This window comes from Emcibacter sp. SYSU 3D8, from assembly GCF_039655875.1.
Classification (GTDB): Bacteria; Pseudomonadota; Alphaproteobacteria; order SMXS01; family SMXS01; genus RI-34.
Genome location: NZ_JBBYXK010000004.1, coordinates 57,435 through 115,105, shown reverse-complemented (window position 1 = coordinate 115,105; position 57,671 = coordinate 57,435). Strand labels below are relative to the sequence as shown.

At 65.7% G+C, this 57,671-nt stretch carries 48 protein-coding genes, 1 other RNA gene and 1 pseudogene (2 of these 50 cut by a window edge); 11 read left to right on the top strand and 39 right to left on the bottom strand.

The features are described from left to right. The 18 genes from recN to WJU21_RS14420 form a co-directional block, all read right to left on the bottom strand. Positions 1-1,034, bottom strand: the 5' portion of a protein-coding gene (recN, locus tag WJU21_RS14505; RefSeq protein ID WP_346324167.1) for a DNA repair protein RecN. 640 nt of this gene lie to the left of the window's left edge; the window shows 1,034 of its 1,674 coding nt (coding positions 1-1,034); it begins with the start codon at positions 1,032-1,034; its stop codon lies beyond the left edge, outside the window. Positions 1,035-1,058: 24 nt separating this feature from the next. Further along, on the bottom strand, positions 1,059-1,859 hold the full coding sequence (locus WJU21_RS14500; protein ID WP_346324166.1) for an outer membrane protein assembly factor BamD: 801 nt from the start codon (positions 1,857-1,859) through the stop codon (positions 1,059-1,061). Positions 1,860-2,127: 268 nt separating this feature from the next. Continuing rightward, on the bottom strand, positions 2,128-3,789 hold the full coding sequence (gene ftsZ / locus WJU21_RS14495) for a cell division protein FtsZ (RefSeq protein ID WP_346324165.1): 1,662 nt from the start codon (positions 3,787-3,789) through the stop codon (positions 2,128-2,130). A 31-nt stretch (positions 3,790-3,820) separates the two neighbouring features. Further along, positions 3,821-5,074 (bottom strand): cell division protein FtsA, encoded by a 1,254-nt coding sequence (gene ftsA, locus WJU21_RS14490; protein ID WP_346324164.1) that lies wholly within the window; start codon positions 5,072-5,074, stop codon positions 3,821-3,823. Between the two features lie 13 nt (positions 5,075-5,087). Beyond that, a complete protein-coding gene (locus tag WJU21_RS14485) occupies positions 5,088-6,047 on the bottom strand; it encodes a cell division protein FtsQ/DivIB (protein ID WP_346324163.1) in 960 nt (319 codons plus the stop codon). Beyond that, positions 6,035-6,955 (bottom strand): D-alanine--D-alanine ligase, encoded by a 921-nt coding sequence (locus WJU21_RS14480; RefSeq protein WP_346324162.1) that lies wholly within the window; start codon positions 6,953-6,955, stop codon positions 6,035-6,037. Before WJU21_RS14480 ends, WJU21_RS14485 begins: the two co-directional genes overlap by 13 nt. Next, positions 6,952-7,893 carry a UDP-N-acetylmuramate dehydrogenase gene (gene murB / locus WJU21_RS14475; protein ID WP_346324454.1) on the bottom strand — a complete coding sequence of 314 codons (942 nt, stop codon included), beginning with the start codon at positions 7,891-7,893 and terminating at the stop codon, positions 6,952-6,954. Before murB ends, WJU21_RS14480 begins: the two co-directional genes overlap by 4 nt. Further along, positions 7,893-9,305 carry a UDP-N-acetylmuramate--L-alanine ligase gene (murC, locus tag WJU21_RS14470; protein WP_346324161.1) on the bottom strand — a complete coding sequence of 471 codons (1,413 nt, stop codon included), beginning with the start codon at positions 9,303-9,305 and terminating at the stop codon, positions 7,893-7,895. Before murC ends, murB begins: the two co-directional genes overlap by 1 nt. Beyond that, positions 9,302-10,471 (bottom strand): undecaprenyldiphospho-muramoylpentapeptide beta-N-acetylglucosaminyltransferase, encoded by a 1,170-nt coding sequence (gene murG / locus WJU21_RS14465; RefSeq protein WP_346324160.1) that lies wholly within the window; start codon positions 10,469-10,471, stop codon positions 9,302-9,304. Before murG ends, murC begins: the two co-directional genes overlap by 4 nt. Further along, a complete protein-coding gene (locus WJU21_RS14460) occupies positions 10,468-11,601 on the bottom strand; it encodes a putative peptidoglycan glycosyltransferase FtsW (RefSeq protein WP_346324159.1) in 1,134 nt (377 codons plus the stop codon). Before WJU21_RS14460 ends, murG begins: the two co-directional genes overlap by 4 nt. After that, complete coding sequence (gene murD, locus WJU21_RS14455) at positions 11,598-12,980, bottom strand: UDP-N-acetylmuramoyl-L-alanine--D-glutamate ligase (RefSeq protein WP_346324158.1); 1,383 nt, start codon at positions 12,978-12,980, stop codon at positions 11,598-11,600. The genes WJU21_RS14460 and murD overlap by 4 nt, the downstream gene beginning before the upstream one ends. Positions 12,981-12,987: 7 nt before the next feature. Beyond that, the gene (mraY, locus tag WJU21_RS14450) at positions 12,988-14,079 is read right to left on the bottom strand and encodes a phospho-N-acetylmuramoyl-pentapeptide-transferase (RefSeq protein ID WP_346324157.1); all 1,092 of its coding nucleotides are present in this window, start codon (positions 14,077-14,079) and stop codon (positions 12,988-12,990) included. Positions 14,080-14,090: 11 nt separating this feature from the next. Further along, positions 14,091-15,512, bottom strand: a complete 1,422-nt coding sequence (gene murF, locus WJU21_RS14445; RefSeq protein ID WP_346324156.1) for a UDP-N-acetylmuramoyl-tripeptide--D-alanyl-D-alanine ligase — start codon at positions 15,510-15,512, stop codon at positions 14,091-14,093. Next, positions 15,505-16,950, bottom strand: a complete 1,446-nt coding sequence (locus tag WJU21_RS14440; RefSeq protein ID WP_346324155.1) for a UDP-N-acetylmuramoyl-L-alanyl-D-glutamate--2,6-diaminopimelate ligase — start codon at positions 16,948-16,950, stop codon at positions 15,505-15,507. Before WJU21_RS14440 ends, murF begins: the two co-directional genes overlap by 8 nt. Next, positions 16,947-18,635, bottom strand: coding sequence for a penicillin-binding protein 2 (locus tag WJU21_RS14435; protein ID WP_346324154.1), 1,689 nt, complete (start codon positions 18,633-18,635; stop codon positions 16,947-16,949). The genes WJU21_RS14440 and WJU21_RS14435 overlap by 4 nt, the downstream gene beginning before the upstream one ends. Beyond that, on the bottom strand, positions 18,632-19,105 hold the full coding sequence (locus WJU21_RS14430) for a hypothetical protein (protein WP_346324153.1): 474 nt from the start codon (positions 19,103-19,105) through the stop codon (positions 18,632-18,634). The genes WJU21_RS14435 and WJU21_RS14430 overlap by 4 nt, the downstream gene beginning before the upstream one ends. Then, entirely contained in the window at positions 19,102-20,082 is a 981-nt protein-coding gene (rsmH, locus tag WJU21_RS14425; RefSeq protein ID WP_346324152.1) for a 16S rRNA (cytosine(1402)-N(4))-methyltransferase RsmH, read from the bottom strand. The genes WJU21_RS14430 and rsmH overlap by 4 nt, the downstream gene beginning before the upstream one ends. Continuing rightward, the gene (locus WJU21_RS14420) at positions 20,075-20,539 is read right to left on the bottom strand and encodes a division/cell wall cluster transcriptional repressor MraZ (RefSeq protein ID WP_346324151.1); all 465 of its coding nucleotides are present in this window, start codon (positions 20,537-20,539) and stop codon (positions 20,075-20,077) included. The genes rsmH and WJU21_RS14420 overlap by 8 nt, the downstream gene beginning before the upstream one ends. 355 nt (positions 20,540-20,894) lie before the next feature. Here WJU21_RS14420 and WJU21_RS14415 point away from each other — a divergent pair, with 355 nt between their 5' ends. Further along, positions 20,895-21,572, top strand: coding sequence for a hypothetical protein (locus WJU21_RS14415; RefSeq protein WP_346324150.1), 678 nt, complete (start codon positions 20,895-20,897; stop codon positions 21,570-21,572). An 11-nt stretch (positions 21,573-21,583) separates the two neighbouring features. Here the strand turns inward: WJU21_RS14415 and WJU21_RS14410 are convergent, their stop codons facing one another. From WJU21_RS14410 to rnpB, 5 genes are all read right to left on the bottom strand, one after another. Then, positions 21,584-24,061, bottom strand: coding sequence for a glycoside hydrolase family 3 C-terminal domain-containing protein (locus WJU21_RS14410; RefSeq protein WP_346324149.1), 2,478 nt, complete (start codon positions 24,059-24,061; stop codon positions 21,584-21,586). A gap of 134 nt (positions 24,062-24,195) precedes the next feature. Continuing rightward, positions 24,196-24,618 (bottom strand): CoA-binding protein, encoded by a 423-nt coding sequence (locus WJU21_RS14405; protein ID WP_346324148.1) that lies wholly within the window; start codon positions 24,616-24,618, stop codon positions 24,196-24,198. Next, positions 24,618-25,409 (bottom strand): enoyl-CoA hydratase, encoded by a 792-nt coding sequence (locus WJU21_RS14400; RefSeq protein WP_346324147.1) that lies wholly within the window; start codon positions 25,407-25,409, stop codon positions 24,618-24,620. Before WJU21_RS14400 ends, WJU21_RS14405 begins: the two co-directional genes overlap by 1 nt. A gap of 10 nt (positions 25,410-25,419) precedes the next feature. Then, entirely contained in the window at positions 25,420-26,598 is a 1,179-nt protein-coding gene (locus WJU21_RS14395; RefSeq protein ID WP_346324146.1) for an epoxide hydrolase, read from the bottom strand. A 48-nt stretch (positions 26,599-26,646) separates the two neighbouring features. Next, an RNA gene (rnpB, locus tag WJU21_RS14390) (RNase P RNA component class A) lies at positions 26,647-27,013 on the bottom strand. A 156-nt stretch (positions 27,014-27,169) separates the two neighbouring features. Here rnpB and WJU21_RS14385 point away from each other — a divergent pair. Next, positions 27,170-27,361 (top strand): hypothetical protein, encoded by a 192-nt coding sequence (locus tag WJU21_RS14385; RefSeq protein ID WP_346324145.1) that lies wholly within the window; start codon positions 27,170-27,172, stop codon positions 27,359-27,361. A 48-nt stretch (positions 27,362-27,409) separates the two neighbouring features. On the opposite strand, the gene WJU21_RS14380 is transcribed toward WJU21_RS14385, so the two are convergent. The 3 genes from WJU21_RS14380 to WJU21_RS14370 are packed head-to-tail and all read right to left on the bottom strand — an operon-like array spanning position 27,410 to position 29,768. Then, positions 27,410-28,156 (bottom strand): N-acetylmuramoyl-L-alanine amidase, encoded by a 747-nt coding sequence (locus WJU21_RS14380; RefSeq protein WP_346324144.1) that lies wholly within the window; start codon positions 28,154-28,156, stop codon positions 27,410-27,412. Beyond that, positions 28,153-29,040 (bottom strand): DMT family transporter, encoded by an 888-nt coding sequence (locus WJU21_RS14375; RefSeq protein ID WP_346324143.1) that lies wholly within the window; start codon positions 29,038-29,040, stop codon positions 28,153-28,155. The genes WJU21_RS14380 and WJU21_RS14375 overlap by 4 nt, the downstream gene beginning before the upstream one ends. After that, positions 29,037-29,768, bottom strand: a complete 732-nt coding sequence (locus WJU21_RS14370; RefSeq protein WP_346324142.1) for a DnaJ family molecular chaperone — start codon at positions 29,766-29,768, stop codon at positions 29,037-29,039. The genes WJU21_RS14375 and WJU21_RS14370 overlap by 4 nt, the downstream gene beginning before the upstream one ends. Before the next feature lie 128 nt (positions 29,769-29,896). Between WJU21_RS14370 and WJU21_RS14365 the strand changes: the two genes are divergently transcribed. Next, entirely contained in the window at positions 29,897-31,177 is a 1,281-nt protein-coding gene (locus tag WJU21_RS14365) for a pentapeptide repeat-containing protein (protein WP_346324141.1), read from the top strand. Positions 31,178-31,256: 79 nt separating this feature from the next. Here WJU21_RS14365 and WJU21_RS14360 read toward each other — a convergent pair whose 3' ends face one another. From WJU21_RS14360 to WJU21_RS14335, 6 genes are all read right to left on the bottom strand, one after another. Further along, positions 31,257-32,678: an FAD-dependent oxidoreductase gene (locus tag WJU21_RS14360; protein ID WP_346324140.1), complete on the bottom strand. Its 1,422-nt coding sequence runs from the start codon at positions 32,676-32,678 to the stop codon at positions 31,257-31,259. Between the two features lie 94 nt (positions 32,679-32,772). Further along, positions 32,773-33,570, bottom strand: coding sequence for an SDR family oxidoreductase (locus WJU21_RS14355; RefSeq protein WP_346324139.1), 798 nt, complete (start codon positions 33,568-33,570; stop codon positions 32,773-32,775). Beyond that, entirely contained in the window at positions 33,570-34,577 is a 1,008-nt protein-coding gene (locus tag WJU21_RS14350; RefSeq protein WP_346324138.1) for an aldo/keto reductase, read from the bottom strand. The genes WJU21_RS14355 and WJU21_RS14350 overlap by 1 nt, the downstream gene beginning before the upstream one ends. Before the next feature lie 76 nt (positions 34,578-34,653). After that, the gene (locus WJU21_RS14345) at positions 34,654-36,810 is read right to left on the bottom strand and encodes a xanthine dehydrogenase family protein molybdopterin-binding subunit (RefSeq protein WP_346324137.1); all 2,157 of its coding nucleotides are present in this window, start codon (positions 36,808-36,810) and stop codon (positions 34,654-34,656) included. Continuing rightward, positions 36,810-37,271: a (2Fe-2S)-binding protein gene (locus WJU21_RS14340; protein WP_346324136.1), complete on the bottom strand. Its 462-nt coding sequence runs from the start codon at positions 37,269-37,271 to the stop codon at positions 36,810-36,812. The genes WJU21_RS14345 and WJU21_RS14340 overlap by 1 nt, the downstream gene beginning before the upstream one ends. A gap of 162 nt (positions 37,272-37,433) precedes the next feature. After that, positions 37,434-37,919 (bottom strand): hypothetical protein, encoded by a 486-nt coding sequence (locus tag WJU21_RS14335; protein ID WP_346324135.1) that lies wholly within the window; start codon positions 37,917-37,919, stop codon positions 37,434-37,436. A gap of 136 nt (positions 37,920-38,055) precedes the next feature. Between WJU21_RS14335 and WJU21_RS14330 the strand changes: the two genes are divergently transcribed. Beyond that, positions 38,056-38,646 (top strand): TetR/AcrR family transcriptional regulator, encoded by a 591-nt coding sequence (locus WJU21_RS14330; protein ID WP_346324134.1) that lies wholly within the window; start codon positions 38,056-38,058, stop codon positions 38,644-38,646. A 42-nt stretch (positions 38,647-38,688) separates the two neighbouring features. On the opposite strand, the gene WJU21_RS14325 is transcribed toward WJU21_RS14330, so the two are convergent. Beyond that, a complete protein-coding gene (locus WJU21_RS14325) occupies positions 38,689-39,072 on the bottom strand; it encodes a nuclear transport factor 2 family protein (RefSeq protein ID WP_346324133.1) in 384 nt (127 codons plus the stop codon). A gap of 10 nt (positions 39,073-39,082) precedes the next feature. After that, on the bottom strand, positions 39,083-40,120 hold the full coding sequence (locus tag WJU21_RS14320) for a zinc-binding dehydrogenase (RefSeq protein WP_346324132.1): 1,038 nt from the start codon (positions 40,118-40,120) through the stop codon (positions 39,083-39,085). Positions 40,121-40,381: 261 nt separating this feature from the next. On the opposite strand from WJU21_RS14320, the gene WJU21_RS14315 reads away from it, so the two are divergent. From WJU21_RS14315 to WJU21_RS14295, 5 genes are all read left to right on the top strand, one after another. Further along, positions 40,382-41,560 carry an efflux RND transporter periplasmic adaptor subunit gene (locus WJU21_RS14315; protein ID WP_346324131.1) on the top strand — a complete coding sequence of 393 codons (1,179 nt, stop codon included), beginning with the start codon at positions 40,382-40,384 and terminating at the stop codon, positions 41,558-41,560. A gap of 41 nt (positions 41,561-41,601) precedes the next feature. After that, on the top strand, positions 41,602-44,691 hold the full coding sequence (locus WJU21_RS14310; protein WP_346324453.1) for an efflux RND transporter permease subunit: 3,090 nt from the start codon (positions 41,602-41,604) through the stop codon (positions 44,689-44,691). Continuing rightward, complete coding sequence (locus WJU21_RS14305) at positions 44,688-47,879, top strand: efflux RND transporter permease subunit (protein ID WP_346324130.1); 3,192 nt, start codon at positions 44,688-44,690, stop codon at positions 47,877-47,879. The genes WJU21_RS14310 and WJU21_RS14305 overlap by 4 nt, the downstream gene beginning before the upstream one ends. Further along, positions 47,876-49,333, top strand: a complete 1,458-nt coding sequence (locus WJU21_RS14300; protein ID WP_346324129.1) for an efflux transporter outer membrane subunit — start codon at positions 47,876-47,878, stop codon at positions 49,331-49,333. The genes WJU21_RS14305 and WJU21_RS14300 overlap by 4 nt, the downstream gene beginning before the upstream one ends. A gap of 73 nt (positions 49,334-49,406) precedes the next feature. Continuing rightward, a complete protein-coding gene (locus tag WJU21_RS14295) occupies positions 49,407-49,859 on the top strand; it encodes a hypothetical protein (protein WP_346324128.1) in 453 nt (150 codons plus the stop codon). Positions 49,860-49,869: 10 nt separating this feature from the next. Here WJU21_RS14295 and WJU21_RS14290 read toward each other — a convergent pair whose 3' ends face one another. Continuing rightward, positions 49,870-50,391 carry a VOC family protein gene (locus WJU21_RS14290; RefSeq protein WP_346324127.1) on the bottom strand — a complete coding sequence of 174 codons (522 nt, stop codon included), beginning with the start codon at positions 50,389-50,391 and terminating at the stop codon, positions 49,870-49,872. A gap of 193 nt (positions 50,392-50,584) precedes the next feature. Here WJU21_RS14290 and WJU21_RS14285 point away from each other — a divergent pair, with 193 nt between their 5' ends. Both WJU21_RS14285 and WJU21_RS14280 read left to right on the top strand, forming a co-directional pair. Further along, positions 50,585-50,908 carry a DUF1236 domain-containing protein gene (locus tag WJU21_RS14285; RefSeq protein ID WP_346324126.1) on the top strand — a complete coding sequence of 108 codons (324 nt, stop codon included), beginning with the start codon at positions 50,585-50,587 and terminating at the stop codon, positions 50,906-50,908. Between the two features lie 151 nt (positions 50,909-51,059). Further along, a complete protein-coding gene (locus WJU21_RS14280) occupies positions 51,060-54,626 on the top strand; it encodes a hydantoinase B/oxoprolinase family protein (RefSeq protein WP_346324125.1) in 3,567 nt (1,188 codons plus the stop codon). On the opposite strand, the gene WJU21_RS14275 is transcribed toward WJU21_RS14280, so the two are convergent. The 4 genes and pseudogenes from WJU21_RS14275 to metH all read right to left on the bottom strand — a co-directional run. After that, a complete protein-coding gene (locus WJU21_RS14275) occupies positions 54,623-54,829 on the bottom strand; it encodes a cold-shock protein (RefSeq protein ID WP_346324124.1) in 207 nt (68 codons plus the stop codon). The two genes, WJU21_RS14280 and WJU21_RS14275, sit on opposite strands and share 4 nt — an antisense overlap. Positions 54,830-55,302: 473 nt before the next feature. Further along, positions 55,303-55,953 carry a hypothetical protein gene (locus WJU21_RS14270; protein ID WP_346324123.1) on the bottom strand — a complete coding sequence of 217 codons (651 nt, stop codon included), beginning with the start codon at positions 55,951-55,953 and terminating at the stop codon, positions 55,303-55,305. Between the two features lie 10 nt (positions 55,954-55,963). Next, positions 55,964-56,755: a PD-(D/E)XK nuclease family protein gene (locus WJU21_RS14265; RefSeq protein ID WP_346324122.1), complete on the bottom strand. Its 792-nt coding sequence runs from the start codon at positions 56,753-56,755 to the stop codon at positions 55,964-55,966. 92 nt (positions 56,756-56,847) lie between these two features. Further along, positions 56,848-57,671, bottom strand: a pseudogene (gene metH, locus WJU21_RS14260) (methionine synthase) (it continues 2,874 nt past the right edge of the window).

Below are 57,671 nucleotides of genomic sequence, written 5' to 3'. Positions count from 1 at the left end.
GCGGCAAGGCCCTGCTCACCGGTTTCCAGCGCCTCGATCTGGCCGACAAGCGCGTCGCGGACAGCCGGCAGTTCCTCGACCGTGCAGCCGTGCTTGCGCGCCGCTGCGCGCAACGCGAACAGGCGTTCCTCGGCGCGCTCGAGAACACGCGGGTCGAATTCCAGGTCGCGGCCCACGGCCTCGAGGGCGCGGCCCGCCTCCTCGATCTCGGTAAATCCCCGGCCGAGCGCGTCGATCACCGGATCAAGGCGGCCACCGGCCTTCTCGGCCACCCGCTCCAGCCGGCGCAGGGCAACGCGCAGGCCCGCTTCGGCGCCGCCGTCACCGGCAAGGGCGGACAGCGCCTCGGTGAGTTCCCCGGCGATCTGCTCGCCATGCATCATTGCGGTGCGGCTTTCGGCAAGTTCCTCTTCCTCGCCGGGGCGGGGATCGAGGCTGGTCAGTTCATCGGCGGCATGGCGCAGATAATCCTCGTCGGCCCGCGCCTTGCTCAACTGCTCGCGCGCTGCGGCGACGGCGGCCTGCGCGTCCCGCCAGGTCTGCCAGGCGTCCCGGACTTCCGCCGCCTGCGGCTGCAGGCCGCCGAAGGAATCGAGCAGCGCCCGGTGATTGGCCGGATTGAGCAGCCCCAATTGACCCTGCTGGCCGTGAATTTCCACCAGAAGGCCGCCGATCCGGGCCAGCAGGCCGACGCCGACGGGCTGATCGTTGACGAAGGCGCGGCTTCTGCCGTCGGCGCCGATCTGCCGCCGCAGCCGCAGGCCGTGCCCCTCGTCGGCAAGGCCCTGATCGGCCAGCACCGCATGGACCGGATGGGACTCGGGAATATCGAATTCCGCGGTGACCGCACCGCCGGTGCTGCCGGCGCGCACCAGGCCACTGTCGGCGCGTTCGCCGGTTACCAGGCCGAGAGAATCGAGCAGGATTGATTTGCCGGCGCCCGTCTCGCCCGTCAGCACGCTGAGGCCGGGCCGAAACTCCAGCGACAGCTGGTCGATGAGGACAATATTGCTGATGGCCAGCGCGGTCAGCATGCGCCGTCCCGCGTCAGGCGCGAATCAGAACAGCCATTCGAAGAAGTTGCCCGCGCCGCCATGGGGTCCCTTGTCCTCAGGCAGATCCAGGGGTTCCAGACCCTTGCCCTCCAGCAGGTCGTAACTGTACTGGAACCACTTGCTGTCCGGGAAATTATAGCCCAGGACCGCCGTCGCTTTCTGCGCTTCCAGGTTCAGGCCCACGGCCAGATAGCATTCGACAAGACGATGAAGCGCCTCGGGCACCTGGCTGGTGGTCTGGAAATCCTTCACCACCTTGCGGAAGCGGGATATGCCGGCGATGAATTCGGTCTGGCGCATGTAGAAACGGCCGATGGTCATTTCCTTGCCGGCCAGATGATCCATGGTCAACTCGACCTTCAGCCGCGCATCCTCGGCATAGTCGGTGCCGGGAAAACGGCGGATCACCTCGTTCAGCGAATCCAACGCCTGCTGGGTCGCCTTCTGGTCGCGGCCCACGTCCGAAATCTGTTCGTAGTAGGAAATCGCGATCAGATAATAGGCATAGGGCGCGTCGCGGTTGCCCGGATGCAGCGCCAGGAAGCGCTGCGAGGCCAGGATCGCCGAATCGTAGTCGTTCGACAGATAATGATTGTAGGCCGACATCAACGTGGCCCGGCGCGCCCAGGCCGAATAGGGGTGCTGGCGCTCGACCTCGTCGAACATCACGGCGGCGAACCGGTACTGACCCGCCGCCATGAACTCGTGGGCCTTGTTGTAAAGGGTGCCAACATCGGCGTCGGCGTATTCGATCTTGTCACCGCCGCAAGCGCTGAGGGTCGCCGCAAGCACTACGGCGGCCACAGCAATCTTGTGCCTGGCGGACTTAAGCCCCCTAGAGACCGACAGGGGCATCAGGGATCCAGGTCGAACGCGATCAACGGTCACACAGGCACCTTTCCAGGCTCACAAAGACGTCTTGGGCATACCGACGCCGGTGGGCTGCTTACCACGAACACCCGACCCCGTCAAAATCCGCGAAGACGCGCATTCTAAGGAGCCTAGAAGGAGATAAGCAAGCCATCCGATGTCTGCCGGTCCTTGTTTGCCCGGAACAGGTTTTCATCATTTCTCAGTTCGCCTGCCGGCGCAGGAAGGCCGGGATGTCGATCTGGTCCTCGGTACCCGTTCCTGACGCCGCCTCGGTCCGCGGCCCCGCATTGCGCAGGGTCATGGGGGCTTCCTCGCGAGTCAGGCGCGGACCGCTCCTGTCAGCGACCGTTTCCGGCTTCTTGCCACGGCCGGTCATCCGCTCGAACAGGCTGGGCTTGGACGGTGCGGGGGTGGCACCGTTGGCCATGGCCGCTTCGGCGAAAGGATCGGGACGTGCGTTCACGCGGGTCTCGGCGACAGGGGCCCGCTCCGGCTCCATCGGCTTCGGCGGCGCGAAGAACGCGTCGGCGTCACGGGGCGAGGGACGGACCGGTATCTCGGCGCTGGCGGCCTCGCGGGCCGGCGCGATGAAATCCGCCGGGCTCGATGTGACCGGGCCGGCGGTTTCCTCGGAGACCATGTCGGCGACGTCGAGCGTCAGCAGCTCTTCGGCGTCCTCCATGGTTTCGGCGACCGGTGACGCCTCGGCAGTCATCGGCGACACCAGCGGCGCGGCCGACATGGCGGCGGGCATCGCCGGCGCAGCGGCGGCCCGTCCCGGCTGGTGCAGCACGGCTGCGGTCGCGGCGCCGCCGGCATAGCCGGTGCCGGTCCGCGGCTGGGCCGGGATGCTGGGGAACGACATCACCGTGGTGGTCGAGGCGCGCGTGGCGTTTTCGGCCTCGATGCCCGTGGCGAACACCGACACGCGCATCTTGCCGTTCATGGCCTCGCTGAAGGTCGAGCCGACGATGATGTTGGCATCCGGATCCACTTCGCTGCGGATACGGTTGGCCGCCTCGTCGACCTCGAACAGGGTCAGGTCCAGGCCGCCGGTGATGTTGATGAGCACGCCGTGGGCGCCCTTCATCGACACTTCATCGAGCAGCGGGTTGTTGATGGCGGCCTCGGCGGCCTCGATGGCGCGGGTGTCGCCCTCGGCTTCGCCAGTGCCCATCATCGCCTTGCCCATCTCCATCATCACCGTACGAACGTCGGCGAAATCGAGATTGATCAGGCCCGGCATGACCATCAGGTCGGTAATGCCGCGCACGCCCGAATGCAGCACGTTGTCCGCCATGTTGAAGGCGTCCGCGAAGGTGGTCTTCTCGTTCGCCAGCCGGAACAGGTTCTGATTCGGGATGATGATCAGGGTATCGACGTATTTCTGCAGTTCCTCGATGCCTTCCTCGGCGATCGTCATCCTGCGGGCGCCTTCGAACTGGAACGGCTTGGTGACGACGCCGATGGTCAAGATGCCCTGATCGCGCGCCATCCGGGCAATGACGGGGGCGGCACCGGTACCGGTGCCACCCCCCATGCCGGCCGTAATAAACGCCATGTGGGCGCCGGCGAGCGGCTCCCGCAAATGATCGATGGCTTCCTGCGCGGCGGCAGCGCCAATGTCGGGGCGAGCGCCCGCGCCCAGGCCCTGCGTGATCTGCACGCCAAGCTGGATGCGACGTTCGCAGAGCGAGTTACCGAGCGCCTGGGCGTCGGTGTTGGCAACGACAAACTCGACGCCTTCCAGCTTCGAGCGAATCATGTTGTTGACGGCATTGCCGCCGGCGCCACCGACGCCGACGACGAGAATCTTGGGGCGAAGCTCGGTTATCGCCGGTGTACTCAAAGATATCGCCATTTTCGGTCTCCTTGGGCTGGGGAAAGCCCGGTTAGAAGTTCTCGCGGATCCATTGGCTTACGCGGGCCATGGTGCTTCTGGACTCCTGTGGAGCCAGCATGGTGGTCGTGGTCATCATGCCCTTGCGGACAAACCCCTGTGCCGCGTAGGCCAACAAACCTGCACAGGTGGCAAAAGCGGGTCCGACGGTTGCCTCGGCGAGCCCATCCACGCGCAGCGGACGGCCCAGGCGGACCTGTTTATCGAGAATTCGGGTGGCGAGTTCGCGCGCGCCCTGCAGCTGGCTGCCGCCGCCGGTCAGCACGACCCTCTTGCCGGCAACCTGGTCGAAGCCCGACGAGATCAGCCGCTCGTGCACCGCCTCGAAGATCTCCTCGACGCGGGGCTGGATAATGCCGGTCAGCATGGAACGGGGCACGCTCTGGGTGTGATCGCCCTCGAATTCGCCCATCTGCGAGACGCTGATCATCTCGCGGTCGTCTGACGACCCGCGCAGCGCGCTGCCGTGCAGCGTTTTCAGCCGCTCGGCGTCCACGATCGGCGTGAGGAGGCCGCGGGCGATATCGTTGGTGATGTGCTGCCCGCCAATGGGAACCACGTCGGTGTAGACCAGCGCATCGTCCATAAAGACGGCGATCGTCGTGGTGCCGCCGCCCATGTCGATGACGGTGACGCCCATCTGGCGCTCGTCCTCGACCAGCGCGGCCAGGCCCGACGCATAGGGCGACACGCACAATCCCGCGATGCCCAGATGGCCGCGCTCCATGCAGAGCTGGAGATTGCGCAGCGGACCGCTGGCTGCCGTCACCACATGAATGTCCACGCCGAGCCGGTCGCCATACATGCCGCGCGGGTCGCGGATGCCGCGCGAGCCGTCGATGGCATAGGTGACCGGGATGGTGTGCAGCACTTCACGCTCGAGCAGCTCGGCCTTGCGGCGGGCCTCGTCGAGGGCATGGCGGATGTCGCTCTCGCCCACCTGGTGGCCGGCGATCTTCACCTCGACATGAATGGCCTCTGAGTTCGGAAAACCGCTGGAGACGTTCACGAATGCGCGGCGGATGGTCTCGCCGGACATGCGCTCGGCGGCATCGGCGGCGGCGCGGACCGACGATTCCACGGCCTCGATATCAACCACCGCGCCGCAGCGCATTCCCTCGGAGACCTGATGCCCGATGCCTTCGACCTTGATGCGGCCGTCATCGCCGACGCGCGCGATGAAGCAACAGATCTTCGTCGACCCGATATCCAGTGCAGCGACCAATCCACCTTTACCCGACGACATCCGTTGTGCCTCCCTAGCCTTTACCGTTGTTCTTGAGCGCCTTGGCCGCCTTTGCGGCCGCGGCTTCCGCGTCCCGTCGCGCCTGTGCCGCCTCCGGCGTCAGGCGAACCGTGGTCCGGTCCCCAAGCCGCATGTCGACGGAGACGATGTCGCGCTCCAGAATTCCCTTGGCGCCTTCGACCGCAGCCAGCCGGTGCCACGCGGCATCCGCGCCGTATTCCGGCAGCCGGACGATGGAGCCATTGTCGAAGTGCAGATCCCAGCGCCGGTCGCCGACCCGGACCGCCGCCTTGACCCGGGCCGACAGCGCCGGCTCGCTGTCCATGATGTCGAACAGGGCCTTGGCGTGCTTCGGCGCGCCTTCGCCCACGACCAGCGGCAATTTGGCGAAGTGAACCAGATCCTTCTGGGTAATCTCGACGCCTTCGCGGTCGATGAGGCGCAGCTTCCGCTTCTGCTGCCAGAACGCGTAGGGCACCCGCTCGGATACGGCGATCTGGATGGTGCCGGGCAGGATGCGCGATACCCGCGCGGCCCGGACCCATCCCACCGATTCGACGCGCTCGCGCACCACGTCCAGATCGATGTCGCCGAGCTTCTGGCCATCCTCGACGCCCGAGGCGATGATGATCTCTTCCGGCTCCAGGCTGTTGATGCCGGAGACGTCGATATGATTGACCGTCAGGCCCGACAGGTCGGAAATGCTGGGCACCATCTCGGGCGCGGCATCGGCCATGGCCGTGAACGTACCGGCCAGCCACATCCACAAGCCGCCGACCACGACGACGACGCTGCCGGAGATCGCGCCGATCCGGCGGATGCGCTGCATCCGGCGGCGGTGAATGAACGAGGCGGCCTGCGCCTCGCGGTCGGTCATGGCCCGCCGTCCAGCGCGCTTCTGCTTGCCGCCGCGCTTGGCGGCCGCGTTGTCGCGGGCGCCGGGCATGACGCGTCCGGGGTTCAGCGGCGACATGACGCGTCCTCCACCATCCAGACGACCAGGTCTTCGAACGAAATGCCTTCGTAGGCGGCCATCTCCGGCACCAGCGACAGCGGCGTCATGCCGGGCTGGGTGTTGACTTCCAGCAGGATCAGTTCGCCGGCGCCGCCGCTGGTATCGTCAAAGCGGAAGTCTGCCCGGCTGACGCCGCGGCAACCCAGCGCCCGGTGCGCCGACAATGCCAGGTGGCGGACCCGCTCGTAGATCTCGGGATCGACCGGCGCCGGAATCAGGTGCTCTGTCAGGCCCTCGCTGTACTTTGCCTCATAGTCGTAGAACCCGCGCTTGGGCCGCAGTTCGGTGACCCCGGTCGTCGCCCGGTCGCCGATCACCGCACAGGTCAATTCACGGCCGGCGATGTACCGCTCGACCATCACCTCGGTATTCTGCTGCCAGGGCCCCTCCACATCCGGGCTGAACGTATTGTCGCCGGGATGCAGGATGACGACGCCGACGCTCGATCCCTCGTCGACCGGCTTCACCACATAGGGCCGCGGCAGGGGATCGGCCTTGAACAGATCCTCCGAGGCGACGACCCGGTCTTCGGTCACCGGCACGCCGGCGGCGGCGCAGACCCGTTTCGCCATGGGCTTGTTCATGGCGACGGCCGAGGCCATGACGCCCGAATGGGTATAGGGAATCTCGAGCACCTCGAGGATGCCCTGGACGCAGCCATCCTCGCCCCAACGGCCATGCAGCGCATTGAACGCCACGTCGGGCTTCAGCTCGGCCAGCTTCTGCGCCAGGTCGTGACCCGCGTCGATTTCGGTGACACGGTAGCCCCGTGCGGCGAGCGCCCTGGCCGCCGCGCTGCCCGATACCAGCGATACGTCACGTTCGGCGGACCAACCGCCCTTGATCACCGCCACATGAGGCTTCATGAGGCGCCTCCCTGCAGCGGCGTCCCGGACGGCACGCCAATCCGCATGATTTCCCATTCCAGGCTGACGCCGGAATTTTCGAGGACCCGGCGGCGCACGTCCTCGCCCAGCGCCTCGATGTCGCGGGCGGTCGCATCGCCGGTATTGATGATGAAGTTGCAATGGAGCTCGGACATCTGCGCGCCGCCGACGCGGATACCCCGGCAGCCGGCGGCGTCGATCAGCTGCCATGCCTTCTGGCCCGGCGGGTTTTTGAAGGTGCTGCCGCCGGTGCGCGACTTGGGCTGGGTGGCGCCGCGCTGGTCGGAGATGTCTTCCATGCGCCGTGCGATGGCGGCCGGCTCGTCGGGCGTGCCGCGCAAGGTCGCCGACGTAATGATCCAGCCCTCGGGCAAGGCGCTGTGGCGATAGGTGAACGCCAGGTCGAAGCCGGTCAGCACATGGCATCCGCCGTCGGGCGCCAAGGCGATCGCCTCGGTCAGCACATCGGCCATTTCCCTGCCGTAGGCGCCGGCATTCATCTTCACCGCGCCGCCGATGGTGCCGGGAACGCCGCGCAGGAACTCAAGCCCGGCAAGGCCCGCGTCGCGGGCGGCGAGCGCCACGTTGACATCGGGTGTCGAGGCCCCTGCGGTAACCAGGGTGCCGGAAACACCAACCTTGGCGAACGCACGGCTAAGACGGATGACGACGCCCGGCACGCCGCCGTCCCGCACCAGCAGGTTGGAGCCCACGCCGATGATGGTGATCGGCACGTCGGCCGGCCGCCCCGCCAGGAACGTACCCAGATCATCCTCGTCGGCCGGACGGAACACAACTTCGGCCGGACCGCCGACACGGAACCAGGTGAGACCGGCCAGCGGCACATTTTCCTCGTAGACGCCGCGCACCACGGGCAGGCGATCGATCAGGCTGTCGCGCTTGAGGGCAGCCGCCATCATGCCGCCCCTCCTTGCAGCCGCTTGGGCAGCGCGTTGGCCCAGGCCGAGATGTTGCCTGCGCCCATGCACACCACCACGTCGCCCGGCGCCGCGAGCGCGGCGACGATCGAGGCCAGTTCGGCCTCGCCCACGATGTGGCGCACATCGCGGTGCCCGCGGGCGCGGATGCCTTCGGCCAGTTCCTTGCCGCCGAACCCCTCGATCGGCTGTTCGCCGGCCGGATAGACGTCGGTGATGACCACCGAGTCTGCGTCGTTGAAGCAGGTGGAAAAGCCTTCGAACAGGTTCTGCAGGCGGGAGTAGCGGTGGGGCTGCACGATGGCGATCACCCGGCCGCGATAGGCCTCGCGCGCGGCCGCGAGAACCGCCGCGATCTCTACCGGATGGTGGCCGTAATCGTCGATGATGGTATAGCCGCCGACCTCGGCGACCTTGGTGAAGCGGCGCCCGACGCCTTCGAACTTGGAAAACGCGGTGCGGACCGACTCATCGGACAGGCCGAGGATCATGGCGGCCGATACGGCGGCCAGCGAATTGACCACGTTGTGGCGTCCTGGCATGGGCAGGCTGAGGCCGTCGATGCGCCGCGTCTCGTTCTTCTTGCGGTCGGCGATCTCCACATCGAAATGGGCGACGCCCTCGGTATAGGACACGTTGCGGGCCCGGACGTCGGCCTGAGCACTCATCCCATAGGTCACGACACGCCGGTCGGAGATACGGCCCACAAGGGTCTGCACCTCGGGATGGTCGATACACAGGATGGCGCTGCCATAGAACGGCGTGCGTTCGACAAATTGCTTGAAGGCGTCGCGCAGCGCATCGAAGGTGCCATAATACTCCATGTGCTCGGGGTCGATGTTGGTGACGACCGCGAGCATGGCCGGCAGCTTGATGAACGTACCGTCGGACTCGTCGGCCTCGACCACCATCCACTCGCCCTCGCCCAGGCGCGCATTGGTGCCGTAGGCGTTGATGATTCCGCCGTTGATCACGGTGGGATCCAGCGCGGCGGCGTCGAGGACGGCCGCGATCATCGAGGTGGTCGTGGTCTTGCCATGAGTGCCGGCGATCGAGATGCACCACTTCAGGCGCATCAACTCGGCCAGCATCTCGGCACGGCGCACGACCGGGATCAGGTTGGCGCGAGCGGCGACCACTTCCGGGTTATCGCCTTTCACGGCGCTGGAGATCACCACCACGCTGGCGTCGGCGATGTTGCCGGCGGCATGTCCGATGGCGATGTCGATGCCAATGCCGCGAAGCCGCTTCACATTGGCGTTTTCCGACAGATCGGACCCGCGCACGCTGTAGCCCAGGTTGCGCATCACCTCGGCAATGCCACTCATGCCGATGCCGCCGATCCCGACGAAATGGATCGTGCCGATGTCGAATGGCAATGGCTTCCTCATGCCACCCTCCATTCGCGCGCCAGATTATCGGTACCCGGCGGCTGTTCGGCGGTCGAAGCGGCGCGGCTGTCCAGCCGCTGGTTGGCCAACTCGAGCACCAGGTCCGCCAGCCTCTCGGCGGCGTCGAGCGTGGCCCGGCCACGCGCGGCGGCGGACGCAACCGCAAGCGCATCCGGATTGCGCACAAGGGCCTCGATTCGATCGGAGACGGTCTCGGCGGTGAAGCCGGGCTGCGGGATGACCCAGGCGCCGCCGGATGCGGCCAGCGACGCAGCGTTGGCCGTCTGGTGGTCGTCCATGGCGCCCGGCAGCGGCACCAGAATGGAGGGCCGGCCGGTCACTTCCAGCTCGCTGATGGTGGAGGCGCCGGCACGGGCGATGACGATGTGGCTCTCGACGAGGCGGGCAGCCACATCGGTGAAGAACGGCGCCAGTTCGCTGGAAATCGACTGGCGGGCGTAGAGATCGCGCACGCTATCGATGTCCTCGGGGCGGCATTGCTGGGTCACCTGCAGCCGCGCGCGAATCTCCTCCGGCAGCCGCGCCAGCGCGGGCGGCACCACCTCGCTCAGGACCGAGGCGCCCTGGCTGCCGCCAAGCACCAGCAGGCGGACGGCGCCGCCATCGCCGGGCGGCCCGTAGGGCACGCCGGCAAGCGCGACGACCTCGGCCCGCACCGGATTGCCGGTGACGACGGATTTGGCGCGGTGTCCTTCAGCGAGGCGCTGGGTGTCGGCGAACGACAGGGCGATGCGGTCGATGAAGCCGGCCGACAGCCGGTTGACCCGGCCGAGCACGGCATTCTGCTCATGGATGCAGGTCGGGATGCGGCGGAGACGCGCAGCGATCAGCGCGGGCAGCGTCGCATAGCCGCCAAGGCCCATCACCGCGACCGGCCGCATGTCGGCGAGCAGTTTGCGGGCGGCCGAGGTTGCGCGCACCAGGTTGACCGCGCCGGTCAACTTGTTCCGGGTGACATTGGCGGCCGGCAGGACGTGCTTGTCGATGTTGCCGAACGGCGCCGCATAGCGTTCGCCGCGGTCGTCGGTCACCAGCACGGGCTCGACACCGCGGCGCTTGAGCACCTCCGCGACGGCCAGCGCCGGGAACATGTGACCGCCGGTGCCGCCGGCGGCGAGGACGATGCGGGGAGGACGTGCGATCATATGGACAGCCTCCCCCCTGTGCCGAAGTGATTGCGCCGGGTGAAGCACAGCAGCATGCCCATGGTCATCGCCATGGAGAGCAGCGACGAGCCGCCGTAGGAGACGAACGGTAAGGTCATGCCCTTGGCGGGCATCAGCTGAATATTCACCGAGATGTTGATGATCGCCTGCATGCCGAACAGCACGATCAGGCCCGCGCTGGCGAGGAACAGGAACGGGTCCTCCTCGCGCATGACCTTGAGGAAGCCGCGCAGCACCACGAAGGCGAACACCATGACAATGATCAGGCAGGCGATCAGGCCGAATTCCTCGCCGATCACCGCGAAGATGAAGTCGGTGTGGGCGTCGGGCAGGATGCGCTTGACCACGCCCTCGCCCGGTCCCCGGCCCAGAAAGCCGCCCGCGGTGAAGGCGTCCATGGCCGTGCTGACCTGATAGGTGTCACCCGACGCGGGATCGAGGAACCGGTCGATGCGGCTCGCCACATGGGGCAGCAGAAGGTAGGCGCCGATGACCGCCGCGACGCCCGCGATGGCGAGCACGCCGATCATGAACAGCGGCAGGCCGGCAAGGAAGAACTGAGCGCCCCAGACGGTGAACATCAGGATCGCCTGGCCGAAATCCGGCTGCAGCAACAGCGTGCCCATGACGACGCAGCACAGCAGGACGGCGATCGCGCTACCCGGAAAATCCTCGTTACGCTTGCTCTGGGCGAACATCCAGGCGCTGGTGACGATGAACATGGGTTTCAGGAATTCCGACGGTTGGACCGCCATGCCGCCAAGGAACAGCCACCGCTGCGAGCCCTTGATCTCGGGCGCCAGCACCAGTGTGGACAGCGTGCACAGGTAGAACACGCCGAACAGCAGGATCGCCACGCGCCGGGTCATCACGGGAGTGAGCAGGGAGAAGCCGACCAGCAGCGCCAGTGCAATGGGTATGAAATACAGCTGGCGCAGCACGAAATGGAATGCAGGCAGGCCCAGCCCGATCGCCTTGGGCGGGCTGGCCGCCATGGCGAACAACACGCCTGCGGCCATCAGCATGATGATGGCGGACAGCAGCCAGCGGTCCACCGTCCACCACCAGCGGCCCAGTACACTGTTATCGGTGCGGCCGAAGGTGATCATGCGGAGGGCTCCCGGGCGAGCTGGGCGACAAGCGCGCGGAAGTGGTCGCCGCGCACCTCGAAATTCGGATATTGATCGAACGACGCGCAGGCGGGCGAAAGCAGCACCACCTCGCCCACGCCCGCATGGCGCGCGGCGCTGGCGACGGCCTGTTCCATAGTCCCGCAGCGCTCGTTGTCGACGCCGGCGTCGTCCAGGCTCTCGGCGAAGGCGTCCTGGGCCTCGCCGATGAGATAGGCGCGCTCGACATGGCCGAACAGCGGCTTCAGGCTGTCGATACCGCCGTCCTTGGCCTTGCCGCCGGCGATCCAGTGAACCCGGCCGAAGGCGGCGAGCGCGTGGCCGGTGGCATCGGCATTGGTCGCCTTGGAATCGTTGACGAAGCGCACGCCGTTCGCCGTGCCGACATATTCCAGCCGGTGCGCCAGTCCCGGGAAACTGCGCAGCCCCGCTTCGATGGCAGCGGTCGAGAAACCCAGCGCGCGGGCCGCGGCATAAGCCGCAGCGGCGTTCTGCCAATTGTGCCGGCCGCGCAGACTTTCGATGCCGTCGAGGGACAGGACCGGCTGCGGCGAGATGGCCGCATCAAAAAACACGGCATCCTCTACCGAGACGCCCGTATCCGAGCGGCCCATGACCGTCACCGGCGTCACCGCGCGGCCGGACGCCCTCAGACGGTCGGCGGCCTCGCGTCCGTAGTCGTCGTCGACGCCGATGATCGCCGCGCCGCCAGGCGCCTGCCAATCGAAGATGCGGCGCTTGATCGCGGCATAGTTCACCATGCCGCCATGCCGGTCCAGGTGATCGGGTGACGTGTTGAGCAGGATCGCCACTTCCGGCCGCAGGTTGAATGTCAGGTCGATCTGGTAGGACGACATCTCGATGACATAGACGCCGCCCGACGGCAGCGGCTCGAGGTCCAGGATCGGCGTGCCGATATTGCCGCAGGCGACCGATGCGCGGCCGCAGGCCTCGACCAGATGGGCCAGCAGGGCGGTGGTCGTCGACTTGCCGTTGGTGCCGGTGATCACGGCCACGCTGTGCCGCGGCAGCGTCGGCTCAGCCTGGGCGAACAGGTCGATGTCGCCGATGATCGGCAGGCCGGCCGCGAGCGCCGACGCAACGACCGGATGGGGAACGGGATGGGTCAGCGGCACGCCGGGGCTAAGCACGAGCGCAGCCTGGCGGCTCCAGTCCAACTCGGCCGACGGCACCAGCGCCACACCCGCCGCAGCGGCGATATCCCGGCTTTTCGGATTGTCGTCCCACGCCGTCACCGCAGCGCCGCCGGCCGCCAGCGCCCGCGCCGCGGCGATGCCGCTGCGTGCGAGACCGAAAACGGCTACGGGCCTGTCCTGATATGATGTGACGGGGATCATGGTGCCGCTACCTCAGCTTCAGGGTCGAGAGGCCGATGAGCGCGAGCACCAGGGAGATGATCCAGAATCGCACCACGATGGTGGATTCGGCCCAGCCTTTCTGCTCGTAGTGATGGTGCAGCGGGGCCATGCGGAACACCCGCTTGCCGGTGGTCTTGAACGAGATCACCTGGACGATGACCGACACGGTCTCCAGCACGAACAGGCCGCCGACGATGACCAGCACAAGCTCGTGCTTGATGATCACGGCGACCGCGCCCAGCGCGCCGCCAAGCGCAAGGCTGCCCGTGTCGCCCATGAACACCATGGCGGGTGGCGCGTTGAACCACAGGAAGCCCAGGCAGGCGCCGATCAGCGCGGCCAGGAACACCGCCAGTTCGCTGGCGCCGGGCACGTAATGGATCTGCAGATAATCGGCGAAGGTGACATAGCCGACCAGATACGCCAGCAGCGCGAAGGTCGCGGCGGCGATGATCACCGGCATGGTGGCGAGACCGTCGAGGCCGTCGGTCAGGTTGACCGCGTTCGAGGCCCCGACCATGACCAGCATGGCGAACGGCACGAAGCCGTAGATGCTGAGGTTGATCAGCACATGCTTGGCGAACGGCACGGCCACCTCGTTGGCCATGTTGGGCGTCGACAGCAGGCTGACCGCGATACCGGCCAGCCCGGCGATGGAAAACTGCAGCAGCAGTTTCATCTTGCCGGCGATGCCCTTGCTCGAACGCCGCGTGACCTTCAGGTAGTCGTCGATGAAGCCGACGCCGCCGAAGCCCAGGGTCACGAACAGGCAGATCCAGACATATTTGTTCGACAGGTCCGCCCACAGCAGCGTGCCGATCGTCAGGCCGATCAGGATCAGGAACCCGCCCATGGTCGGCGTGCCCTGCTTGGTAACAATGTGGCTTTGCGGACCGTCCTCGCGGATCGGCTGGCCCTTGCCCTGTTTCGAGCGCAGCCAGTTGATGATGCGCGGCCCGAAGACCAGGCAGATGAACAGCGCCGTCAGCACGGCGCCGCCACTGCGGAATGTGATGTAGCGAAAGACGTTGAACGCCGTGATCTCGCCGGCGAGGGGATATAGCAGGTGATACAGCATCGCTTTCCCCCTCAGCCTGCGGCACGGCGCAGCGCGGACCGGTCCTGCATGGCCAGCAGCGCGTCGACGACCCTGGAAAGCCCGATGGCGTTCGAGCCCTTCACCATGACGACATCACCCGGAACGACGATGTCGAGAACCTGCTGCAGCGCATCCTGCGCGGTGGCGCTGTCGAAGACCTGGATGCTGCTGCCCAGCCCCGATGCCATGTCCTGCATCAGCGGGCCGACCGCGACGACGATGTCGACGCCAGCATCCCGCAGCGGCTGGCGAAGCGCCTCGTGCAATGCCGGCCCCTGTTCGCCCAGCTCGCGCATGTCGCCAAGCACGGCGATGCGGCGCGCGCGGCGGCCGGGAACGCTTTGCCCCAGACCCTTGATGGCCGCGAGCATGGCCACCGGGCTGGCGTTATAGCTCTCATCCACCACCAGGATGTCACCATCCCGGTAATCGACCCGGTGACGCCGGCCGCGGCCGCGCGGGGGCTGCATCTCGGCGAGGGCCAGGCCGGCCAGCCCCAGATCGGCCTCGGCGGCCGATACCGTGGCCAGCACCGCCAGGCTGTTCGACAGCCAGTGGTCGCCGGGAATACCGATCTTGAAGGTGAGCAGCGTACCCATCACGTCGGCGGTGGCGGTGCTGCAATCCTCGTGCAGCCGCGCCTTGATCAGCCGCACATCGCAGTCCTCGCGGGCGCCGAACGAAATGATTCGGCTCACACCCAGTTCCGTGGCGCGGGCGGCGAGCCGCTCGAACTGGCTGTTTTCGCGATTCAGCACCACCGCCCCGCCAGGCTGCACGCCCTCGAAGATTTCCGCCTTCGCGTCGGCGACCGCCTCGAGCGAGGCAAAGAATTCCATATGCACTTCGGCGATGGTGGTCACCACGGCAACATGCGGCCGGGCGATGGCGGTCAGCGCGCTGAGTTCGCCGGCGTGATTCATGCCCATCTCGAGCACCGCATAGCGGGTCGCGGCGGGCGTGCGGGCCAGGGTCAGCGGCACGCCGATATGATTGTTGAAGCTGCGTTCGCTGGCATAGGTCGCGCCGCTCCGCGCCAGTGCCGCCGCGATGGCGGTCTTGGTGCCGGTCTTGCCGACGCTGCCGGTGACGCCAATCACCGTGCCGGCGAGCCGGTCGCGGGAGGCGGCGCCCAGCGCGGTCAGCCCCGAAAGGGTATCGCCGACGGTAACAACTGCCGTGCCGGCGGGAATGGCCCCGCCGCGCTCCACGAGCGCGCCCGATGCGCCGCGGCCGGTGGCGGCGGCGAGATAGTCGTGGCCATCCTGGTTGTCGCCCTTCAAGGCAACGAAAAGATCGCCCTGGTTGACCTCGCGGCTGTCGATGGCGACGCCGTACACGTCGAACGCCCCGCTGGCGGCGCCACCGGTCGCGGCGGCGATCTGTCCGGCGGTCCACAATGGCTCAGCCACGGGCGCCTCCCCCGGAAAGGGCCACGCGGGCGGCTTCGACATCATCGAACGGCAACACGGCCGCGCCGATGATCTGGCCCTGTTCATGGCCTTTACCGGCGATCGCCAGCACGTCCTCGGCGCCAAGGCCGCGGACGGCTTCGGCGATGGCCTCGCGACGGTCGGCGATCTCGCATGCACCAGGACACGCCGCCAGAATCTCACGCCTGATCAGCGCCGCATCCTCGCTCCGTGGATTGTCGTCGGTGACGACGACCCTGTCGGCGAGACGGCAGGCGACATCACCCATCATCGGCCGCTTGCCCTTGTCGCGGTCGCCGCCACAGCCGAACACCAGATGAAGCTTTCCCCGCGTGTAGGGACGCAATGTCTCCAGCAGGGTCTCCAGTGCATCCGGCGTATGCGCGTAATCGACATAGACAGAAGCGCCCGCCGACGTATGGCCGGCAAGCTGCAGACGGCCGGGCACCGGCTCAAGCATTTCGAGCGCCCGGATCGTATCCGCCGGGTCGCCGCCCGTGGCGATGACGAGGGCAGCCGCGACCAGCGCGTTCGACGCCTGGAAGTCGCCGATCAACGGCAGTGCAATCTGGTGGCGCTGATTTTCGAAGGCAACGACAAGTTCCTGGCCAAGTGCAGTCCGTTCGCGGGAAATGACACGCAGCGTGCCGCCGTCGCCAACGGCCATGACCTTGATGCCGCGCGCCCAGCAGATATCGACGAGTTCGTCGTAAACATGGGTTTCGGTGTTCAGCACCGCCACCGTGCCGGGCTGCAGCAACTCGCCGAAAAGCCGCAGTTTCGCGAGGAAGTAATCGTCATAGGACGCATGGTAGTCCAGGTGGTCGCGGGTCAGGTTGGTGAACGCGGCCGCCTTGAGTCTGACGCCGTCTAGCCGGTGCTGGGCGAGGCCGTGGCTGGACGCTTCCATGGCCAGGTGCTCGATCCCGGCGTTCTTCAGTTCGGCGAGGCGGGCATGGATTTCGATGGGATCGGGCGTGGTCAGTGTGGGCGCCGTCGCAAGACCGCTGGCGCGGATGCCGAGCGTGCCGATGGACGCCGAGCGCAGCCCGCCGATGACCCACAGCTGGCGGACGAAATCGGCCACCGAACTCTTGCCGTTGGTGCCGGTGATGGCGACAACCGTTTCAGGCTGCACCCCGAAAAACCGGGCGGCCATCAGCGCGAGACGCCGCCGGGGATTCGGGTCGGTGACGACGTAGATGTCCTGTTCGGCAATCTCGGCGCGCGGATCGGCAAGCACGGCCACGGCGCCCCTGGCGACCGCCTGCGAAACGAAGTCGGCACCCTGGCTGCGGGTACCGGCCAGAGCGGCGAACAGATAGCCGTCACGCACCGTGCGGCTGTCCGAGGACAGGCCCAGGATGTCGATGCGCGCTGCGTCGCCGTTGCGGTCGATGAGCTCGGAGAGTCTCAAGAGCGGACCTCCGGCTGGATGTACTGCATGATCTCCTGGGTGATCGGATGGCTCGGCGAGGCGCTCGGCGCCACGCCGAGCATTGGCGCAATGCGCTCGATCACCTTCTTGGTGGTCGGCGCTGCGGTCCAGCCCGCCGTGGCAAAGCCATAGGTCTTCTTGGTGCCGTGCGGCTCGTCGATCATGATGACGGTGACGTAGCGCGGATTGACCACGGGGAAGATCGCCGCGAAGGAGGACACCAGCGACCGCTTGCGATACCCGCCGCCACCGGCCTTCTCGGCGGTACCGGTCTTGCCGCCGACCAGGTAATGAGGCGCTTCCGCCTGCCGGCCGGTGCCCTTCTCGACCACGAGGCGCAGCAGGCCCTGCATCTTGTAGGCGGTTTCCTGGGAAACAATACGCTCGCCCTCGGGCACATAGCCTGCCGGCGTCTTCAGCACGGTCACCGGGCGGAGCTTGCCGTCGCCCGCCACCGCGGCATAGCCGGCGGCGAGCTGGAGGCCGGTGATGGAGAGACCATGGCCGAAGGCGATGGTCATCGTGTTGATCTCTCGCCACTGGGCCGGAATCAGCGGCGCGCCAACTTCCTTCAGTTCCACGTGCGGACGGTTCAGGAAGCCAAGCTTGCCGAGAAACACCTTCTGATTTTCCGTGCCGACGTCGAGGGCCATCTTCACAGTGCCGATGTTGGACGAGTACATGAAGATTTCAGGCACGCTGAGCCAGCGGTGCTTGGGATGGTCGTCATTGATGGTAAAGCGCGAGACCCGGATCGGATTGCTTGCGTCATAACCGTCCTGGAACCCCGCCTTCCCCTCGTCGATCGCCATCGCCATGGTGAAGGTCTTGAAGGTCGATCCCCATTCGAACACCGCGTGGCTCATGCGGTTGATAAGCTCGGGGTTGTTGGCGATGGTGCCCGGCTCGTTGGGATTGAAGTCAGGCAGGCTGACCATGCCGATGATCTCGCCGGTATGGATATCGAGCACCAGCCCGCCGCCGCCCAGTGCGGTGAATTCCTCGACCGCGGCGGCCACCTCGTCGCGCAGGGCGTGCTGGACGCGAATGTCGAGCGCCAGCTGCAGCGGATCGCCGCGCGGACCTTCCTTGCGCATCCTCTCGTCGAAATACCGCTCGACGCCGGCAAGCCCGCGGCCGTCCACATTGGTGTAGCCGATCATATGGGCCGCGAGGTTACCGTGCGGATAGACCCGCTCCACCTCGCGCTGGAAGCCGACGCCCGGAAGACCGAGGCGGTTGACGGCGTCATATTCGGCAGGGGTCACCTTGCGCTTGACCCAAATGAACTTGGAGGCCGAGCTGAATTTGCGCTCCAGCGTATCGGCCGAGACGCCCGGCAGAACCGAGGCCAGCTTGAGCGCCGAATCATGGGCGTTAAGCACCTTGGGGATCTGGGCGTAGACCGATACCGCCGTCAGGTCGGTGGCCAGCAGCACGCCGTTGCGGTCGATGATATCGGCACGGGGCGAGACTTCCATGCTGGCCGAGAGCACCCGCTTGTCGGTGGCTTCGCCGCTGAGCAGGCCAAGATCGACCAGGCGCAGCGAAATCGCGGCGAACGCCAGCGCGAAGACCGCCATGGCGACACGAACGCGGCCCCGCGCGTTGTCGACCGCACGCTTGCCGACCCCGTCAAATTCGATAGTGGTGATGTGCCTCACTGGACACTCTCCAGGCGCGCAGCACCGGGAGGCGTGTTCGCCACCGGCACCAGCAGCGCATCGGCGGCGGGCGGCGGAGCGGGAGGCGTGGACTGCCGGACCACCGCGGGCGGCGTGGAGGGACGGGCAATTGCGGCAGGGTTGGCGGCCTCAATGGTGTCGAGGACCGGCAGCGGCGCCAGAATCTCGTCCATGAGCTTCAGCCGCAGGTCGGCGACATTGCCTACCTGCTTCGCCACTGTCGGCTGCAGGGGGAGAAACTTCTGGGACAGCTTCTGCAGCCTGTCGGGACGGCTCAGATAGGCCCATTCCGCCTCCAGCACCTTGATGGCGCGTCGGTCCTCGTCCATCTGGGCGCGCAGGCTGTTGGCGTGGTCCTGCAGGTCCTCGACCTCGTATTTCAGGTTATAGAGGCCGTAGGAGACGACAACGAGGACGCATAGGGTGATCAGCGTAATGGATCGCTTCATGCCGCATGCCTCCCGGTATCGGGCCATGCATCGTTGGCGGTGCGGACAGCGGCGCGCAGGCGCGCCGACCTGGCCCGGGGATTTATGTCGGTCTCCGCATCCGCCGGCTTGATGGCGCTACGCGTCATCAGGGTGAAGCTGGGCGCGTGGGGGCGGGGTTCCTCCGGCAGGTGGCGCGACGTGGACGGCGCCATGCCGCCCCGCTCGCGCAGGAAGTTCTTCACGATCCGGTCTTCCAGCGAATGGAACGACACCACGGCAAGCCGGCCCTGCGGCGCCAGCAGCCGTTCAGCGGCGCGCAGCCCCATCTCCAGCTGGCCCAGTTCGTCGTTCACATGGATGCGCAGCGCCTGGAAGGTGCGGGTCGCGGGATGCATCTTGTGCGGCTGCACGCCGCCGGAGACGCGGGCGACGATGTCGGCCAATTCCAGCGTGCGGGTGATGGGCTTGGCCTTGCGGGCCGCGACAATGGCGCGGGCGATGCGGCGCGAGTGCCTTTCCTCGCCATAGAGCCAGATGATCCGGGCGATCTCGGCCTCGTCCTCGTTGTTGACCACGTCCGCCGCATCGGTCGCCTCGGACTGACGGCCAGCCATGCGCATGTCGAGCGGGCCGTCCTTCTGGAAGGAGAAGCCCCGCTCGGGGTCGTCGAGCTGCATGGAGGATACGCCCACGTCGAAGGCGACGCCCTGCACGGCGGTGACGCCGGCCCCGTTCATCAATTCCATCATGTCGCCGAAGCGGCCTTCGATGAAGGTGAAGCGGCCGGGAAATTCGGCAGCGACCGTGGCCGCGCGGGCGGCGGCGGTGGGATCGCGGTCGATGCCGTAGACGATGCTCGGCGCCGCCTCGAGGAAGCCGCGCGTGTACCCGCCCCAGCCGAAGGTGGCGTCAATGATGCTGTCTCCCGCCTGCGGCGCGATGGCATCTACCACCTCGCGCAGCATGACCGGGGCATGGCGCCGTGCATCATTCATGCGGGCCTCCGCGCCTGGCGCGGCCCAGCGAAATGGCTTTGGCGACGATGGCCGAACTCGGCTTGATCCGCGCCTCGAACTGGGCGTGCTTCTCCGGATTCCAGATCTGGAAGGAGTTGCCCCGGCCGATGAACAATACGCTGTCAGTGATTTCGGCTGATTCCATCAGATAGGCGGGAAGGATCACGCGGCCTTCGGGGTCGAACGGCAACTCGCGTGCCCGGCCCAGCAGATAGCCCAGTGCGTCGTATTCCTCGGAAAGCGGCGAATAATCGTCCATGGCCTGGGCGAGCTGGGCCATGCGGCCGCGGTCCCAGCCTTCGATGCAGGCGTGCTCGGTATGGGGGAAGGCGACGAAGCCGTTCAGATGCTCCAACTCGGCGCGGAACGGCGCGGGAACGGATACCCGCCCCTTCTTGTCCACCCTGTTTGCATATGACGACAGAAACAGCGGCACGGCCGCCCCTCACGATCTACCTGCGTTTCACACCCTTTACCCCGCTGTTGATTCGACCGACTCACCCCCGCCAGCGGCGTCTCTACTTGGGACATTATGGGATAGCATGGGAAATCATGGGCGGTCAATGGGACTGGCCGCCGCAGACACCGAATTGCAAGTAATTCAAGCTGTGGGTGACAGGGATTTTCTCTGGGGCTAAAGAAGAGGGAACAGTCGAGTCGCGCCGTGCGCCTCACCCGAGCCCTGCTCCCATCTCAATTTGTTCATTTTTTGTTCGCTTTCGGCCGAAACGGCGCTGACTCCCCCAGGGAGCAGCGTTGGCGGCCGAAGGCCTTTCGAGGGGGAGCCAACCATGGAGTCGTTCCAGGATATCCTGGACAACAGCCGCACGTTCTTCGACGATGTGCTGCTGCCACGTATCGCCGACTATCTGCCGATGACGGTGGAGCCGACGGAGGAGATGAACCAGGTCGCCAACCGGGCGTTGGGCGCGGGCTTTACCGCAGCGATCATGTTCCCCTCGGTGAAACGCCAGCAGCTGGACTTCCGGCTGGCCGTCATCCAGCTGCTGAACGAGCCCATCGACGACATGGAAGACGCGGCGCAATACGCCGAGGCGGTGGTGCAGGACATGGAGACGCTGCAGCAGGCGCAGACTCTGAACCGGCCGGAAGGGCCCTATTGCCTGTTCATGCTGGCGGGCGCCTACCCGGCCGAGACACGCGGCAAGAGCCCCGACGACCTGCGGGCCGTGTTCGCCGAACGCCGCTGGGTATCGCTGACCGCCTTCGAGTACATGGCCATCCAGCGCGTCCGGGCCACGCACACCCGCGACCACGGTTTCGACAAGAACGGCCCGCTGGGACAGCCCATGTGGCTGCTCGACACGCTCGTCCCTCCGCGCGGCACCGCCTATGGCTTCTGGGACACCGAGACCCGTGCCGTCAATCTCGGCTGGGCGCCGTCCGACGAACCCATGGGCCGGCTCGGCGCCCACCCGGCGCTGATCGTCGAAATCCCGGACGATTGAGCGTCGGACTGCTACGCCGCCGATGACGCTTCGGGTGCATGTTCGATCAGATCGAAATCATGCCGTGCCGGCAGGTCCCGCGACGAGCCGCCGAAATGCGCTGCGAAGCGCCCCGGCTCGGCGCGCCATCCGGGAAGGTGGACGTCGTAGAACGAGAGGTCGCGCGGCGTCACCGTGAAGTCGACCGTCCGCGTCTCGCCCGGCGCCAGCGCCACCTTCCGGAAGCCCTTCAACTCGCGCAGTGGCCGCGCCTCGGTCGGCGCCGCCTGCTCGATATAAAGTTGCACCACCTCCTGACCCGGCCGGTCACCCAGGTTCGTGACGTCGACCGACACGGTGAACGTGTCGCCCTGGCGAACGGCTTCGGGACCACGCGGGACGGCGTAGCCGAATGTCGTGTAGGAAAGTCCGAAGCCGAATGGAAACAGCGGCTCGATCTTCGCCTTGTCGTAATAGCGATAGCCGACGAAGACGCCCTCGCCATACTCGGCGTCGCGCCCGCCCGGATAGTGAACGAAGGTGGGATTGTCCTCCAGGCGCCGGGGCATCGTATGGGGCAACCTGCCCGATGGATTGACCTCACCCGCCAGCACCCTGGCAACGGCGTGACCGCCCTCCTGCCCCGGCAGCCAGGCGGTCATCAGCGCCCGCGCCTTGTCCAGCCAGGGCATCGTTACCGGGGCGCCGTTCTGCAGGATGACGACAATGTTCGGGTTGGCGGCAGCGACCGCCTCGACCAGCGCGTTCTGGTCTCCCCAGAGTTCCATATCCGGCCGGTCGAACCCTTCGCCATCGGTCGAGCGCGAGACGCCGACAAACACCAGGGCAATGTCGGCGCCGCTTGCCGCCGCGACCGCGTCCTCGATGGTGCCGGCGGGCTTGCGCGCCCCCACCTTGAAGATGCGCATCAGATCCGACCGGGTGCTGTAGTCGATTTCTATCCGGTAGGCGCGGCCGGCTTCCAGCCTGACCCGGCCCTTGCCGCGTTTCATCCGGACCACTTCAAAATGGGCGAAGGCTTCCTGTTCTGTCGAACGGCCCGCCACCGGCACGCCGTCGATACGGATTTCGGCCCACGTGTCGGACCGATGACTGCATTCGACGATGAAATCGTAATCGCCGCCGCGCTCGGGCCAGAGCCAGCCTTGCCAGCGCACCGAGAACGCGCCCCGTCCGATCGGCGCCGCCGCGTCGTGGAAGCCGAATTTGTGCAGATACGGCTCCACGGCCTCGCGGACCGCCGGCCCCTCGAAGTCGGCATTGCCATAATATGTGGCCATGAGGCCCTGCTGGGTGCGCTCCCTGTCAGGGCTGAGCATGCGCCGGTCGATCAGCGGCACTTGCGGCTCGTTGTCGGTGCCCGGCGCATGCACCAGCGCCGCGCGGTCGCCGAGCAGCGCACGCAGGCCGTCGAGCGGCGTGACTTCGCGGAACGGAATGACGTGGGCGCTGCCGCTGCCCTGGATGATCGGTTCATCGGCATTGGGCCCAATGACCGCGATGGTGCCCAGCCTGCCGGCCCCCAGCGGCAGGATGCCGTCGTTCTTCAGCAGCACTACGGCTTCCTCGGCCACCGACCGGGCAATGCGCGCGTGCCGCTCGGTGTTGATCTCGGCCTGTCCCCCGGCGTGCAGCGCACGCAGGATCAGCCGCAGCATGCGCCGCGCCGCCTCGTCCACTGCGCCGGACGGCACCGCGCCGTCACCGACCGCCTCGACCAGCCGCTGGCCGAAATGCATCGCCGGTCCGGGCATTTCCATGTCGAGGCCCGCCGCGACCGCCGCGCTTGAATGGGTCGCGCCCCAGTCCGAAATCACCACGCCGCCGAAGCCCCATTCCCGCTTCAGCACCTGATTCAGCAGCCAGGGGTGCTCGCTGGCATGGATGCCGTTGACCCGGTTGTAGGCGGCCATCACCGTCCAGGCATCGCCCTGCTTCACCGCCTTCTCGAAGGCCGGGAAATAGATCTCGCGCAGCGCCCGCTCACTGACGTTGGAGCTGCCGCGCAGACGTTCATGTTCCTGGTTGTTGGCCGCGAAGTGCTTCACCGACACGCCGACGCCCTCGCCCTGAACGCCCTCGACGAAGGCCAGCGCCAGCTCGCCGCTCAACACCGGGTCTTCCGAATAGGTCTCGAAATTGCGGCCGCCCAGAGGCGTGCGCTGGATGTTGATGTTCGGCCCCAGCAGGATATTGACCCCCGAGGCGCGGGCTTCCCGGGCCATGGCGGCCGCCGCCTCGCGAACCCGCGCCGGATTCCAGGTGGCGCCCATGGCGACGCCCACCGGAAAGGCGGTGGAGGGCTCGCTCTGGGTTGACCGGTAGCCGTTGGGACCATCGGCCATGCGGATGGACGGCAGGCCGACCCGCGGTATGGCCACCGTGGTCCAGCCATCGGCGCCCGCGAGCAGCGCCGCCTTTTCCTCGAGCGTCAGCTTGCGGAGCAGATCCTCAACACGGCTGTCGAGTGTCGCGGCTGGGTCAGACACCTTTTTCCCCCTCGAAGCGTCCACCGGCAAATGATGGGGGATGGCCGGCGCCGCGTCTACAGGCCGAGCCGGCTCCACTCGATGACCGGACAGCGGTCCATCACCACAATGATGGGGGATGGCCGGCGCCGCGTCTACAGGCCGAGCCGGCTCCACTCGATGACCGGACAGCGGTCCATCACCACCTCGAGTCCCGCGCCGCGAGCCCTGGCCGCGGCATCCTCGTTGACCACGCCAAGCTGCATCCACACCGACTTGGCGCCCACCTCGATGGCGCGCTCGACCACCGGCGGGATGAACGCCGAGCGTCGGAAGCAGTCCACCATGTCGATGGGCACCGGAATATCGCCCATGTCGGCAAGGATGGTCTTGCCCTGCACCACCTCGCCCGCCGCGGTGGGATTGACCGGATAGACGTCATAGCCATGGGAAATCAGGAAGCTCATGACGCCATAGACCGGCCTGAACCGGTCGGTGCCGGCGCCGATCACCGCGATGGTCCTGGTGTTCCTGAGGATGCCGGCGACCACGTCGTCGGCCGGGTTGGTGAACGCCATCAGCTGTCCTTCCAGTGCGGGTGGCGCTTCTCCACGAATGCGCCGATGCCTTCGGCGGCGTCATCGAAACTCATATTCTCGATCATCGCCTCGGCTGCTAACGCATAGGCATCGGCAAGGTTCAACGGCAACTGGTGGTAAAAACCCTGCTTGCCGAAACGCAGTACTTTCGCCGATTTCGCGGCAAGCTGGGCCGCCAGCTTCTCGGTGGCAACCTCCAGCTCGGCAGCCGGCACCAAGCGGTTGACCAAGCCGATTTCGTAAGCGCGACTGGCCGGAATCATGTCGCCGGTCAACAGCATGTCCATGGCATGCTTGGGCGCCACGTTGCGCGACAGCGCCACCATGGGCGTGGAGCAGAACAGACCGATATTGACGCCCGGCGTGGCGAAACGGGAATCGTCGGCGGCCACGGCCAGGTCGCAGGAGGCGACGAGCTGGGCGCCCGCCGCCGTCGCCACGCCATGAACGCGGGCGATCACCGGCTGGGGCAGCGCGACGATCGCCTGCATCAGCTGGGCGCAGCTTTCAAAGGTCAGGCGGATGAAATCCGGGTCGTTGTCGTGCGACCGGAGCTCGCGCAGGTCGTGGCCGGCGCAGAACGCCGGCCCGGCGCCGGCGATGACCAGAACGCGAACGGTTTCGTCCTCGGCGATGGCCGAGAGCGCATCCATGATGGCGCCCATCAACTCGATGCTGAGCGCGTTGCGCGCCGGGCCTCGGTTCATGGTCAAGGTGGTGACGCCCTCGGGCGAGTCGGCGCGCCGCAATACAGGTTCGGTGGTGCTCATCATCATCTCCTCAGCGCAGCGGCCTGAACGTGGCCCTGATATCCTCGACCACGGCTTCGGGCTCCTCGGCGGCGGCAAAATGGCCCCCCATGGGATGTTCCTTGCGATAGCGCACGTCGAACTGTTGCTCTGCCTCGGTCGACAGGCTGCGGCCTACATCATGCTCCATATAGGTCAGGCCGGTCGGCACGTTCACCAGAGGCGTTCCCGAATGGGAGGGTTGCCACGGGTCCTTGCCGGCCTCGGCATAGAGCCTGGCCGAGGTGACGAACGTATCGGTGAACCAGTAAAGCGACGTCGTGGTCAGCAGGAAATCGCGGGTAAACGCCTGCTCCACGTCGCCATCATTGGCGCTCCAGGCGCGGCGGCGCTCGACCAGCCAGGCGAGCAGGCCAACCGGCGAATCGTGCAGCGCATAGGCCAGGGTCTGGGGATCGAGCATGTGCACCGCCACATGACTGGCGATGCGGCGCTGGATGTCGAGCAGCTTGGCGCGGGTCTCGGGCGGCAGATCGTCGGGCACCAGCTTGCCGCCGGTCACATCCCAGGGCCGCTGGTTCCCCCAATGGGTCAGGCGCGGCGTGCTGGTGAGGTGAATGCCGATGACGCTGTCCGGATATTTGTGACCCAGCTGGGCCGTGGTCGTCGCGCCCCAGTCGCCGCCCTGGGCGCCGTAGCGCTCGAAGCCGAGCTTTTCCGTCATCAGCTTGTGGATCGGGTCGGCGGCGCGCCAGGCGTTCATGCCGGCGCGCATCAGCGGCGACGAGAAACCGAAGCCCGGCATGGACATGACGATGACCTCGAAGGCATCCTTCGGGTCGCCGCCATGGGACGCCGGATCGGCCAGCGGCCGGATCAGCTCGTTGTAGTCCCAGAAGGTCCACGGCCAGCCATGGGTCATGACCAGCGGGATCGGGTTCGGCCCCTTGCCCGGCTCGCGGACGAAGTGCAGCGGAATGCCGTCCACGTCGGTCCGGTAATGGCTGAAGCTGTTGATGGCGGCTTCCTGCGCCCGCCAGTCATAGCCGTTCAGCCAGTAGTCCACCAGTTCGCGCATGTAGTCGCCGTTGGCGCCGTAGCGCCAGTCGTCGTTGGCCATGTCATGCGGCCAGTTGATGTCGCGCAACCGGCGCTTCAGGTCGTCCAGCCTGGCGTCGGGTATGGCGACCTTGAATGGTTCCACGGTCATCGGTCTCTCCCCGGAGTTGCGACGACGATACTACGGCAGATTGGATGAAGCGCCAGATGGCCTGTAAGCCGGGTTCTGTACCCGCGAACGGGTGATGACCATTCCTCTAGGCGTACCGTTGCCGGCACGCTCGTGCAACCTACCCGGGCGGCGCGTCGGAAACGCTGCATGTGCCGCCCCTATTCGGTCTTGCTCCCGGTGGGGTTTACCGTGCCGTCCCTGTTGCCAGGTCCGCGGTGCGCTCTTACCGCACCCTTTCACCCTTACCTGCCGCGAACGGCGGGCGGTTTGCTTTCTGTGGCACTTTCCCTGGGGTCGCCCCCGCCGGGCGTTACCCGGCACCGTATTTCCGTGGAGCCCGGACTTTCCTCCCCCTGCCGGTTACCCTGCAGGCGGCGGCCATCCGGCCATCTGGCGGGACGAACATGGGCCGCGCCGCCGCACCGGTCAAGAAGCCCTTGCAAGGCCAGGGCCTTTTGCGGAAGATGGCCGCCCTTTCCTGGACTCGGCGGTAATGACCAAAATTAGCCCTGCGAAATCGGCAATTCTTCTGGCACTCGGGGCGTCCCTGATGCTCGGCGGCTGTGAAACCCTCAACAAGCTGAACCCCTTCGGTGGCGGCGAAAGCAGGACCAAGGAACAGAAGAAGAAGGACGCGATCAAGAAATACGACAACCGTCCTGTCTACGAACCGACCGGCAGCATTCCGCCCGATACGGCCAACGCCAAGCGTTCGGCCGAGGATCTGAAAGCCGGGAAGTAACGCTCTGCCCTGCCGGCAGGACGCAGCGGAACAGCCCGGCCCAGCAACTCAGTGATCGCAGGCATCGCCCTTGGGCGGGCTGGCGGCTATGTCGGCCTGCACGGCCACCTGGACGGCGGCGATCAGTTGGCGCGTGTCCTTGTCGGCACTGCCGTCGACCTTCTTGGGCCGCCAGTGGCGCTGGAACGCCTTGAGGATCGCCCGATAGACCGGCGAGTCCTGGCCATCCACCGGGATGCAATAGCCGATCGAGCGCAGCGCGGTCTGCACGTCGCGGATCTGCGCCGGAACCGGCTCCATATCGGTGTGCTGCGGCCACAGGCCGATCCCCTTCTTCGCGAAGCGCTCCCACGGGAACAGCTCGCCCGGATCGTCCTTGCGCATGGGCGCGATATCGGAATGTCCCAGCACCTGCCGCCTGGGCATGGGATGACGCGACAGGATCTGCAGCGAAAGCTCCTCCAGCGCGGCCAACTGTGCCTCGGGGAAATCCCGGTAGCCGTTCTCGTGGCCTGGATTGACCAACTCGATGCCGACCGAGCGCTGATTGATGCCGATCTTGCCCTCCCAGCAGGACTGGCCGGCATGCCAAGCGGTCTTGTCCTCGGTGACAAGCTGGTGGACCGTGCCATCCTCGTCGATCAGGTAGTGGGCGCTGACCTTGGCTTCGGGATCGCATAGCCGGTCGATGGCGTCCTTCGCCGTGCCCATGCCGGTGTAGTGCAGGACAAGAAGATCGATGTCGAATCCCGGCGGACGGGCGGAAAAGTTCGGCGACTGCCGGTCGGTAATCATGTGGTACTCCCCATTGTGCGCATGGCGCGGGCCTTGAGCGCCTCGCGGATTTGGATAATGGCGACACCGGAGAAGGTCATCAAGCCGCCGATGGCCAGTTTCGTCGTTACCGGGTCGCCATTGATCCAGATACTGAAGAACATGCCGAGCATGGGCGGCGCAATCATGAACGGCACCATGGTGGTCACCGGATAGCGCTGCAGCAGATAGAACATGCCGCCATGGCCGATGATCGAGGCGCCGATGCCGGTATAGGCGACGGCGGCGGCGCCTTCCCAGCCGGAAGCCAGCAGATGCGGTATCTGGCCGCTCTCGGTCACGGCCGACACCGCGAACAGCGCCGGAAAGCTGACCGCGGCGATCCATGCCTGGACCTGCATGGGATGGACGCCCTTCAGGCCGCGCATCAGGATCACCGACACGGCGAAGAAGCACGAGCCGACGCAGCACAGGATCAGCGCCACCGGCGTGTCGAACGCTACAGGATCGAAGCCCAGCAGCAGGATGCCGCCGAATGCGACGGTCATGCCGGCGATCCGCCACGGCCCCACTTTCTCGCCCAGAAAAATCACCGCGAGCAGCACCATGAACGGAATGTTGAACTGGATTGCGACGGCAACCGGCGCGGCATGGGCGGTCAGGGAATAGCCCACCAGGATCAGCCCGAAATGCAGCGCGCCCGAGGTGAGGCCGATGGCGACGACGCGCCGCATCTGGCCCTTCACCGGCTTGAGGAACGGCACCAGCAGGATGGCCACGATAAAGAACCGCATGCCGGCGAAGAACACCGGCGGCATCATATCGACGCCCCATTTGGTGACCACGACGTTGAAGCCCCACACCAGCGTGACGAGGACGGCCAGCGCAAAATGCCGGACGGTCAATGGGATAGGCCCCGATGCTTGCGAATCCGGTCCCAGGCGTCGTTGATGGCGGCCAGCTTCTCGTTGGCCAGGTCGATGAATTCCTGCGGCAGCCCCTGCGCCACCAGCGAGTCCGGATGGTGCTCGCGCACCAATTGGCGGTAGCGCGATTTGACCGTCTCGTCCGCCGCCGTGCGCGCGATGCCCAGGACGCGGTAAGGATCGGCGTCGCCCGCGCCGACATGGCCGGCGCGGATGCGGTCGAATTCGTTGCGGTCGAAGCCGAAGATGTGCGCCACCTGGAACAGGAACTCGTCCTCGGCCGGATGAATGACGTTGTCGGCCTTGGCGATGTGGAACAGCGCATCGAGCAACTCTTCCAGCACGGTCTTGTTATCGCGGAAAAGCCGGGCCAGCTGCTGTGCATAAGGCTCGAAGCCGGTCGCCTCGCGCTTGGCCCGGTCGAACAGCCGCGAGACATTCTTCAGCTCGTCATCCGGCACATGGAAGACCTCGCGGAACGCGGCCACCTCGTCGAGGGTTACCGCGCCGTCAGCCTTCGCCATCTTGGCGCCCAGCGCGATGACGCCGATGGTGAAGCTGATGCTGCGAGTGCCGCCCGCGGACTCGTCGGCGCCGTTGCCGCTCTTGACGGCCGCGTAGCCGCCGAGCGCGCCCAGCAGCGCGCCGAGCGGCCCGCCCAGCACCAGACCCGCCGCCCCGCCCACCAATGTGCCCCAGATGCTCATCCGCCTCTCGTCCGAGCGGCGTTAGTAGCACTGAATGCAGTAGCCATCAGCCTTCTTTTCCGCAAACCTTTCAAGCTGTGCCTAAGGCGGACTATCTAGACCGCTAGGATGTTGACTCTCAGGTCAATATGCTGGCCTTGATAATCGTGGGGGCTTTAATGTTGTGTGGATATACCGATTGGCAAGGCGTACAGTGCAAGCACTTTGCACAAAAAAATTCCAATAGATGCGTGTTTCACGATACAACAGCAGATCCTAAGAAATTTCTGCGACACTTTCAGGTATTAGTTTCCAAAAAGGATGGAAATTGGAGAGGTTTTAATTTCCCCGATTTAGATATATCGCACCAGAAATTTGATTTTGATATTGATTTATCAGATTCCATATTCACTAATGCAAATATTACTCAAGTGGAATTCTGCGGAAATATTGACCTCAAGCGCGCAAAATTCCAACGGAGACTGTCCTTGTCGGGCACAAGATTTCGCGGATTTGTTGAACTTCAGGAAAGCACATTTGAAGGTAAAGTGGAATCTAATTCAATAATATTTTCTGGCTACGTAAATATGTCAAAAATCGTCGCACGTGATGATTGGCAACTCGGCGGAAAATCTGAAAGCGGCATTAACCTAAATTCCTCAATATTTTATAAGTCAGCTAAGTTCCGCGGATTTAGGCAGGTTTATATGTCCACTTCTGGCAATAATCCACCTACAGAGGTCAATTATTTATTCATGGGTGAATCTCATATTGAGAATGTCAATTTTGTAGAACCAGAAAAGGTATCGTTTAATATGGTAGACTTTAGGAAATGCTATCTATCCGGCACCAATCTGATCGGATGCAACATGATCAATGTCTTGTGGCCAAAAATTAAAAACCGATCTGGATTATTTCAGGAAATATGGGCAACAGAGCCTTTCAAGACAGATATAACATTTAGAGAATCCTATGCTCCGGTGCTTGAACATACATACAGAGAGATTCGCCGTAGCTATGAAAACAATGGAGACTTCATTACATCAAACGATTTCCGGATAGGCGAAATGCAATCAAAGGAGATAATATTAAATGACCGTGGAGAGCGCGTTACTCTCTTCTTTGTGCATTTTTACGGCGTCATTTGCGGCTACGGCACAGATATAAAACAGTCTGTGCGAGTAAGCTCTGACCTATTCGTATTATACTTCATTACCTACTTTTTGGCAGACGCAGCAACTAGCACCAAATCGGCCGTGACTTTATTATCCGGAGCCGCGTCCAATTACTTATCAATATTAAGCCTGCAAGGACTTGCTGCCGCCAACACAGAACCGGCTCTTTATGCTATATCTTGCATAATGAGATTAATTATGGCCATTTTAATTAGCCTAATGATTATTTCTTTCCGCTCAACTGTTCGCCGATAACCTGCGGCCTAAAGGACGCGCCAGATACGACGGCTAGCCAACCTCGTCGGCCTATTGCTGCTCGAGGCGATCCTATCAATTAGGCGTTGCGCCTGGCCTCGGTAGCCGCGCTCCGGCCGGCGATGCGGCCGAAGACGATGGCGTTGGCGATGGAGTTGCCGCCGCCGATATAGCGCTCGCCCAGCACGCCGCCGGTGGTCTCGCCGCCCGCGAACAGGCCGCGGATCGGCCTGTCGAGCTCATCGAGGGCCTGCGCCGACGCGTTGATCCGAACGCCGGTCGAGGTGAGGCAGACGATGGCCGGCCGTACCTCGACGGCATAGAACGGACCGGTGCGGATGGGCTTCATGTCGGCCGGGTCCTTGAAGAACATGCTGTCGAGGCCGGCGTCCGTGTCGGCGTTGTAGGTCTCGACCGTCGCATTCAGCGAGCCGGGACGGATGCCGCACCTTATCGCCAGTTCGTCCAGCGTGTCGGCCTTGATGACCTTGCCGGTCTTGACCTGCGCCTCCAGCTCGTCGGCCACCCAGTTGAGCGGCAGCGCGCCCGAGGCGAACGCATCGGCGTATTTCGCCAGCGGCTTGGCCTCGCGCTTTGCGACGTCGTCGAAGATGGCGAAGCACGAGCCGCCGGTCTGCGCCTTCACCACGCCGGACATCACCGCGTATTCGGCGGTTTCCTTGACGAAGCGGCGGCCTTCCCTGTTCACATAGACCAGCCAGCCCGGCACGAACACCTCCAGCTCCTTGCGGAAATTCGGCGTGGTCAGCAGCAGGCCCCGGTTGTGGCCGACGATGTCGGCGCCGGCCTGCTGGCCCAGCAGCAGGCCGTCGCCGACACAGTTCCTGTTGCCGATATACCAGGCCCAGTCGCCCTGTGCGGCGGCTTCCGGATAGTATTTGTGCAGGAAATGCGGGTTGGCGCCGAAGCCGCCGGTGGTGAGCACCACGGCGCCGGCGCGCACGTCCTGCCCGCCGGCATGGACGCCGACGACGCGGCCGGTGGCATCGTCGATCAGCAGCGTCTGGACGCGGGTCTTCAGCGCCACGTCGATGAGACGCTTGCTGACCTCGCGGTCGAGGGCGGCGGCGATCGCCGCGCCGTTGCCGTGGGCGTGATGGCCACGCTCGAAGCTTTCCACGCCCGACGAATAGAGGTCTTCCGGGTGGAACTCGACGCCCATGGACATCAGCCAGTCCAGGCCCGGCGTGGCGTTGTCGCAGATTGTCCGCGCCAGAGACGCCTCGACCCGGTACTGGTTCAGGGTCATGTAGTATTCGAACATCAGCTCGGCACTGTCGCCCTCGATGCCCTTGGCGCGCTGCACGCTGGTGCCAGCGGCGTAATAGACACCGCCCGACAAGGCGGTCGAGCCACCGAGCCTGGCGTCCGCCTCGATCAGCAGCACCGACGCGCCCGCGTCCGCGGCCATGATCGCCGCCGACATGCCGGCACCGCCGCCGCCCACCACGATGACGTCGAAATCCCGGTCCTGTGTCATTCATCCTCCCCTGCCGGCCAGTACGCCGGCGAATGCGCATGCGGAGGATAGTAATACACGCGTTTTACATCAATGGGGTCGCGAATCCGGTGGGCTACAGCACCAGCCAGCCGCCGTCGACCGGCAGGTAGATGCCGGTGACGAAATCGCTCATCGGGCCCGACAGGAACACCGCCGCCTTGCCCAGTTCCATGGGATCGGCCCAATGGCCCAGCGGCAGGCGCGCGATGCGGCTCGCCACCGTGTCGGCCAGCGGATCGCCGGTCGGCTCCGGCGCATGGCCGGTGATCGGCGGCGCGTCGGGCGACCGCGTCCAGGTCGGCCCGGGCGCCAGCGCGTTGACGTTGATCTTGTGCGGCGCCAGCTCCAGCGCCAGCGCGCGGGTGATCTGCAGCACCGCGCCCTTCGATCCGTCATAGGTGACGCCGACGCCGGGCGAGATCGACTGGGTCGAGGCCAGGTTGATGATCCGCCCGCCCCTGCCCTGGTCGATCATCATCCGCGCCGCGGCCCGGCAACCGTAGAACACGCCGTCGACGTTGATCGACCACAGGGTGCGCCACATCTCGTCGGTGATGCCGCGCACCGGGCCGCCGAAGCCGGTATAGACGCCGGCGTTGTTGACCAGGATGTCGAGCCCGCCCAGCCTGGCGCCCGTCTCGTCGAGCGCCGCCTCGAACGCGGCGCGGTCGCTGACGTCGAGGGTGATGGCATGGCCGCCGATCTCCTCGGCCGTGCGCCGCGCGCCGTCGCCGTCCACGTCACTCACGGCGACCCTGGCGCCAGCGGCGGCAAGCGCCCGGGCGATGCCCTGGCCGATGCCCATGGCGCCGCCGGTCACATGGGCGACCTTGCCCGAGAGGTCGATCCAGCTTTTCGGGTCGATGGTCATCATCTGTATCCTTCATGCACGGGAACGCGCGGCAGCTTCCACCACACCGCGTCGCAGGCGGCGGCGAGTTCGTCGCCCAGGTTCAGGTCGGCGCCCTTGCGGGTCGCGTCAAGATGCTCGGGCCGGCTGGCGCCGATGATCGCCGAGGTGATGCCCGGCTGGCACAGCACCCAGGCCACGGCGATCGACGCCATCTCGTGCCCGGCGTCGCGGGCGGATTCGGTCAGACCCTCGACCGCCTCGAGATGCCTGTCGTGCCAGTACCGCTGCTGATAGGTCTGGCCGGCGACGGGCAAATCGAAGCGGGTGCCGGGATCAACCTCCTGGCCGCGCCGGTAGCGGCCCGACAGCATGCCGCCGGCGATGGGATTGTAGACGATGACGCCCAGTTCCTTGTCGCGGCACAACGGCAGCACCTCGGTCTCGATCTCGCGAAACAGCATGTTGTACCGCGGCTGCAGCGTCCGGTAGGCCTCGAGCCCCAGGCGCTCGCTGGTGTGCAGCGCCTCGGCCAGCCGCCACGCCGGATAGTTGGAGCAGCCGATGTAGCGGACCTTGCCGCTGCGCACCAGATCGTCGAACGCGCGCAGGGTCTCGTCGGCGGGCGTGAACTGGTCCAGCGAATGGGCCTGGTACAGGTCGATCACATCGGTCTGCAGCCGGCGCAGGCTGTTCTCGACCGCCCGCTGGATATTGAAACGCGACAGGCCGGAATCGTTGACGGTCGGTCCCATGGGCGCACGGCACTTGGTGGCGAGGAAGATGCGGTCGCGCACGCCGCGCTCCTTCATCCACCGCCCGATGATCTCCTCGGTGCGGCCGGCGCGCTCCGCGCCGCCGCCCAGCGGATAGCCGTCGGCGGTGTCGAAGAAGTCGATGCCGGATTCGTATGCCTTGTCCATGATGGCGAACGAGGTTGCCTCGTCGCATTGCATGCCGAATGTCATGGTGCCCAGGCACAGCGGCGGCACGCGAACACCTGTCCGTCCCAGCGGACGCAATTTCATGAAGTCTCTCCTCTCCCGTGGAACAGAGAGCCTACTTCAGGATTGTACCGGCGCGGTAGGCGGTTCGCCGAAAATGTCAGACCAGGTCCGACCGGGCGAAGGGCAACTCGCGCACCCGCTTGCCGGTGGCCTTGAACACCGCGTTGGCGACGGCGGGGCCGATGGGCGGCACGCCGGGCTCGCCCACGCCTGAGGGCTTCTCGGTCGATGGCACCACATGGACCTCGATGGCCGGCATCTCGGTGATGCGCAGCGACTTGTAGCCGTCGAAATTGCCCTGTTCGACGGCGCCGTCCTTGAGCGTGATCGCGTCATGCAGGATGGCGCCCAATCCAAAGCCGATGCCGCCTTCCATCTGGGCGGCGATGTTGTCGGGATTGACCGGCACGCCGCAATCGACGGCGCAGACCACTTTCTCGACCTTGATCTTGCCGTTGTTGACGCTGACTTCAGCGATCTCGGCCACATAGGTGCCGAAGGAATGGTGCACGGCGACACCCCGGAAGCGGCCCTCCGGCGCAGGCTTCGCCCAGCCGGCCTTTTCGGCCGCCAGCTTGAGCACGGCGACCTTGCGCGGCTCGCCCTTCATCAGCCGCAGCCGGTACGCGACCGGATCGATCCCGGCTGCCGTCGCCAGTTCGTCGATCATGGTCTCCATCACATAGGCGGTGTGGGTGTGGCCGACCGAGCGCCACCACAGCACCGGCACCTTCACGTCGGTGGTATGCAGGTCCACCTGCATGCCGGCATTGGCATAGGCCATGTCGGAGATGCCCTCGATGGAGGTGTCGTCGATGCCGTTCTTCATGCCCATGGCTTCGAACGCCGTGCCCTTCAGGATCGACTGACCGACGATCCTGTGCTCCCAGCCCAGGATGTTGCCCTTGGCATCGAGGCCGACGCGCGCCTTGTGCACGAAGGCGGGGCGGTAATATCCGCCCCTGATGTCGTCCTCGCGGGTGTAGACCAGCTTGATCGGCTGGGGCTTGCCCCAAGCCTTGGCGATGGTCGCCGCCTCCGCGAAATAGTGAGCGTTGTGGATCGCCCGGCGGCCGAACGAGCCGCCGGCCCACATGGTCACGATGGCAATCTTTTCAGCCGGCAGGCCCAGCGTCTTGGCCGCCACCATGTGGTCCACCGCCTGGAACTGCGACCCGGACCAGAATTTGGCCGATGTGCCGTCATACAGCACGGTCACGTTGATGGGCTCCATGGGCGCATGGGCCAGATAGGGAAACTCGTAGGTTGCCTCCACGACCCTGGCGGCATCCTTCAGCCCCTTGGCGGCGTCGCCCGTGTCGCGGACGCGGACGCCCGGCGTGTCGGCAAGCGCCCGATATTCCGTGAAGATTGCGTCGCTCGAGCGCGTTTCTGCAGCGCTTTCATCCCAGTCGAGCTTAAGCAGCTCCCGCCCCTTGATCGCCTGCCAGGTGGTGCTGGCCAGCACCACGACGCCCTGCGGCACCTCGAGCACACCGACCACGCCGGGTGCTTCCTTGGCCGCGGACGAATCGACCTTGCGCAGGGTGGCGCCCCATTTTGGCGGCCGTGCGGTGACGGCGACCAGCATGCCGTCCAGGTGCAGGTCCATGGCGAACAGATTCACCGACCCTTCCGACTTGGACTTGGCGTCGACACGGGGGAACGACTTGCCGATATAGATCCAGTCCTCGGGTTTCTTGAGCGTGACCGTCGGCGGCACCGGCAGCTTGCCAGCCGCTTCGGCGAACGCACCAAGCCCGGCGCGCTTGCCGGACGCATGGCGCAGTTCACCCGCCTCGATCGTCACCTCGCCAGCCGGCACCTTCCAGGCGGCGGCGGCGGCCTCGGCCAGCATCTGCCGCGCGGCGGCGCCCGCCTCGCGGTACTGGTCGAAGGAATTGGCCATGGAACTGGAGCCGCCGGTGCCCTGCATGCCGAACAGCAGATTCTTGTAGCGGGAATCCGAGGGGGCGAACTCGACCACAACCTGCTCGGGCCGGGCGTTCAGTTCCTCGGCCACCAGCGAGGCGAGTCCGGTGGCCGATCCCTGGCCCTTGTCGAGATGCTTGACGATGACGGTCACCGTGCCGGCGCCGTCGATGCGCACGAACGGATTGAACTCTGCGGCAGCGCTGGCTGCGACGGCATCCTTCGCCGCGGCTTCAAGAACGCGAAAGCCCAGGACAAGGCCGGTGCCCGCGCCGACGCACAGCGCCAGCATGCCGCGCCGTGTGGTGGTGATCGCGTTCATCAGGCCGCTCCCAGCTTTTCGGAAGCGGCATGGATCGCGGCGCGGATACGCATATAGGTGGCGCAGCGGCAGATGTTGCCGGACATGGCGGCGTCGATATCCGCATCGGTCGGTGTCGGCGTGTCGGTCAACAGCGCCGTCGCCGACATCAACTGGCCGGATTGGCAATAGCCGCATTGCGGCACCTGGTGCTCGATCCAGGCGGCGTGCAATGCCTCGGCCACCGGTCCGCTGGCGCCCTCGATGGTGGTGATCTCGCTGCCGACCAGTCCCTCGATGGGCTGCTGGCAGGAGCGCACCGCCATGCCGTCAACGAGCACCGTGCAGGCGCCGCACTGGGCGATGCCGCAGCCGAACTTGGTGCCGGTCATCTTCAGCGTGTCGCGCAGCGCCCAGAGCAGGGGCGTGGACGGATCGGCATCGACGCTGCGCGCCGTGCCATTGATGTTGAGTTCGATCATGGAGCACCCGAAACGGTCAATGCGGCCATGCGCCGATGCAGGCGCGGCCACGGCCTGAGTTACGACGATTGTCATCCTGCCGTTGCGAGAGGGCAATGAAATTGCGTCGATCAGCCGGGCAGGCGCCGCGCACGGCGTGCGTGCGAAATTGGACCGGCGGCGTCAATTGTCCGGCGCGCCCTGCTCGATCCAGGCGCGAAGCGTCGCCATTTGCTCGGGCGACAGCGGCGCGCCGCCCACGGGCATGCGTTCGCCGGTGCCGCCGGCCGCCACATGGGTGCCTTCCAGTTTACGCACCAGATAGCTCTGTTCCGGCTTGCCGGGCTCGACGCGGTTGAGCTCGGTTTCTGTAGCCTTGACGCCCACCAGCGTGGCATAGGCGACCTTGGGCACCAGTTTCATGTTGCCCGGCTCCCTGCCGGTCAGGTGGCACATCACGCACCTTGTCTTGAGGATCGGCACAATGTCCTTGGAGAAGCTCGCAGGCTCGGCCGCGTGCGCCGCCGAAGCGATGCCCAGCGCCAGCGGCAGGGCGAAGATCAGGTACTTCACGTTCAGGATTTCCTTCAGTTCCGGCTGAGGTTCACGTGTGGCGATATAGCCGAAAAACCCGGCCGACGCCATGCGCCGCTGGGAGGGCCGCCCCACGCGGGCGACAGCTTCCGGTTCCCGAATCCCCGTGCTATACGCGTTACTGGCTGGTATCACCGGCCAAAGCTGGCCCGCGCATATTAATTCGTGCTGGCGATGACAAGAACACGCTGTCCTGGGTTGTTGTAGGCAAATGCCCCGTCAAGTCGATCACGATGCCCGCCGGCGGGAAGTCGCCGAGGTCGCCGCCCGCCTGATTTCCCAGGTCGGCGTCGAGCGTGTCACCGTCCGTGAACTGGCCAAGGCGGCGGGCTACAGCACCGCCATCGTCAGCCACTATTTCGCCGACAAGCGCCAGCTTCTGCTGTTCACCTACCAGGCCGCCGCCCAGGCGGCGCAGGCCCGCGTCGATGCGGTGCTGGAGCACGCGCCGGACGACCTGATCGGCACCATCGAGGCGCTGCTGCCGCTTGACGAGGCGCGTCACCGCGAGTGGCAGGTGTGGCTGTCGTTCTGGGGCATGGCGATCGGCGACCCGGAATTCGCGGCCGAGCAACGTGGCCGGGCGTTCAATACCCGCAAGCGCATCGAGAAAGTGCTGAGGACCATGGCCGACAACGGCAAGCTGGCCAAGGACACGGACTTCGACCTGATCGCGCGCGAGCTGCTTACCATGGTCAACGGTCTCGCCGTCCAGGCCGGCTTCGATCCCGCCGACTGGCCGCCGGAAAGCCTGCGCAAGGTTCTGCTTCAGGCGGTGAAGCCGCTGACGGCCAAGGCTTGAAGCGTCCCTGAAAAGGCTGCGGGGCGCACCGCCCCGACCGGTTCAGAGCGGCCGCAACAGATAACGCGATATTCTGTCATCCGTGATCTCGAACCAGACCATGAAGGGCCGCTCGGTGCCGTCCTCGCCGCGCACATAGCCCAGGATGGCGCCCTTGTTCCCTTCGAGGACCATGTCGCGCACCTTGTGGCGGATGCGCGCCTCGGCGAGTTGCATCACCCGCGCCTGCAGGAACGTTTGCACCTCGGCGCGGCCATGATTGGTCGACGGTTCGCCGTGGATGAAGCCGTGATGGGGCCAGACCTGCGCGTGCGACCATTCCACGTTCTCGTGCAATGCCGAGGCGGCCTTGGCCATATCGCCGGAATCGATGCCATCGTAATAGGTCGACTGCAGCAGTTCGTAAGCCCGATCCTTCATCGACATGCAAGCTCCCTTACTTTGAAATGATGACCTGGGCCGGGTTGATCAGGCCGTGCCGCGCCTTGTTGGCAGTCAGGTCGAATGCCTCCGGCACCTTGTCGATGCCGTCCAGGATTTTGGTGATCATGGGCTTCAGGTCGACCCGGCCGGAGGCGACCAGATTGACCGTCGCCTCGAACATGCGCCGGTCCAGCATCGAGGGAAACAGGTAACGGATGCTGCGCTGGCGGAACACGGCATAGGGCAGCACGGCCGCGTCGCCGTCGAACGCGATGCCGACCACCTTGCCGTTGTCGCGCAGCATCTCGGCCGCCTGGATCAGCGTCGTATTGCCGGCAAGGCCCTGATCGGGCGGGCCGCCCGCCGTCTCGAACACCACGTCGGCACCCCTGCCGCCGGTCAGGTCGCGCACCGCGGCGACCGGATCGTCGCGGGTGGTGTTGATGGTGATGTCGGCGCCCACCTGGCGGGAAATCTCCAGCACGCCGTCGCGGCGCGCGACGCCGATGACGAGGCCGGCGCCCGCCGTCGCCGCCACCTGCAGGCAGGCCAGCCCCATGGAACCCTGGCCGATCACGACGACCACGTCACCCAGGCTGATGCCGGCGGCGTGAACGGCGGCGACCGCATCGGTCAGCGGCTGGATCGCGGCGCCCTCGCTGTCACTGACGTGATCGGGCAGCGCGGCCAGCAGGCTTTCGGGGAATACGCCATATTCGGCCAGCGCGCCCGGATAGTCGAAGCCGACGATGCCGTCCGGATGGGACCCGCGCGCGGCAACGCGCATGCCGGGCTTCAGCGTCGTGACGCACTCACCCACCTCGACCACTTCGGCCGAGAATTCATGGCCGAACACGGGCGCCGGACCGGCCGCCATGGCTTTTTCTATCTTGGCATAGCCATAGGTTTTCGCCCCGTGCAACAGCAGCGTCTCGGTGATGCTGGGCTGCACCATGCGGATGCGGGCTTTCACCCAGCCGGGCCGAACCACGGGTTCCGGCACGTCGTCGAGGCGCATGTCGCCCCAGGCATATGTCCGCCATGCTTTCATCGGTTCGCGCCTCCCCGCGCGGAAACGGAACATTGCCCGTTTCGACATCGTTTGGCCACAGCGCGCCGCGCGGACCGCGCGATCGGCTGTCATTTGGGTCCCATATTTTTGAAATCGGCCGAAGGTAAAAGCCCCCAGGCTGCGTTCAAGTCTGGACTTCCCGCGTGCGCGGGCTGAGGGTATCGCGGGAAATGAGGCTTAGGTTTGGCTGATCGAGCAGGTTCGACGTGGCTCTCGGGGTCGAGGAGAAGCGCCCTTCTGGTGCTGGCGGGCCTGATCCTGACCGCCCTTGCGATCTGGCTGTTCGCTGGCGGCGGCGAGTCAGGCCGTGACCAGGGACGCCGACGGCCACCCGCGACCGTCGGCACCGCCGAGGCGGCCCTGGCCGACATGCCGGTGACGCTGTCGCAGATCGGCACCGTACAGCCCGTTGTCCAGGCAACCGTCCGCACGCAACTCGCAGGCGTGCTGTTCGCCATCGAGTTCGAGGAGGGCCAGCAGGTCGCCAAGGGCCAACGTCTGGCGCAGATCGACCCCCGCCCCTACCAACTCGCCCTTTCCGAAGCCGAAGGCAATCTGGCGCGCGACCGGGCGCAGCTCAACGCCGCCCGCGTCGACCTGGAACGCTACCGGACCCTGCTGGCGCAGGATTCGATCGCCGCCCAGCAGGTCGACACCCAGGCGGCAACCGTCAAGCAACTCGAAGGCACGGTAGAAGCCGATGCCGCCCAGGTCGGCAACGCCAGGCTCAACCTGTCCTACACGGCGATCACGGCGCCGGTCAGCGGCAAGGTCGGCCTGCGCCAGGCCGACATCGGCAATTACCTGACGCCGGGCGACGCCAACGGCATCGTGGTGATCACCCAGACGTCGCCGATCGACGTCTCCTTCGCTTTGCCTCAGGATCAGGTTCCGGCCGTCCAGGCGCGCCTGCGGGACGGCGCGGTGCTGCCGGTGACCGCCCATGACCAGAATGGCGACACGGTACTGGCCAAGGGACAGTTCCTGACCTTCGACAATGTCAGCGACATCGCCACCGGCACGGTCAAGGCCAAGGCGCGCTTCGCCAATGCCGAGGGCAACCTGTTTCCCAACCAGTTCGTCAACGTGACCCTGCGGGTCGATACCCTGAAGCAGGCCGTCACCGTGCCCGTGACGGCTGTCCGTCACGGCTCCCGAGGCGACTTCGTCTTCATCCTTACGCCTGAGAAAACCGCTCGGCTGCAGGTGGTTGAGCTGGGTCCGTCCGACGGCACCAGGAGCGTGGTGACCTCGGGCGTCAAGGCCGGCGACACGGTCATCACCGAGGGCGCCGACCGGATCGACGACGGCGCCAGCGTCAATCTTCCGGGCGAGCGGCGCGCCGACGGCAACACCGGCGAGCGGCCGCGGCGGGACGACGGCGGCAAACCCCGGAGCCGCGACCGGAAAGCTCCGTGAGCACGCCCGGAGACGATCTCGGCCCGGCACCCGGCGAGGGGTTGAACCCGTCACGGCCGTTCATTCTGCGGCCTGTGGCGACGACCCTGTTCATGCTGGCCATATTGCTGGCCGGACTGGTCGCATGGCGCTTCCTGCCGCTGTCGGCGTTGCCCGAAGTGGACTACCCCACCATCCAGGTCCGCACCCTCTATCCCGGGGCCAGCCCCGATGTGATGGCGGTGACCGTCACCAGCCCGCTGGAGCGCCAGTTCGGCCAGATGGCCGGGCTGAAGCGCATGTCGTCGGTGTCTTCGGCCGGGGCCTCGGTCGTCACCCTGCAATTCGGGCTCGACCTGACACTCGACATCGCCGAGCAGGAGGTACAGGCCGCCATCAACGCGGCGGGCACCCTGCTGCCCTCGGATCTGCCGGCGCCGCCGATCTACGCCAAGGTCAATCCGGCCGACGCGCCGATCCTGAGCCTGGGCATTACCTCCGGCACCCGAACATTGGCCGAGGTCCAGAACCTGGTCGACCAGCGTGTCGCGAACAAGGTCGCCCAGGTGTCCGGGGTAGGCTTTGTGTCGCTTTCCGGCGGCCAGCGCCCCGCCGTGCGCATCCAGGCCAATGTCCAGGCCCTCGCGGCGCGCGGACTGTCCATGGCGACCTTGCGCACGTCCATTGCCGCTGCCAACAGCAGCGGCGCCAAGGGAAGCTTCGACGGCGCGACCCGCTCGTGGTCCATCAATTCCAACGACCAGCTCGGCTCGGCCGAGGAATACCGGAACGTGATCGTCGCCTATGTGGACGGCGCGCCGGTCCGCCTGAAGGACGTGGCCAATGTGGTCGACGGATCCGAGAACAGCCGTCTCGGCGCGTGGATGAACCGGACACCGGCCATCATCGTCGATGTCCAGCGGCAGCCCGGCGCCAACGTCATTGCCACGGTGGATGCCATCAAGCGGGCGCTGCCGGAGCTGGAACGCAGTTTGCCCGCCGACGTGCACATGACCCTGCTGACCGACCGGACGCTGGGCATCCGCGCGTCGGTGCACGACGTGCAGATCGAGCTGCTGTTCGCCGTGGCGCTGGTGACCCTGGCCATTTTCCTGTTCCTGGGCAGTCCGCAGGCAACGGTGATCGCGAGCGTCTCGGTGCCGCTCTCGCTGGTCGGGACGCTTGCCGCCATGCACCTGATGGGATTCAGTCTCAACAACCTGACCCTGATGGCGCTGACCATCGCCAGCGGTTTCGTGGTCGACGATGCCATCGTGGTGATCGAGAACATCGCCCGCCACGTGGAAAAGGGCGTGAAGCCCTTCAGGGCGGCGATAAATGGTGCGCGGCAAATCGGCTTCACCATCATCTCGCTGACGGTCTCGCTGGTCGCGGTGCTCATCCCGCTGCTGTTCATGGGCGACGTCGTGGGCCGGCTGTTCCGTGAATTCGCGGTGTCGCTGGCCATCACCATCCTGATCTCGGCGGTGGTCGCGCTCACGCTCGTGCCCATGCTGGCGGCGCGTTGGCTAAAGCCCGCCGACCAGCAGAAAATGCCGCGGTTTTCCCGCTGGACCCGCGCCTGGTTCGATCGGCTGGCCGACCGCTACCGCACGGGCCTCGATTGGGTGCTGGGCCGCCAGACCCTGACGCTTGTCGTCTTCGGCGGCACGCTGGCGCTGACCGCCCTGCTGTTCTGGGCAATTCCCAAGGGCCTGTTTCCCGAACAGGATACCGGCCAGCTCCAGGCCGTCATCGCGGCCGAGCAGACCGTGTCATTCGATCGCATGGCCGGGCTGCAGGCTCAGGCGGCCAACGCCATTCTCGCCGATCCGGATGTGGCCAGCCTGAGTTCCAACGTGGGCGTCGACGGCCAGAATCCGTCGCTCAATTATGGCCGCATGCTGATCAACCTGAAACCCAAGGGCGATCGCACGACGAGCCAGAGCCGGACGATCGACAGGCTGCGCGAGCGGGTCGGCCGGGTGGCCGGCGCGACGCTTTACGTCCGGCCCGTGCAGGATCTGACCATCGACGCCGAACGCGGTCCGACCCAGTACCGATTCTCGCTGCAAGGCGCCGACCAGGATCTGACTGACCGCTGGGCCGGGGCACTGACTGCCGAACTGGCGGATGTGGACGCGGTCCGCAACGTGGTCTCGGACGTGCAGAACGAGGGACGCGCCGTCACCGTCGCCATCAACCGCGACACCGCGTCGCGCCTCGGCATCAGCGCCGCCGACGTCGACAACGCGCTCTACGACGCCTTCGGCCAGCGCATCATCTCGACCATCTTCACCCAGTCGACCCAATACCGGGTGATTCTGGAAAGCCAGCCGGGCATGCTGACCAGCCCCGAGGCGCTGCAGCGCATGTATGTGCCGGGTGCGGGCGGCGCTTCGGTGCCGCTGGCCGCCTTCGCGGCGATCACCACCGGCGATGCGCCGCTGCAGATTTCCCGGGTGGCCCAGTTCCCCGCCGCCACAATCGGTTTCGACCTGGCGCCGGGCGCCTCGCTGGGCGCGGCCGTCGACGCCATCGTCGAGGCCGAGACGCGGATCGGCATGCCGGAATCGATCACCACCCAGTTCATGGGCGCCGCCGACGCGTTTCGGGCATCCCTGTCTAACCAGATATGGCTGATCCTGGCGGCCATCGTCACCGTCTACATCGTGCTGGGCGTGCTTTACGAAAGCTTTGTCCACCCGCTGACGATCCTGTCGACGTTGCCATCGGCCGGCGTCGGCGCGCTGCTGGCGTTGATGCTGACCGGCAACGACCTGGGCGTGATCGGCATCATCGGCATCGTGCTGCTGATCGGCATCGTCAAGAAAAACGCCATCATGATGATCGACTTCGCCATCGAGGCGCAGCGCGTGGACGGCATGGACGCCGATGACGCCATCCGCCAGGCGGCCCATCTTCGCTTCCGGCCGATCATGATGACGACCTTCGCCGCCCTGTTCGCGGCCTTGCCGCTGATCTTCGGCAGCGGCATGGGATCGGAGTTGCGCCAGCCGCTGGGCCTTGCCATCGCCGGCGGGCTGATCGTCAGCCAGGCGCTGACCCTGTTCACCACGCCGGTGATCTACCTGGCATTCGAGCGCCTTGCCAAGCGGATGCGCGCGCGCCGCCGGGAGCAGGCGGCATGAGCCTGTCCTCGCCATTCATCCGCCGCCCCATCGCCACACTGCTGCTGACCGTGGGCGTGGCGCTGACCGGTATCGCCGCCTTCTTCGTGCTGCCGGTGTCGCCGCTGCCGCAGGTGGATTTCCCGACGATCCGGGTGCAGGCATCCATGCCGGGCGCCAGTCCCGAGACCATCGCCTCGACGGTGGCCGCGCCGCTGGAGCGCCGCCTTGGCACCATTGCCGGCGTCACCGAGATGACCTCGTCGTCGAATACCGGGTCGGCGCGCATTACCCTGCAATTCGAGTTGTCGCGCGATGTGGACGGCGCCGCCCGTGACGTGCAGGCCGCGATCAACGCCGCCCGCGCCGACCTGCCCGCCGCGCTGCGCAGCAATCCGACCTACCGGAAGATGAACCCGGCGGATGCGCCGGTTCTGATCCTGGCGCTGACGTCGAAAACCCGGCCGCCGGCCGAGATCTACGACGTCGTCTCCAACATCGTGCAACAGCGCATGTCGCAGATTCAGGGCGTCGGCGATGTGGAACTGGGCGGCGGTTCGCTGCCGGCCGTACGCATCGAGCTCAATCCACTCGCCCTTGGCCGGTTCGGCATCAGCCTGGAAGACGTGCGGACGGCGATCACGTCGAGCAACGCCAATCGGCCCAAGGGCGTGATCGAGGACGGCGAGCGCGCCTTCCAGATCTATGGCAACCGGCCCGGCCTCAATGCCTCCGATTACCGCGACCTGATCATCGCCTGGCGCGATGGTGCCAGCGTGCGGCTGCGCGACGTGGCGCGGGTCTATGACGGCCCCGAGGACGTCCGCACCATGGGCCTGTTCAACGGCGAGAAGGCCGTGACCGTGGTGATCAGCCGCCAGCCCGGCGCCAACATCATCGAGACGGTCGATTCCATCAAGGCCGAGTTGCCGGTGCTGCAGGCGGCCTTGCCCGACGACATCAAGCTGACCGTCGCGTCGGACCGGACGACGACCATCCGCGCCTCGCTGCACGAGGTGGAGTTGACGCTGGTGATCGCCACCCTGCTGGTCGTGGCCGTCGTCAGCATCTTCCTGCGCTCGCTGCGCGCCACCCTCGTTCCCGCGGTCGCCGTCGTCGTCTCGCTGCTCGGAACCCTCGGCGTCATGTATCTGCTGGGCTTTTCGCTGAACAACCTGTCGCTGATGGCACTGACCGTGGCGACCGGCTTCGTGGTCGACGACGCCATCGTGGTGCTCGAGAACATAAGCCGGCATCTGGAACGGGGCGCGGACCGGGTGGAGGCCGCGCTGAAAGGCGCCTCCGAAGTGGGATTCACCGTGCTGTCGATCAGCGTGTCGCTGGTCGCTGTGTTCATTCCGCTGCTGTTCATGGGCGGCATCATCGGCCGGCTGTTCCGCGAGTTCGCTGTGACCATGAGCGTGGCGATCATGATCTCGCTGGTCATCGCGCTGACCACCACGCCGATGATCGCGGCCATGATCCTGCCGCGCCATCCCAAGCCCTCACGCATCGGCGCCTGGGCTGAACGGTCCTTCGACCGGGTGCATGGATGGTACGCGCGCAGCCTGGACTGGGCGCTCGTGAATCGGGGTGCGACCCTGCTGCTGCTGGCAGGCGCCGTCCTGCTGAACGCCTATCTGTTCGTTGCCGTGCCCAAGGGCTTCTTTCCCGAGCAGGACACCGGCTCCATGATGGGCGGCATCCGTGCCGACCAGAGCATCTCGTTCCAGGACATGCAGGACAAGCTGACCCGGATCGTGAAGGTCATCAACGACGATCCGGCGGTCGACACCGTCGTCGCGTTCAGCGGCGGCCGCCGCGCCGGCGGCGGCTTCATGTTCATCACCCTGAAACCCAAGAGCGAGCGCGGCGGCACACGCGACGTGATCAACCGGCTGCGCCCCCAGCTGTCCCGCGTCACCGGCGTCAGTATCTTCCTCAACCCGGTGCAGGACATGCGCATTGGCGGACGCGGCGGAAACAGCAGTTTCGAGTACACGCTGAAGGGCGACGATCTGGAGCAGCTCAAGGCCGCCGGCGAGATGCTGGCCGCCGCGCTGAAGAAAGAGCCCATGCTGACCGACGTGGATGTGGACCAGAACGATACCGGCGCCGAGGTTTACATCACCGTCGACAAGGACAAGGCGGCGCGGCTGGGGATCGACCAGCGCACCATCGACGCCATCCTCTACGACGCCTTCGGGCAGCGCCAGGTGGCGACCATCTACAGCGGTCTCAACCAGTATCATGTGGTGATGGGGGTCGGTCCGGAATTCGCCGGATCGCCCGAGGCGCTCGAACATGTCTACCTGCCCACCAAGGCGCCTGCCGGCGCCGAGGCAGCTGGTATTTCGGCGAGCACGCCAACCTCGGCTACCGGCACCGCCCGCGATGCACCCTCGGGCGCCGCGGTCAATTTGAGCCCAACCACCATGACGCCCCTGTCGGCGATTGCCCACTGGTCGGTGGGCGCCACTGCCTCGCAGATCAATCATCAGGACGGCTCTCCGGCATCGACCGTCTCGTTCAACACCGCCGACAACGTGTCGCTGGGCGAAGCATCGGAACGGATCCGTGAAGTGGAAGCAGGTCTCAACATGCCGGACGGCGTCCACGGCAGCTTTGCGGGCACGGCCCAGGCGTTCCAGCAATCGACCGCCTCCACGCCGGTGCTGATCGTGCTCGCCATTATCGCCATCTACATCGTGCTGGGCATCCTGTACGAAAGCGCCATTCATCCGCTGACCGTGCTCTCGACGCTGCCCTCGGCGGGGCTCGGCGCGGTCGCGGCACTGATGCTCCTGGGCCAGGAATTCGACCTGATCGCGCTGATCGGCCTGATCCTGCTGATCGGGATCGTGAAGAAGAACGCCATCATGATCATCGACTTCGCCCTGGAGGCCGAGCGCAGCCGAGGCATGGCGCCGCTGGAGGCCGTGCGCGAGGCATGTCTGCTGCGCTTCCGGCCGATCCTGATGACCACGCTGGCGGCGGGACTGGGTGCGCTCCCATTGGCCATCGGCTTCGGTGAAGGCGCCGAACTGCGCCAGCCGCTGGGCATCACCATCATCGGCGGCCTGATCGCCAGCCAGTTCATCACCTTGCTGACCACGCCGGTCGTCTATCTGGCGCTCGACCGGTTCCGCCGCCGGTCGCCGCATGAGGCGCTGCTGGCCCACACCGCGCCGCAACAGGGTGCCGCATGATCCACTTCCGCCGTCCCCTCGCCAGCCTCGTCACCGCCGCCCTGCTCGCCGGCTGCAACATGACGCCCGACTATCACCGACCCGCGACCGAGGTTCCCGCCGCGTTCAAGGAGGAGCCGGGCTGGCGCCCCGCCCGTCCGGCCGACGACGTGGCGCGCGGCGCGTGGTGGCGGCTGTTCGAAGATCCGGTGCTCGACGACCTGGAGCACCGCGTGATGGTGTCGAACCAGAACCTGACGGCGGCGCTGGCTGCCTATGAGCAGGCCCGCGGCGTGGTCCGCGAGCAGCGCGCCGGGTTATTCCCGACCGTCGACCTGCAAGCGGGCGCGACCAGCACCGGATCGTTCGGCACGCGCGACGATCCCGGCACGGGCGAGGGCGGCGTCAGCGTCGGCAGGCGATACGCGGCCACGATCGGCGCAACCTGGGAGCCGGATGTATGGGGGCGTATCCGCTCGGGCATCTCGCAGGCCGGCGCCAATGCCGAGGCAAGCCGCGCCGATCTCGCTAGCGCCACCCTTTCGGCGCAGGGCGAACTGGCGCTGAACTATCTGCAGATCCGCGCCGTCGACGCGCAGATCGCCCTGCTCGACGACACCATCGCCGCCTATACGCGCGGGCTGGAGATCACCACCAATCGCTACAATGCGGGAGTCGCCGGCAAGCTGGACGTGGTGCAGGCGGAAACCCAGCTCCGCAACGCCCGCGCCGAGGCTGCCGAGCAGCGCCGGCAACGGGCGGTTCTCGAACACGCCATCGCCGTGCTGGTCGGCGAGACGCCATCAAGCTTCAGCCTTGAGCCGGTCGCGTGGAAGCCCGGCATCCCGGACGTACCCGGCGTGCTGCCCGGCGATCTGCTGGAGCGCCGTCCCGATATCGCCGCCGCGGAGCGCCGCGTTGCCGCGGCCAATGCCGCGATCGGCATCGAGCGGGCCGCGTTTTTCCCGGCCTTCAGCCTGTCGGGCGACGTGGGTTTCAACAGCCGTCAACTGGCCGAGTTGTTCAGCAAATCGGCCAGCGTCTGGTCGCTGGGTGTCCAGGCGGCCGAGACCCTGATCGACTGGGGCGCCCGGTCGGCGCGCGTGGATCAGGCGCGCGCGGCCTGGCGACAGGCGGCTGCCAGCTACCGCCAGACTGTGCTGACCGCCTTCCAGCAGACCGAGGACCAGCTTGCCGCTGCCCGAATCCTGGCCGAGGTGGGCGCCGAGCGCGCCGCCGCCGAGACCGCGGCTCGCCGCGCCGAGCGGATCACCCAGAACCAGTACCTGGCCGGCATCGTCGGCTATACCGATGTGATCGCCGCCCAGGCCACCGCATTCAGCGCCGGTCAGGCGTCGATCACCGCAACCCTGAACCGGCAGACGGCGGCGGTATCCCTGATCCAGGCCATCGGCGGGCACTGGAGCGACGCCCCGTTGCCGTTGCCGGTCCCGGAAGGCGAAGGCCCGCGTTAGGGCTTTATCAGGGCCTCCCACGCTTGCTATTCTGGCCGCCGAGGGCGGTATTGGCCGCATGAAGGGGGATGCCATGAAGTACCTGACGGGCTCATTGCTCGCACTGTGCCTCACCGGCGGGCTTTCGCTCGCCGCCGCCGATCCGGTCGACAATCCCCCACCCCAGCCCGCCCCCGCGGTCGAACACGTGGAGCCGCCGCCGCCGCCTCCCAAGCCAAAGCCGAAACCCAGGCCGAAGCCGGCATCGTTCGACTGCCGCGATGCGTTCGAGGAGTCGGAGAAGCTGATCTGCACGTCGTTCGAACTGGCCAGGCTGGACCAGCAGATGTTGCGCGCATTCAACAACTACATGGACAGCCTGGGTCCTGATCAGGGACTGACCGCCCAGTCGGCCGAGTTGGCGCAACGCCGCTTCGTCATCGAGCGGAGCAACTGCTATGACGAGGATTGCATCCGCAGCGTCTACGGCGAGCGGATCCGCACCCTGCGCTCGCAACACAACACCAACATGGGGCTGCGGCGCTAGCCGGGCCGACCTAACCGAACACCTGCGGATTCTTCAGGTCCACGTCCTTGCGGGCGGCGGCCGCATGCAGGCCGGCGACGCGCATGCCGGGTCCGCACTGGACGAACTCGATGGTCTTGCCGTCGGGATCGCGCATGACGCAGAATTTCGACCCGGCGATCTGCCCCTCCTCGCCGGCATCGAGCGGCTCGGTGTGGAAATCGTGCCCCAGCGCGGTAAGCCGTTGGTAAACCTCCTCGATATCGTCCACGGCAAAGCACAGATAGACATAGCCCACGTCATCCTGGCGCATCTGGTTGGGACCGCCGCGCGTCGGCTCGAATTCCAGCAATTCGATAGCGAAATCGCCCACCGGCATCACCACGGTGCGGTGGATGTGCGGCGGCAGCCGCAGCGTGCGGCCGGCACCTTCGCCGCCCACTTCCAGGGCGAACGCCGGCTCGAGACCAAAAACCTCCCGGTACCATTTCACCGACCGTTCGAGGTTGCTGACGGTGATGCCAACATGATGAAAAACCGCAGAAATGGGCAAGTTCCGTCCTCCTGAATAATGCGCTTCCGGGCGTCAGGCTCGTTGCGAGGCGGGTGTCCTGTCAAGCGGTGGCAACACGTTGCGGCGGAACCGCCGCCACAGGCTGGCGTTGTCTGGCTGGCTTCCGAACGGCGGTGCCGCTCTGCCGGTTCGGGAGGATTCAGGCAAAACGCGGCATATACAGGAGACTTCAATGCGAAAAGTGCTGCTTTCGATGGCGACCGCGTCTGCCCTGCTGGTCAGCGCTTCGGCGTTCGCGGAGACCACGACCACCACCACCTGGACGGCCGCCGACGGCACCGTCATCAAGGAATATTCGACCACCCAGAACTATGAGCCGGTCAACGTGCCCGACTTCGACGCGCAGGTCGGCGTCGTGCTGCCCAGCAATGTGAAGGTCTATTCGCTGCCGTCGACCGTGAAGGTCGAGCAGCCCGACCGCTACAGCTACACCATCGTCAACGACCAGCCGGTCGTGGTGGAGCGCTCGACCCGCAGGGTCGTCCACGTCTGGTAATCCGGGTACCGGATATCTTGGAACGGGCGGGGCTGGTCCCCGCCCGTTTTGCGTTGGCAGCCAACCGCGTGGCCGGTCATGCGGCAATCACCTGCAGCGACGCCGGCACATGGAAATCGACATTGGGCCGATACGCCGATATTGATTTCCCATGCAGCGCCAGTGGCAATTCTGGATCGATCGTGGCGGCACCTTCACCGACATCGTCGCGCGGCGGCCGGGTGGCGGCATGGTCACCCACAAGCTGCTGTCGGAGGCGCCGGAGCGCTATGCCGATGCCGCCGTTCAGGGCATCCACGACCTGCTGGGCCTGGCAGACGACGAACCCATCCCGGAACACGCCATTGCCGCCATCAAGATGGGCACCACCGTCGCCACCAATGCGCTGCTGGAGCGTCGCGGCGCGCGGACATTGTTCGTCACCACACGTGGTTTCGGTGATGTATTGCGAATCGGCTACCAGAACCGTCCCCGGCTGTTCGATCTGGATGTCAGGTTGCCCGAGGCACTTTACGAACGGGTCATCGAGATCGACGAGCGTATCGGCGCGAACGGCATGGTACATGCCGCCCTTGACCTGGAGCAGGCGCGCCAGGCGCTGCTTCCGGCCCGCGCCGAGGGCATTGAAAGTGTCGCGATCTGCCTGATGCATGCCTGGCGCTTTCCCGCGCACGAACAGGCGCTGGCCGGCCTTTGCAGCGAGTTGGGCTTCACCCAGGTCTCGGTCAGCCACCAGGCCAGTCCGCTGATGAAGATCGTCGGCCGGGGCGACACCACCGTGGCGGATGCTTACCTGTCACCGGTGCTGCGCCGCTATGTGGACCGGATCGCCGGCCAGGTGGGCAGCGCGAACCTGCTGTTCATGCAGTCGAACGGCGGCCTTGCCGAGGCGGGCCGGTTCCAGGGCAAGGACGCGATCCTGTCGGGTCCGGCGGGCGGCGTTGTCGGTGCGGTACGTACGGCCGCGCTGGCCGGGTTCGGCCGCATCATCGGCTTCGACATGGGCGGCACATCCACCGACGTCTGTCATTTCGACGGGGAATACGAGCGGGTCACCGACAGCGTGGTGGCCGGCACCCGCATCCGTGCGCCCATGATGTACATCCACACCGTGGCGGCAGGCGGCGGCTCGGTGCTGCATTACGACGCCGGCCGGTTCCGTACCGGGCCGGATTCGGCGGGCGCCGATCCGGGGCCGGCCTGTTATGGACGCGGCGGGCCGCTGACGGTGACCGACTGCAACGTCCTGCTGGGCAAGGTCCGGCCCGAGCGGTTTCCCAGGGTGTTTGGCGCCGATGGCCGGCAACCGCTCGACATGGCGGCCGTGCGCGGGAAATTCGCAGGGTACGCCGCGCAGGCCGGCGACCGCTCGCCCGAGCAGGTGGCGGAAGGCTTCCTGCAGGTCGCGGTCGAGACCATGGCGCGGGCGATCAAGCGAATCTCGCTCGAGCGCGGCCACGACGTGTCCCGCTACACATTGGTGTGCTTCGGCGGCGCGGGCGGCCAGCATGCCTGCATGGTCGCCGATGCGCTGGGCATGACCCGGGTGATGATCCATCCGCTGGCGGGCGTGCTGTCGGCGCTGGGCATGGGACTCGCCGAGGCGCGGGAGTTGCGCCAGGAAACTGTCGAGAAACCCTTGTCGGCGGAAACGCTGGCGGCGCTGGAGTCAGTGTTCCGGCGGCTGGGCGACCATGCGGTGCCCGCCGTCGCGCCGCTTGCCGAGCGCACGGAAACGCTGTGCAGGTTGCATCTGCGCTACGCCGGCACCGATACATCGCTGGAAGTCGCGTTTGGCGACCTGGACACGGTGCTGGCCGCGTTCGAGGAGGCGCACCGCCGCCGCTTCGGCTTCAGCGATTCCGGAAAGCCGCTGATCGTCGAAGCGGTGACGCTGGAAGCCGTGGGCCACATGCCGCAGCCCGAAACCCGTCACGCCGCAGCCGCAACGGATGCACCGGCGCGGGAGCAGGAGCGCATCGAGGTATTCTTCGCCGGCGCATGGCGCCCCACGCTGTTGCTCGACCGCGCGGCGCTGGCACCCGGGCGCATGGTCGAAGGTCCGGCGATCATCGCCGAGGCGCACGGCACCAACGTGGTCGAACCCGGCTGGCGCGCCGTCGTCACCGAGCGCGGCGATCTGATCCTGGACCGCGCGGAAGCAGCCGTCCGCCGCGCCCCCATCGGCACCGAAGCCGACCCGGTCCAACTCGAGATCTTCAACAACCTGTTCATGTCCATCGCCGAACAGATGGGCGTGGTGATCGAGAATACCTCCCATTCGGTGAACATGAAGGAGCGGCTGGATTTCTCCTGCGCGCTGTTCGACGCCGAAGGCGGCCTGATCGCCAATGCGCCGCATATTCCGGTTCATCTGGGCTCCATGGGCGACAGCGTCCGCACCGTCATGCGAGAGAATCCCGAAATGGCCCCGGGCGACGTGTTCGTCACCAACGCGCCCTATAATGGCGGCACGCACCTGCCCGACATTACGGTGGTGACGCCGGTGTTCGTGGACGGCGCCCCCTTGTTCTACACGGCGACGCGCGGACATCACGCCGACGTGGGCGGCATCACGCCGGGCTCGGTGCCGCCCGGTTCCACCTCCATCGAACAGGAAGGCGTGCTGCTCGACAATGTGCGCCTGGTGTCCGGCGGACATTTCCTCGAAACCGGGATCCGCGGCCTGCTGGCGGGCGGAACGTGGCCGGCGCGCAATCCGGACCAGAACGTCGCCGACCTGAAAGCGCAGGTTGCCGCCAATGCAAAGGGCGCGGCCGAACTCCTCGCCATGATCGACCGGTTCGGCCTCGACGTGGTGCGGGCCTACATGTCCCATGTGCAGGACAATGCCGAGGAAGCCGTGCGCCAGGTGATCGACGTTCTGCCGGACGGCAGTTTCAGGGTCGAGATGGATTGCGGCGCCGTCATCGCCGTCAGCATCGCGGTGGACCGCGACAGGCGCGCCGCAACCGTCGATTTCACCGGCACCAGCCCGCAGCAGGCCAACAACTTCAACGCGCCGATGGCCATCACCCGCGCAGCGACGCTCTACGCTTTCCGGTGTCTTGTGGCTGACGATATTCCGCTGAATGAAGGCTGTCTGAAGCCGCTGACGCTGATCGTACCGGAGGGGTCGCTGCTCAATCCGCGCTACCCCGCGGCGGTGGTGGCGGGCAATGTGGAAACGTCGCAATGCGTGGTCAACGCGCTGTTTGGCGCACTGGGCGCGGCAGCAGCGGCGCAGGGCACCATGAACAACCTGACCTTCGGCAACGATCACTACCAATATTACGAGACCCTGGCGGGCGGCATGGGCGCCGGGCCGGGCTTCGACGGTGCCAGCGCGGTGCAGACCCACATGACCAATTCACGGCTGACCGACCCGGAGGTACTGGAGTTCCGCTTTCCCGTGACGCTGGACTCATTCTCGGTCCGCGACGATTCGGGCGGCCAGGGACGCTGGCGCGGCGGCGACGGTGTGATCCGCCGGCTGCGTTTCCACGAGGCCATGACCGCGGGCATCCTGTCGAACAACAGGTCGCATGTGCCGTTCGGATTGGCTGGAGGCCATGCAGGAAAATCCGGCGTCAACCGGGTGGAGCGCGCGTCCGGCGCCTGCGAGACGCTACCTGCCTGCGCCGAAACGGCGGTCGGTCCCGGCGACGTGCTTGTCGTCGAGACGCCCGGCGGCGGCGGCTACGGAACTAGCGCCTAGGCCGATTGCAGTTCGTCAGCAGCTGTGCGGCCATCCCGGCCTGGTACCAGCTCGAAGGCAACCTTCTGGCCTTCCTGCAGATCGCCAAGCCCCGACTTCTCAACCGCAGTGATATGAACGAATACGTCCTTTCCGCCCGAATCCGGCGCGATAAAGCCGTAACCCTTGGTCTTGTTGAACCACTTCACGATACCAGTAGCCATCGACAGTCCTCAGCAAACTCTCAACAGAACACACCGGCGCCCAGACAGTCACGAGTGCATGTTGCCTACTACTCGGACAAACTCACGCCGCGCATAATTTGGTAACCGGCAATCCTTGCAAAAACAAGCAATATTTGACAGGCGTTCTTAACTGGTGTTCGCTCGCGTACAAAAGATGCGAATAACGGTTTACTAAAGGAACGGCGCCGTTCGCGTCAGGCTCGGCGATGATGCACGAAAAGCCTCAACACCCCACGCAGTCCGTGTGGCGCAAAATGCACCAACTTGGTGAGAAGCTTCATAAAGACGGCATCGTTGGTTTCCGCTTTACCCAATCACACACCTACCAGAATCAAATCGTCGCCAGCTTCTCGTAACGGAAAATTTCTCGTGCCGTAGCGTAACCTCAAAACGATCGGATACCCCCCCCTCAGCAAAAAGATTGCCGCTGAGACAATATCCTCCCAATGAGGTCAACTTTGCGCCCTCACGCCCAGAGACTGTTTCGCATGACTGAGAAGTTGATCGAACGATTGCCGCGCGTCATAGATCGTCGAGAGTGCCGCAACAATCGGATCCAGCGCATCAACGACTTGTCCGCTCTCCTCGAACGTCTTGGCTAGACTTTCAGGATCAACATGAACTGGCAGGAAAAGTTGCCCCCTACCCTGCTCGAAGTTAAAACCCCTTTCACGGAAGCGCCACGCTTGCTCAGCCATGAAACTGCGCCATGCCTTCGCGCCTTGCTGGAAAAACTGATAGTTGCAGTGAAGGCGAAATCCCAGCGTGCCCCTGCCCTGACCACATAGGCGGGTCAGCCAGAAAAAATCTTTGCCCTCTCCAGGCTGTTCGAATGAATCATCTTCACCGGGGCCAAATTCCCAATAGAAATACCATTCCTCTCTTTTCGCATCGCTGACCTGCCATTCTGCCGGTCCAAACCACAGCACGCCATCCGGATAGTCAAATTCGCCTTTAAGGTCGAGGCCTTTCGCCCAATCCTTAACGACGTCCCCTATGGCATTACCAATCTGTTCTTCAACCACTTCATAAAGATGTTTGGCTGCACCATCAATGTCAGCGAGATGACGAACGATTAGTGTGTTCAATGCATTCGTGGGCATCACTTCCTCGTCAGAATTTTCGAATGTGAGACTTGAACTGGCCAAGCAACCGTGCGGCGAAACTCTCAATGTCTCCAGTTGACCGTTCAACCTCGCCGATCGCAGCAGCCACATCGCGCCAAGTCGCCACAACAAGATGGTCAGTTTTTGGGATTGAGAGACCCCGATTAGCAGCCGGGCACAGAAAAATCACTACATAGCACGGCTTGCCTGCTCGGCTTGCCCGGTTTTTTGCGAGTGACAGGTAGCGTGCAAGCTGGTTATTTCCCTCGACTGCATCAATCTTCGCTTCAATAAAGATCACGAAATCTGGACCATCGATGACGAGGTCAACCCTGTTTGCCTCATCGCCATCTGGATTCAATTCACGGAAGACCGCATATCTTTCCCCTGGGTCAATCGGCAGCGAAACCTTCGGATGTTTGCTCCAAAGCCGGCGTAAGAAGGCGGCAAAGACTGCATTTCCTTTGCCGTGGCTCTCATGTGCATCGAATATCCACGCCAGAACTGCACAGTTTCGCACCTCATTGCGACCAACTCGCGACAGCTTCCAGATGTCGATGAACGCACCATCGCGTCGAGCTGCCATTAGCAATGGCGCCAAAGCGAACAGCGTTTCGGAAAGCCGCACAATGTCGGGGAGATTCCGGGTCTCAAGAAGCTCGCTAGGTCGCGATCGCGACGAACCGGACATCGTCGACAATTCAGGCAAGAATCTACCCGGCTCAACGATCAGCCCGACTTCGGCGCGCCAAGCCCTAAGGAAACAAGCGAGAGAACTTGTGGTTATTCCACTACTCATCCCATAACCTCCCACTCGATCAATTCCACGTCATCTCCTAGCAGTAAAGATGCTGGTTGGGGAGGTAGCCAAAACGTAGACCGCCGCCATCCCTATTCCGGGTCATATGCCAGGTTGGGCGCCAACCAGCGCTCGGTGACCTGGACCGGCTCGCCTTTTCTCGCGGCGTAGTCCTCGACCTGATCGCGGCCGATCTTGCCGATACCGAAATACTGGCTTTCCGGATGTGCCAGATAGTATCCCGAGACCGCCGCCGTCGGCAGCATCGCCATGGAATCGGTCAAGGTGATGCCGGCATTGGCCGTGGCGCCCAGCAGACTGAACAGACCGGGTTTTTCGGTATGGTCCGGGCAGGCCGGATAGCCCGGCGCCGGGCGGATACCGCGGTAGCGTTCCTTGACAAGATCCTCGTTGGTCAGGTCTTCCCCGGGCGCATAGCCCCAGAATTCCTTGCGCACCCGCTGGTGCAGACGCTCGGCGAACGCCTCGGCCAGCCGGTCGGCGAGCGCCTTGAGCATGATCGAATTGTAATCGTCGTGCTGCGCCTCGAACGCCTTCACATGCTCGTCGATGCCGATGCCGGCGGTGACGGCGAAGCCACCCACCCAGTCGGCGACGCCGCTGGTCCTGGGCGCGACGAAGTCCGCGAGGCACATATCGGCCCGGCCGTCACGCTTGGCCACCTGCTGGCGCAGGAAATGCACCGTGCTGACGACATTGTCCCGGCTTTCGTCCGCATACAGCTCCACATCGTCGCCCACCGCATTCGCCGGCCAGAAGCCGATTACCGCGCGCGCCGTCAGCCAGCGCTCGCCGACAATCCGCTGCAACATGGCCTGGGCATCGGCAAACAGCTGGGTGGCGGTCTCGCCCACCACCGGATCCTCAAGAATGCGCGGGTAATTGCCCGCCAGTT

Bases quoted from the DNA above. Each gene is read 5' to 3' on its own strand.
- ftsZ (WP_346324165.1), bottom strand. From the start codon at position 3,789: ATGGCGATATCTTTGAGTACACCGGCGATAACCGAGCTTCGCCCCAAG.
- ftsA (WP_346324164.1), bottom strand. From the start codon at position 5,074: ATGTCGTCGGGTAAAGGTGGATTGGTCGCTGCACTGGATATCGGGTCG.
- WJU21_RS14485 (WP_346324163.1), bottom strand. From the start codon at position 6,047: ATGTCGCCGCTGAACCCCGGACGCGTCATGCCCGGCGCCCGCGACAAC.
- WJU21_RS14480 (WP_346324162.1), bottom strand. From the start codon at position 6,955: ATGAAGCCTCATGTGGCGGTGATCAAGGGCGGTTGGTCCGCCGAACGT.
- murB (WP_346324454.1), bottom strand. From the start codon at position 7,893: ATGGCGGCTGCCCTCAAGCGCGACAGCCTGATCGATCGCCTGCCCGTG.
- murC (WP_346324161.1), bottom strand. From the start codon at position 9,305: ATGAGGAAGCCATTGCCATTCGACATCGGCACGATCCATTTCGTCGGG.
- murG (WP_346324160.1), bottom strand. From the start codon at position 10,471: ATGATCGCACGTCCTCCCCGCATCGTCCTCGCCGCCGGCGGCACCGGC.
- WJU21_RS14460 (WP_346324159.1), bottom strand. From the start codon at position 11,601: ATGATCACCTTCGGCCGCACCGATAACAGTGTACTGGGCCGCTGGTGG.
- murD (WP_346324158.1), bottom strand. From the start codon at position 12,980: ATGATCCCCGTCACATCATATCAGGACAGGCCCGTAGCCGTTTTCGGT.
- mraY (WP_346324157.1), bottom strand. From the start codon at position 14,079: ATGCTGTATCACCTGCTATATCCCCTCGCCGGCGAGATCACGGCGTTC.
- WJU21_RS14430 (WP_346324153.1), bottom strand. From the start codon at position 19,105: ATGAAGCGATCCATTACGCTGATCACCCTATGCGTCCTCGTTGTCGTC.
- rsmH (WP_346324152.1), bottom strand. From the start codon at position 20,082: ATGAATGATGCACGGCGCCATGCCCCGGTCATGCTGCGCGAGGTGGTA.
- WJU21_RS14415 (WP_346324150.1), top strand. From the start codon at position 20,895: ATGGAGTCGTTCCAGGATATCCTGGACAACAGCCGCACGTTCTTCGAC.
- WJU21_RS14405 (WP_346324148.1), bottom strand. From the start codon at position 24,618: ATGGCGTTCACCAACCCGGCCGACGACGTGGTCGCCGGCATCCTCAGG.
- WJU21_RS14400 (WP_346324147.1), bottom strand. From the start codon at position 25,409: ATGAGCACCACCGAACCTGTATTGCGGCGCGCCGACTCGCCCGAGGGC.
- WJU21_RS14395 (WP_346324146.1), bottom strand. From the start codon at position 26,598: ATGACCGTGGAACCATTCAAGGTCGCCATACCCGACGCCAGGCTGGAC.
- WJU21_RS14385 (WP_346324145.1), top strand. From the start codon at position 27,170: ATGCTCGGCGGCTGTGAAACCCTCAACAAGCTGAACCCCTTCGGTGGC.
- WJU21_RS14380 (WP_346324144.1), bottom strand. From the start codon at position 28,156: ATGATTACCGACCGGCAGTCGCCGAACTTTTCCGCCCGTCCGCCGGGA.
- WJU21_RS14370 (WP_346324142.1), bottom strand. From the start codon at position 29,768: ATGAGCATCTGGGGCACATTGGTGGGCGGGGCGGCGGGTCTGGTGCTG.
- WJU21_RS14365 (WP_346324141.1), top strand. From the start codon at position 29,897: ATGCTGGCCTTGATAATCGTGGGGGCTTTAATGTTGTGTGGATATACC.
- WJU21_RS14360 (WP_346324140.1), bottom strand. From the start codon at position 32,678: ATGACACAGGACCGGGATTTCGACGTCATCGTGGTGGGCGGCGGCGGT.
- WJU21_RS14355 (WP_346324139.1), bottom strand. From the start codon at position 33,570: ATGACCATCGACCCGAAAAGCTGGATCGACCTCTCGGGCAAGGTCGCC.
- WJU21_RS14350 (WP_346324138.1), bottom strand. From the start codon at position 34,577: ATGAAATTGCGTCCGCTGGGACGGACAGGTGTTCGCGTGCCGCCGCTG.
- WJU21_RS14345 (WP_346324137.1), bottom strand. From the start codon at position 36,810: ATGAACGCGATCACCACCACACGGCGCGGCATGCTGGCGCTGTGCGTC.
- WJU21_RS14340 (WP_346324136.1), bottom strand. From the start codon at position 37,271: ATGATCGAACTCAACATCAATGGCACGGCGCGCAGCGTCGATGCCGAT.
- WJU21_RS14330 (WP_346324134.1), top strand. From the start codon at position 38,056: ATGCCCCGTCAAGTCGATCACGATGCCCGCCGGCGGGAAGTCGCCGAG.
- WJU21_RS14325 (WP_346324133.1), bottom strand. From the start codon at position 39,072: ATGTCGATGAAGGATCGGGCTTACGAACTGCTGCAGTCGACCTATTAC.
- WJU21_RS14320 (WP_346324132.1), bottom strand. From the start codon at position 40,120: ATGAAAGCATGGCGGACATATGCCTGGGGCGACATGCGCCTCGACGAC.
- WJU21_RS14305 (WP_346324130.1), top strand. From the start codon at position 44,688: ATGAGCCTGTCCTCGCCATTCATCCGCCGCCCCATCGCCACACTGCTG.
- WJU21_RS14300 (WP_346324129.1), top strand. From the start codon at position 47,876: ATGATCCACTTCCGCCGTCCCCTCGCCAGCCTCGTCACCGCCGCCCTG.
- WJU21_RS14295 (WP_346324128.1), top strand. From the start codon at position 49,407: ATGAAGTACCTGACGGGCTCATTGCTCGCACTGTGCCTCACCGGCGGG.
- WJU21_RS14285 (WP_346324126.1), top strand. From the start codon at position 50,585: ATGCGAAAAGTGCTGCTTTCGATGGCGACCGCGTCTGCCCTGCTGGTC.
- WJU21_RS14280 (WP_346324125.1), top strand. From the start codon at position 51,060: ATGCAGCGCCAGTGGCAATTCTGGATCGATCGTGGCGGCACCTTCACC.
- WJU21_RS14275 (WP_346324124.1), bottom strand. From the start codon at position 54,829: ATGGCTACTGGTATCGTGAAGTGGTTCAACAAGACCAAGGGTTACGGC.
- WJU21_RS14270 (WP_346324123.1), bottom strand. From the start codon at position 55,953: ATGCCCACGAATGCATTGAACACACTAATCGTTCGTCATCTCGCTGAC.
- WJU21_RS14265 (WP_346324122.1), bottom strand. From the start codon at position 56,755: ATGAGTAGTGGAATAACCACAAGTTCTCTCGCTTGTTTCCTTAGGGCT.